At 68.6% G+C, this 57,145-nt stretch carries 49 protein-coding genes, 1 CRISPR repeat array and 1 riboswitch (2 of these 51 only partly in view); of the genes, 23 read left to right on the plus strand and 26 right to left on the minus strand.

Features of this window, described 5'->3' with window-relative positions; all coding sequences use genetic code 11:
- The 3 genes from cas1e to CDA09_RS21100 all read left to right on the plus strand — a co-directional run.
- A protein-coding gene (gene cas1e / locus CDA09_RS21090) for a type I-E CRISPR-associated endonuclease Cas1e (RefSeq protein WP_121430442.1) crosses the window boundary here: on the plus strand, positions 1–739 show its 3' portion. It extends 188 nt beyond the left edge of the window; the window shows 739 of its 927 coding nt (coding positions 189–927); its start codon lies off the left edge, out of view; its stop codon occupies positions 737–739.
- Entirely contained in the window at positions 720–1,016 is a 297-nt protein-coding gene (gene cas2e, locus CDA09_RS21095) for a type I-E CRISPR-associated endoribonuclease Cas2e (RefSeq protein WP_121430443.1), read from the plus strand. Before cas1e ends, cas2e begins: the two co-directional genes overlap by 20 nt.
- A gap of 88 nt (positions 1,017–1,104) precedes the next feature.
- Positions 1,105–5,289: a CRISPR direct-repeat array (repeat unit 29 nt; unit sequence GCGTTCCCCACGGGCGTGGGGATGAACCG).
- Positions 5,290–5,561: 272 nt separating this feature from the next.
- A complete protein-coding gene (locus CDA09_RS21100) occupies positions 5,562–6,251 on the plus strand; it encodes an N-acetylmuramoyl-L-alanine amidase family protein (RefSeq protein ID WP_286164499.1) in 690 nt (229 codons plus the stop codon).
- A gap of 35 nt (positions 6,252–6,286) precedes the next feature.
- Here the strand turns inward: CDA09_RS21100 and CDA09_RS21105 are convergent, their stop codons facing one another.
- From CDA09_RS21105 to CDA09_RS21130, 6 genes are all read right to left on the minus strand, one after another.
- Positions 6,287–6,925, minus strand: a complete 639-nt coding sequence (locus CDA09_RS21105; RefSeq protein WP_121430445.1) for a c-type cytochrome — start codon at positions 6,923–6,925, stop codon at positions 6,287–6,289.
- A gap of 131 nt (positions 6,926–7,056) precedes the next feature.
- Positions 7,057–8,097, minus strand: a complete 1,041-nt coding sequence (gene murB, locus CDA09_RS21110) for a UDP-N-acetylmuramate dehydrogenase (protein ID WP_121430446.1) — start codon at positions 8,095–8,097, stop codon at positions 7,057–7,059.
- Positions 8,087–8,557 carry a PACE efflux transporter gene (locus CDA09_RS21115; protein ID WP_121430447.1) on the minus strand — a complete coding sequence of 157 codons (471 nt, stop codon included), beginning with the start codon at positions 8,555–8,557 and terminating at the stop codon, positions 8,087–8,089. Before CDA09_RS21115 ends, murB begins: the two co-directional genes overlap by 11 nt.
- A 95-nt stretch (positions 8,558–8,652) precedes the next feature.
- Positions 8,653–10,824 (minus strand): DUF6600 domain-containing protein, encoded by a 2,172-nt coding sequence (locus CDA09_RS21120; RefSeq protein WP_121430448.1) that lies wholly within the window; start codon positions 10,822–10,824, stop codon positions 8,653–8,655.
- Between the two features lie 132 nt (positions 10,825–10,956).
- The gene (locus CDA09_RS21125; protein ID WP_121430449.1) at positions 10,957–14,175 is read right to left on the minus strand and encodes a transglycosylase domain-containing protein; all 3,219 of its coding nucleotides are present in this window, start codon (positions 14,173–14,175) and stop codon (positions 10,957–10,959) included.
- Positions 14,176–14,286: 111 nt separating this feature from the next.
- On the minus strand, positions 14,287–15,921 hold the full coding sequence (locus tag CDA09_RS21130) for a peptide chain release factor 3 (protein WP_121430450.1): 1,635 nt from the start codon (positions 15,919–15,921) through the stop codon (positions 14,287–14,289).
- A gap of 167 nt (positions 15,922–16,088) precedes the next feature.
- Between CDA09_RS21130 and CDA09_RS21135 the strand changes: the two genes are divergently transcribed.
- The gene (locus CDA09_RS21135; protein WP_121430451.1) at positions 16,089–16,355 is read left to right on the plus strand and encodes a hypothetical protein; all 267 of its coding nucleotides are present in this window, start codon (positions 16,089–16,091) and stop codon (positions 16,353–16,355) included.
- Positions 16,356–16,376: 21 nt separating this feature from the next.
- Here the strand turns inward: CDA09_RS21135 and CDA09_RS21140 are convergent, their stop codons facing one another.
- Positions 16,377–17,138 (minus strand): TerC family protein, encoded by a 762-nt coding sequence (locus CDA09_RS21140; RefSeq protein WP_121430452.1) that lies wholly within the window; start codon positions 17,136–17,138, stop codon positions 16,377–16,379.
- Between the two features lie 127 nt (positions 17,139–17,265).
- Positions 17,266–17,490, minus strand: coding sequence for a YMGG-like glycine zipper-containing protein (locus tag CDA09_RS21145; protein ID WP_121430453.1), 225 nt, complete (start codon positions 17,488–17,490; stop codon positions 17,266–17,268).
- A gap of 350 nt (positions 17,491–17,840) precedes the next feature.
- Between CDA09_RS21145 and CDA09_RS21150 the strand changes: the two genes are divergently transcribed.
- From CDA09_RS21150 to CDA09_RS21170, 5 genes are all read left to right on the plus strand, one after another.
- Positions 17,841–19,907, plus strand: coding sequence for a TonB-dependent receptor plug domain-containing protein (locus CDA09_RS21150; protein WP_121430454.1), 2,067 nt, complete (start codon positions 17,841–17,843; stop codon positions 19,905–19,907).
- Positions 19,904–20,452, plus strand: a complete 549-nt coding sequence (locus CDA09_RS21155; protein WP_121430455.1) for a DOMON-like domain-containing protein — start codon at positions 19,904–19,906, stop codon at positions 20,450–20,452. The genes CDA09_RS21150 and CDA09_RS21155 overlap by 4 nt, the downstream gene beginning before the upstream one ends.
- 26 nt (positions 20,453–20,478) lie before the next feature.
- Positions 20,479–21,699, plus strand: coding sequence for an exo-beta-N-acetylmuramidase NamZ family protein (locus CDA09_RS21160; RefSeq protein ID WP_121430456.1), 1,221 nt, complete (start codon positions 20,479–20,481; stop codon positions 21,697–21,699).
- Between the two features lie 165 nt (positions 21,700–21,864).
- Entirely contained in the window at positions 21,865–22,176 is a 312-nt protein-coding gene (locus CDA09_RS21165; RefSeq protein WP_164844453.1) for an EF-hand domain-containing protein, read from the plus strand.
- A gap of 166 nt (positions 22,177–22,342) precedes the next feature.
- Positions 22,343–23,284 (plus strand): ribose-phosphate diphosphokinase, encoded by a 942-nt coding sequence (locus CDA09_RS21170; protein ID WP_121430458.1) that lies wholly within the window; start codon positions 22,343–22,345, stop codon positions 23,282–23,284.
- A 22-nt stretch (positions 23,285–23,306) separates the two neighbouring features.
- Here the strand turns inward: CDA09_RS21170 and CDA09_RS21175 are convergent, their stop codons facing one another.
- The 6 genes from CDA09_RS21175 to CDA09_RS21200 form a co-directional block, all read right to left on the minus strand.
- Positions 23,307–24,239, minus strand: a complete 933-nt coding sequence (locus CDA09_RS21175) for a VTT domain-containing protein (protein ID WP_353616627.1) — start codon at positions 24,237–24,239, stop codon at positions 23,307–23,309.
- Between the two features lie 94 nt (positions 24,240–24,333).
- Complete coding sequence (locus tag CDA09_RS21180) at positions 24,334–24,717, minus strand: hypothetical protein (protein ID WP_286164277.1); 384 nt, start codon at positions 24,715–24,717, stop codon at positions 24,334–24,336.
- A gap of 88 nt (positions 24,718–24,805) precedes the next feature.
- Positions 24,806–28,513, minus strand: coding sequence for a methionine synthase (metH, locus tag CDA09_RS21185; protein ID WP_121430461.1), 3,708 nt, complete (start codon positions 28,511–28,513; stop codon positions 24,806–24,808).
- Between the two features lie 74 nt (positions 28,514–28,587).
- Positions 28,588–28,662: riboswitch (S-adenosyl-L-homocysteine riboswitch) on the minus strand.
- Between the two features lie 77 nt (positions 28,663–28,739).
- The gene (locus CDA09_RS21190) at positions 28,740–29,576 is read right to left on the minus strand and encodes an alpha/beta fold hydrolase (protein WP_121430462.1); all 837 of its coding nucleotides are present in this window, start codon (positions 29,574–29,576) and stop codon (positions 28,740–28,742) included.
- 63 nt (positions 29,577–29,639) lie between these two features.
- Positions 29,640–30,125 carry a hypothetical protein gene (locus CDA09_RS21195; RefSeq protein ID WP_121430971.1) on the minus strand — a complete coding sequence of 162 codons (486 nt, stop codon included), beginning with the start codon at positions 30,123–30,125 and terminating at the stop codon, positions 29,640–29,642.
- A gap of 98 nt (positions 30,126–30,223) precedes the next feature.
- A complete protein-coding gene (locus CDA09_RS21200) occupies positions 30,224–30,709 on the minus strand; it encodes a hypothetical protein (RefSeq protein WP_121430463.1) in 486 nt (161 codons plus the stop codon).
- A 171-nt stretch (positions 30,710–30,880) separates the two neighbouring features.
- Between CDA09_RS21200 and CDA09_RS21205 the strand changes: the two genes are divergently transcribed.
- The 7 genes from CDA09_RS21205 (at position 30,881) to CDA09_RS21235 (ending at position 38,020) form a co-directional block, all read left to right on the plus strand.
- Positions 30,881–31,993: a branched-chain amino acid ABC transporter substrate-binding protein gene (locus CDA09_RS21205; protein ID WP_121430464.1), complete on the plus strand. Its 1,113-nt coding sequence runs from the start codon at positions 30,881–30,883 to the stop codon at positions 31,991–31,993.
- A gap of 540 nt (positions 31,994–32,533) precedes the next feature.
- Entirely contained in the window at positions 32,534–33,649 is a 1,116-nt protein-coding gene (locus tag CDA09_RS21210) for a branched-chain amino acid ABC transporter substrate-binding protein (protein ID WP_121430465.1), read from the plus strand.
- Between the two features lie 274 nt (positions 33,650–33,923).
- Positions 33,924–34,856, plus strand: a complete 933-nt coding sequence (locus tag CDA09_RS21215; protein WP_121430466.1) for a branched-chain amino acid ABC transporter permease — start codon at positions 33,924–33,926, stop codon at positions 34,854–34,856.
- Positions 34,857–34,873: 17 nt separating this feature from the next.
- Entirely contained in the window at positions 34,874–35,974 is a 1,101-nt protein-coding gene (locus tag CDA09_RS21220) for an ABC transporter permease subunit (RefSeq protein WP_121430467.1), read from the plus strand.
- On the plus strand, positions 35,971–36,747 hold the full coding sequence (locus tag CDA09_RS21225) for an ABC transporter ATP-binding protein (RefSeq protein WP_121430468.1): 777 nt from the start codon (positions 35,971–35,973) through the stop codon (positions 36,745–36,747). The genes CDA09_RS21220 and CDA09_RS21225 overlap by 4 nt, the downstream gene beginning before the upstream one ends.
- On the plus strand, positions 36,737–37,474 hold the full coding sequence (locus tag CDA09_RS21230; RefSeq protein WP_121430469.1) for an ABC transporter ATP-binding protein: 738 nt from the start codon (positions 36,737–36,739) through the stop codon (positions 37,472–37,474). Before CDA09_RS21225 ends, CDA09_RS21230 begins: the two co-directional genes overlap by 11 nt.
- Before the next feature lie 120 nt (positions 37,475–37,594).
- A complete protein-coding gene (locus tag CDA09_RS21235) occupies positions 37,595–38,020 on the plus strand; it encodes a GFA family protein (RefSeq protein ID WP_121430470.1) in 426 nt (141 codons plus the stop codon).
- Between the two features lie 163 nt (positions 38,021–38,183).
- On the opposite strand, the gene CDA09_RS21240 is transcribed toward CDA09_RS21235, so the two are convergent.
- From CDA09_RS21240 to CDA09_RS21250, 3 genes are all read right to left on the minus strand, one after another.
- Complete coding sequence (locus CDA09_RS21240; RefSeq protein ID WP_121430471.1) at positions 38,184–39,377, minus strand: multidrug effflux MFS transporter; 1,194 nt, start codon at positions 39,375–39,377, stop codon at positions 38,184–38,186.
- A gap of 77 nt (positions 39,378–39,454) precedes the next feature.
- Entirely contained in the window at positions 39,455–40,954 is a 1,500-nt protein-coding gene (locus CDA09_RS21245; RefSeq protein WP_121430472.1) for a YifB family Mg chelatase-like AAA ATPase, read from the minus strand.
- Between the two features lie 99 nt (positions 40,955–41,053).
- Entirely contained in the window at positions 41,054–41,317 is a 264-nt protein-coding gene (locus CDA09_RS21250; protein ID WP_121430473.1) for an accessory factor UbiK family protein, read from the minus strand.
- Between the two features lie 328 nt (positions 41,318–41,645).
- Between CDA09_RS21250 and CDA09_RS21255 the strand changes: the two genes are divergently transcribed.
- The 3 genes from CDA09_RS21255 to CDA09_RS21265 are packed head-to-tail and all read left to right on the plus strand — an operon-like array spanning position 41,646 to position 44,252.
- Positions 41,646–42,389 (plus strand): TorF family putative porin, encoded by a 744-nt coding sequence (locus tag CDA09_RS21255; RefSeq protein WP_121430474.1) that lies wholly within the window; start codon positions 41,646–41,648, stop codon positions 42,387–42,389.
- A 50-nt stretch (positions 42,390–42,439) separates the two neighbouring features.
- Entirely contained in the window at positions 42,440–42,778 is a 339-nt protein-coding gene (glnK, locus tag CDA09_RS21260; protein ID WP_121430475.1) for a P-II family nitrogen regulator, read from the plus strand.
- A 10-nt stretch (positions 42,779–42,788) separates the two neighbouring features.
- Complete coding sequence (locus CDA09_RS21265) at positions 42,789–44,252, plus strand: ammonium transporter (RefSeq protein ID WP_121430476.1); 1,464 nt, start codon at positions 42,789–42,791, stop codon at positions 44,250–44,252.
- Positions 44,253–44,348: 96 nt separating this feature from the next.
- On the opposite strand, the gene purU is transcribed toward CDA09_RS21265, so the two are convergent.
- From purU to CDA09_RS21285, 4 genes are all read right to left on the minus strand, one after another.
- Entirely contained in the window at positions 44,349–45,236 is an 888-nt protein-coding gene (purU, locus tag CDA09_RS21270; RefSeq protein WP_121430477.1) for a formyltetrahydrofolate deformylase, read from the minus strand.
- Between the two features lie 4 nt (positions 45,237–45,240).
- Positions 45,241–45,855, minus strand: a complete 615-nt coding sequence (gene thrH / locus CDA09_RS21275; protein WP_121430478.1) for a bifunctional phosphoserine phosphatase/homoserine phosphotransferase ThrH — start codon at positions 45,853–45,855, stop codon at positions 45,241–45,243.
- 240 nt (positions 45,856–46,095) lie between these two features.
- Complete coding sequence (gene ilvA / locus CDA09_RS21280; RefSeq protein ID WP_121430479.1) at positions 46,096–47,337, minus strand: threonine ammonia-lyase; 1,242 nt, start codon at positions 47,335–47,337, stop codon at positions 46,096–46,098.
- Between the two features lie 62 nt (positions 47,338–47,399).
- Positions 47,400–49,331 carry an ATP-binding cassette domain-containing protein gene (locus CDA09_RS21285; protein ID WP_121430480.1) on the minus strand — a complete coding sequence of 644 codons (1,932 nt, stop codon included), beginning with the start codon at positions 49,329–49,331 and terminating at the stop codon, positions 47,400–47,402.
- A 65-nt stretch (positions 49,332–49,396) separates the two neighbouring features.
- Here CDA09_RS21285 and CDA09_RS21290 point away from each other — a divergent pair, with 65 nt between their 5' ends.
- Positions 49,397–50,032, plus strand: coding sequence for a hypothetical protein (locus CDA09_RS21290; protein WP_286164278.1), 636 nt, complete (start codon positions 49,397–49,399; stop codon positions 50,030–50,032).
- A 7-nt stretch (positions 50,033–50,039) separates the two neighbouring features.
- Here CDA09_RS21290 and CDA09_RS21295 read toward each other — a convergent pair whose 3' ends face one another.
- From CDA09_RS21295 to CDA09_RS21315, 5 genes are all read right to left on the minus strand, one after another.
- Positions 50,040–50,645, minus strand: coding sequence for a 2-hydroxychromene-2-carboxylate isomerase (locus CDA09_RS21295; RefSeq protein WP_121430482.1), 606 nt, complete (start codon positions 50,643–50,645; stop codon positions 50,040–50,042).
- 107 nt (positions 50,646–50,752) lie between these two features.
- Positions 50,753–51,808 (minus strand): FAD:protein FMN transferase, encoded by a 1,056-nt coding sequence (locus tag CDA09_RS21300; RefSeq protein WP_121430483.1) that lies wholly within the window; start codon positions 51,806–51,808, stop codon positions 50,753–50,755.
- On the minus strand, positions 51,805–52,761 hold the full coding sequence (gene gshB, locus CDA09_RS21305) for a glutathione synthase (RefSeq protein ID WP_121430484.1): 957 nt from the start codon (positions 52,759–52,761) through the stop codon (positions 51,805–51,807). Before gshB ends, CDA09_RS21300 begins: the two co-directional genes overlap by 4 nt.
- An 8-nt stretch (positions 52,762–52,769) precedes the next feature.
- On the minus strand, positions 52,770–54,062 hold the full coding sequence (gene gshA / locus CDA09_RS21310; RefSeq protein ID WP_121430485.1) for a glutamate--cysteine ligase: 1,293 nt from the start codon (positions 54,060–54,062) through the stop codon (positions 52,770–52,772).
- Positions 54,063–54,153: 91 nt separating this feature from the next.
- Positions 54,154–55,383 (minus strand): Eco57I restriction-modification methylase domain-containing protein, encoded by a 1,230-nt coding sequence (locus tag CDA09_RS21315; protein ID WP_121430486.1) that lies wholly within the window; start codon positions 55,381–55,383, stop codon positions 54,154–54,156.
- Between the two features lie 187 nt (positions 55,384–55,570).
- On the opposite strand from CDA09_RS21315, the gene CDA09_RS21320 reads away from it, so the two are divergent.
- The 3 genes in view from CDA09_RS21320 to CDA09_RS21330 are tightly spaced (at most 31 nt apart) and all read left to right on the plus strand, a layout consistent with a single transcriptional unit that may run on beyond the window.
- Entirely contained in the window at positions 55,571–56,362 is a 792-nt protein-coding gene (locus CDA09_RS21320) for an EcsC family protein (protein WP_121430487.1), read from the plus strand.
- Positions 56,363–56,393: 31 nt separating this feature from the next.
- On the plus strand, positions 56,394–56,795 hold the full coding sequence (locus CDA09_RS21325; protein WP_121430488.1) for a DUF488 domain-containing protein: 402 nt from the start codon (positions 56,394–56,396) through the stop codon (positions 56,793–56,795).
- Between the two features lie 17 nt (positions 56,796–56,812).
- Positions 56,813–57,145 carry the 5' portion of a DUF4124 domain-containing protein gene (locus CDA09_RS21330; protein WP_121430489.1) on the plus strand. Its footprint extends 312 nt past the window's final position, so 333 of the gene's 645 nt are visible here — the first part of the coding sequence; the start codon lies at positions 56,813–56,815; its stop codon lies beyond the right edge, outside the window.

Raw genomic sequence — 57,145 nt, forward strand, 5'->3', positions numbered from 1 at the left:
GGTATCCCATCGGGCGGCAGCGCTCGCGGCACGGGTCGGGACACTGCTTGTGTGGGTCGGCGAGGCCGGTGTCCGGCTCTATTCGTCCGGCCAGCCGGGCGGGGCGCGCGCCGATCGGCTGCTCTATCAGGCCAAGCTCGCGCTCGATGAAACGCTGCGACTGAAAGTCGTACGCAAGATGTACGCCCTGCGCTTCGGCGAAGAGCCGCCGGCGCGGCGCAGCGTCGAACAGTTGCGCGGCATCGAAGGGGCGCGCGTGCGGCGCACCTACCAGTTGCTTGCGCAGAAATTCGGCGTCAAATGGTCCGGGCGCGACTACAACCCGGAAAACTGGGACGTCTCGGACCTCCCCAACCGCTGCCTGTCATCGGCCACAGCGGCGCTCTATGGCGTGACCGAAGCCGCCGTGCTCGCCGCGGGCTACGCGCCCGCAGTCGGATTCATCCACACGGGCAAGCCGCTGTCCTTCGTCTACGACGTGGCCGACATCTACAAATTCGAAACGGTCGTCCCCGCCGCCTTCAAGGTCGCCGCGAGCGAACCCGGCAATCCGGAACGCGCCGTTCGCCTCGCCTGCCGTGACATCTTCCGGCAAACGAAACTCCTGGAACGCATCATCCCGGACATCGAGGAGATCCTCGCCGCCGGGGAAATCCCTCGTCCCGATCCCCCCGAAAACGCTGTCGGACCCGCCATCCCCAACCCGGAAAGCCTCGGCGATGCTGGTCATCGTGCTTGAAAACGCGCCGCCGCGCCTGCGCGGCCGGCTGGCCGTGTGGCTGCTGGAAATCCGCGCCGGCGTTTATGTCGGAAACTACTCGCGCAAAGTACGCGAACACATCTGGGCGCAAGTCGAAGACGGCATCGAGGACGGCAACGCCGTGATGGCTTGGCACACGAACAACGAAGCCGGCTTCGAATTCCAGACCCTCGGCGCCAACCGCCGCCTGCCGGCAGACTGGGACGGCGTACGGCTGGTAAGCTTTCATCCGGAAGCCGACAATCCCGATCTTTAACAACCCGAAAATTCGATCGGCATCGCAAATCGTTGGTAGAATTTTCCGCTTCGAAATTTCCATGTGAATTCATGGAGATGGAAGAAGTGCGTTCCCCACGGGCGTGGGGATGAACCGGACGTAGACGAAGCGGCGCGTCGCGCGCTTCTGCGTTCCCCACGGGCGTGGGGATGAACCGAGTTCGAGGTTTCGTCCCACAGAGGAAACTCCGCGTTCCCCACGGGCGTGGGGATGAACCGGGGCCGTGCGTTTTGGTGAGCCGGCCGTAGGGGCGTTCCCCACGGGCGTGGGGATGAACCGTGACGAACTTCGAAAAGCGCGAGAGCTGGTCTGCGTTCCCCACGGGCGTGGGGATGAACCGACATGGCAATCAATTACGCAAAATTCTTCTCCGCGTTCCCCACGGGCGTGGGGATGAACCGAGCTTCGGCCTGCCGGACAGCGTCGTGCATCAGCGTTCCCCACGGGCGTGGGGATGAACCGCCCGTAAGCCAGCAGGAAAAACGGCTTCAGCAGCGTTCCCCACGGGCGTGGGGATGAACCGGCGCCGAACTCTCGCCCCTTGCGCTTCGGGCAGCGTTCCCCACGGGCGTGGGGATGAACCGGTCGTGTGGCTCGTTTGGGGCAATAAAGGGGGGCGTTCCCCACGGGCGTGGGGATGAACCGGTCGAGCGGTCGCCACCGGTCAAGGTCGAGCCGCGTTCCCCACGGGCGTGGGGATGAACCGAACTCGTCGTGCGTGTGGCGCGCGAATCGACCGCGTTCCCCACGGGCGTGGGGATGAACCGCGCTGCTGCCAGATCGGCAGCAGGTATTCGTAGCGTTCCCCACGGGCGTGGGGATGAACCGGTCCGCGAGGCCGCCGTCGCAGCCGTTCGCAAGCGTTCCCCACGGGCGTGGGGATGAACCGGGCATGGGCTGGAGCCCGGATGGTGCGCGGGAGCGTTCCCCACGGGCGTGGGGATGAACCGACAACCATTCGAACACACCACACGCGGCAACGGCGTTCCCCACGGGCGTGGGGATGAACCGGTGGCGTTCGGCGCGGCGGCGGTGTCGGTTTTGCGTTCCCCACGGGCGTGGGGATGAACCGATGGCCCCGGAGGAGCTATGCCGGCATGTGAAGCGTTCCCCACGGGCGTGGGGATGAACCGATCGGTTCCGCGCTCGGCCAGACCTTCAAGGGGCGTTCCCCACGGGCGTGGGGATGAACCGGCGGCGTTCTTCGGGCCGCGCCGCGCGACCTTGCGTTCCCCACGGGCGTGGGGATGAACCGTCCGGCGGCGCCCTCGCGTCGGCCAGCAAGGAGCGTTCCCCACGGGCGTGGGGATGAACCGCACTACCTCACCCAGGCCCCGCGCCTGAGCCCGCGTTCCCCACGGGCGTGGGGATGAACCGCGTGTGGGACGTGGATCCGCTCCAAGTCACCCGCGTTCCCCACGGGCGTGGGGATGAACCGGCCCCGGCTACAGCCTCGAAGACCGCGCGCCCCGCGTTCCCCACGGACGTGGGGATGAACCGGCGAGGCGTTCCGCCTCAGCGGGCGTGAGACGGCGTTCCCCACGGGCGTGGGGATGAACCGAAATCCGACAGATGGAGAAAGCAGCATGAAGCGCGTTCCCCACGGGCGTGGGGATGAACCGCGCGACGGGCGGCCACCCGCTCCCGCGCCGCCGCGTTCCCCACGGGCGTGGGGATGAACCGGCTGATTGCTCATTGCCGGGCTCCACTCTCAAGCGTTCCCCACGGGCGTGGGGATGAACCGGCGGCCTGGGCGGCGGTGCGCGATGCGCGTCAGCGTTCCCCACGGGCGTGGGGATGAACCGCGCTACCACGACGAGGTGATGGCCTGGATGCGGCGTTCCCCACGGGCGTGGGGATGAACCGTTAGACCGGGGCGTGCGGCCCCTGTCCCGTCCTGCGTTCCCCACGGGCGTGGGGATGAACCGACCACATCCAAGACTCGCCGCGCCGATCTCTTGCGTTCCCCACGGGCGTGGGGATGAACCGGGCTCAACAACATCAACAGCCAGATGGCTGCGGCGTTCCCCACGGGCGTGGGGATGAACCGGCATCGGTGATGCTGCCGCCGTTGAGCGTGACGCGTTCCCCACGGGCGTGGGGATGAACCGCTGGTCGAGTCCGGGGTTGAGGTCTCGGGCACGCGTTCCCCACGGGCGTGGGGATGAACCGCCTCTCGCACCCGCTGCACGAAGGCGCGCATAGCGTTCCCCACGGGCGTGGGGATGAACCGACCCTCGGAATGAGCCCCCGCGCCCAGTCAATCGCGTTCCCCACGGGCGTGGGGATGAACCGGTCTTGTTCGTCATGAACACCCTCCCGGATGGGCGTTCCCCACGGGCGTGGGGATGAACCGGCTGCGACGAAGATATCGCGTGGCGGTGCATTGCGTTCCCCACGGGCGTGGGGATGAACCGCGGTTTGCCCGTCACGATTTCGCCCGCCTCGAGCGTTCCCCACGGGCGTGGGGATGAACCGACCTCCACGGAATGCACTGGTGCGACGTGCACGCGTTCCCCACGGGCGTGGGGATGAACCGCATCGAGGATGCTGGTGCGCGCAGCAACTTCGGCGTTCCCCACGGGCGTGGGGATGAACCGCTTTTGCCGTTGCCCTTGCGCCCGGTAACGAGGCGTTCCCCACGGGCGTGGGGATGAACCGTTTCTTCCAGCCCCCCAACTGTTGCAGCGCGTGCGTTCCCCACGGGCGTGGGGATGAACCGTTGTCGACGATGAGTTCCTGCTGCAGGTCGAGGCGTTCCCCACGGGCGTGGGGATGAACCGGCCGAGGACGAGGCTGGTATCGATGCCCTTCTCGCGTTCCCCACGGGCGTGGGGATGAACCGTCGTCGTTCCACCGATCTGATAGACCTCGACGGCGTTCCCCACGGGCGTGGGGATGAACCGGAATAGGACCTGTCGCGACACTGAGCGGATGCGCGTTCCCCACGGGCGTGGGGATGAACCGATGCGGAGCAACCTCACACCCACGTTGTTGCCGCGTTCCCCACGGGCGTGGGGATGAACCGTGGCAGGCGTGGCAGCCGGCGGCGAAGATGTCGCGTTCCCCACGGGCGTGGGGATGAACCGCTAAATTTCCGAGCGAAAAAAAGCCCGCTCAGGCGTTCCCCACGGGCGTGGGGATGAACCTTGCCCGAGATGTACGGGATCTCGATCTCGCCTGCGTTCCCCACGGGCGTGGGGATGAACCGAAGAGGGGGTGAGCATGAAAGACGCATGCCGGGCGTTCCCCACGGGCGTGGGGATGAACCGTTCTTCGAGTGGCTGGCGACATGGGCGGTCATCGCGTTCCCCACGGGCGTGGGGATGAACCGACTCCTGCACAACGCTGCTTTGCCGTGGGCTCGCGTTCCCCACGGGCGTGGGGATGAACCGTATCAATGCGCGACTGAGCCACAATCGCCGCCGCGTTCCCCACGGGCGTGGGGATGAACCGCCGACTGCGGTTTTACCCGATAGTTCTCTTCCGTGTTCCCCACGGGCGTGGGGATGAACCGAACTCGTCGTCGCTCGCGCAATTGCCCATGTCGCGTTCCCCACGGGCGTGGGGATGAACCGAGATCCGGCCCGAGCTGATCGAGGATGCGCAAGCGTTCCCCACGGGCGTGGGGATGAACCGACTATTTTCAATCAGGCCGGCATAGGATCGAAGCGTTCCCCACGGGCGTGGGGATGAACCGCTCATCCGCAATTTGGGTTTTGCTGCCCGCGTCGCGTTCCCCACGGGCGTGGGGATGAACCGGATTCAACAGTTACTGGCGGGACGAGCCGGTCAGCGTTCCCCACGGGCGTGGGGATGAACCGGCGGGCTGATCATCTGGTGTGGTGCGTAACTAGCGTTCCCCACGGGCGTGGGGATGAACCGCCAAATCTTGGTGTTCCCTCTAGTGCAGCGCGGCGTTCCCCACGGGCGTGGGGATGAACCGCCAATCGGCCACGGCTTGCCGGCGGTCGGGTCGCGTTCCCCACGGGCGTGGGGATGAACCGGCGCCGTGGGGTTGATCGGAGCGACCGGAGAAGCGTTCCCCACGGGCGTGGGGATGAACCGAGCCCGCGAGGTAGGCCGCTGGATCGCGAAGCGCGTTCCCCACGGGCGTGGGGATGAACCGCAGTTCTACTTTCCCGGCCAGCCGAGCCTCGCCGCGTTCCCCACGGGCGTGGGGATGAACCGGGTACTTTTGGGAAACGTCCCATGATGGCGCTGCGTTCCCCACGGGCGTGGGGATGAACCGCCTTGATCGTCATGGCCGGCGCGCTGCTCGCGCTCGTTCCCCACGGGCGCGGTGTCGGGGTAAACGGAACGAATGTGACGAAGGTTCCCCGTACACTGGGGCGAACTCCCATCAGAGTACGATCATGGTCAACCACGTGCGATGATGCCTTCTCGAAGAATGCTCGCGCGAGTGTTACGCCCATGAATACCTTGGTAACTGCGTCACGACGCCACCGACTTCGTGAATGTCAGCCTCGGTGGGGCGCAGTCGGTGCGGTGGCTCTGACGCTTATGTCGCCCGGCCCCGCACAGGCGCAGCAGATGCCAGTCATCGCCGTCGACGTTGGCCACACCCTCGCCGCCCCCGGCGCCATCAGCGCGCGCGGCCGCACCGAATTCGCGTTCAACCGTGAGCTGGCCGGGCGCGTCGTTGAGGCGCTCGAACGCCTCGGTCTGCGCGCCGAACTGATCAACGCCGACGGGCGCATCGAATCGTTGCAGGCCCGGCCGGCCCGCGCCGCCGACGCGGATTTCCTGATTTCGATCCACCACGACTCGGTCAGCGGGCGCTACCTCACGCCGTGGGACTGGCAGGGAATGCCGCTGGATTTCAGCGACCTGTGGGCGGGCCACTCGCTCTTCGTGTCACGCGACAATCCGGACCCCGGTGCGAGCCTGACGTGCGCGTCGGCGATCGGTCTGCGGCTGCAGCGCGCCGGCTTCGTCCCCACGGACAAGAACCGCATCCGCCGCGACACGGCCGACGCGCAGCTTGCGATCCACTATTACGACAATCTCGTCGTGCTGTACCGCGCCCGCCAGCCTGCGGTGTTGTTCGAGGCCGGCGTGATCAAGCACCGCGACGAGGAACTGCTGCTGCGCGATCCGGACCGCCAGCAGCGCATGGCTGGGGAGATCGCCACCGGCATCGCCGCCTGCGTCACGGCCGGCGGCATCGCGACCGCGCATCGGGCGGGCTGAGGCGGACAGCGAATCGCCCGGTGCCGCGGGGTGAACTACTTCAGGCTGGCGAGATACTGGACGACGGACTCGATGTTCTGTTCGCCGAGCTGGCCGACAGCGGCGCTCATCTCCGCGTTGGTGCGCTCGCCGCTGCGCGCGAGGTAGCGCTTGAGGCTCAAGCGCAGGTATGTCGGCTGCTGGCCCGCGATGCGCGCGAAGGTCTCGGTGCCGTAGCCGGTCGCCTGGTGACACGCCACGCACAGGCGCTTGTAATGATCGGCCCCGGCGGCAGCGGCGGGCGGCGGCGGGGTGACGGCTGGGGCCGCCGGCTGGTTCGCGTAGAACAGCGCGATGGCGGCCTTCTCGCGGTCGCCCAGGACCTTCATCAGACCCTGCATGAACTCGTTGCGGCGCTTGCCCGAAAGGAAGGCGTCGATCTGGCTGACGACGTAGACGGGGCTCTGACCGGCGAGGTTGGGAACCTCGGGGTTGCGGGCGATGCCCTTGTCGCCGTGGCAGTTCTTGCAGAAGAAGGCGGCCGTGTCGCCTTCGCGAACGAGCGTTGCACGGGTTGCGGAATCGGTCGCGGCCTTGCCGATCAGTTGCATCACCGCGTCGTTGCCGGCGAATGCCGTACCGGTGGCGGCGCCGATCAGTAGCGCCGCGACGAGAGCCAGACGGCTCCGGATCATGTTCGTTTCCCCCGCGAAAAATGGCGGGCCGGGACGGCTCGCGGTCATGCCGGCGGCAAGAGGGCCGTCGTCAAAGACCGGCATTTGAGCATGGTTTCAGGTCCCCGGTCCACGGGGATGCCGGCGCGCGCTCAGACGAAGACCGGCTCGGGCTCCAGGTGCACGCCGAAGCGGGCGAAGACGTCGGCCTGTATCGCCCGTGCAATGCGCTCCACGTCGGCCCCCGTCGCGCCCCCGCGATTGACGAGCACCAGCGCCTGCTGCTCGTAGGCGCCGACGGGGCCGAGGTCGCGTCCCTTCCAGCCGCAGCGGTCGATCAGCCAGCCGGCCGCGAGCTTGAAGCGCCCGTCGGGCTGCGTGTAGCGCGGCAGGTCGGGATGGGCGGCGTCGAGGCGCGCCAGCGCGTCGGCGTCGACGACGGGGTTCTTGAAGAAGCTGCCGGCGTTGCCGATGCGCGCGGGATCGGGCAGCTTGCGCCGGCGGATCGCGATGACGGCGTCCGACACGTCCAGCGCGGACGGCGCGGCGATGCCCCGCACGGCGAGTTCGCGCGCCACGTCGGCGTAGCCGGTGACCGGCTGCCAGCACTTGGGCAGGCGGAAAGTGACGGAGGTGATCAGCGCGCGGCCCGCCAGTTCCCGCTTGAACACGCTGTCGCGGTAGGCGAAGCGACACTCGGCTCCAGCGAGCCGCAGCGTCGCGCCCGTTTCCAGCGAAACCGCCTGCAGACCGTGGAAGCGCTCCGCCACCTCGAGCCCGTAGGCGCCGATGTTCTGCACCGGGGCGGCACCGACCGTGCCGGGAATGAGGGACAGGTTCTCCAGGCCGGGCCAGCCCTGCGCGAGCGTCCAGCGCACGAAATCGTGCCAGTTCTCGCCCGCGCCGGCCTCGACGTACCACGCGTTGACGTCCTCGCCGACGAGGCGGCGTCCGGCGATCCCGACCTTCAGCACGAGTCCGGGGAAATCGCGCGTCAGCACGAGATTGCTGCCGCCACCGAGGATCAGGCGCGGCAGCGTCCATTCGGGGCCCGCAATCAGCGCGGCCAGCTGGGCGGCATCCTCGATCGTCGCGAGCCGGGCGGCACGCGCCGGCAGGCCGAAGGTGTTGAAGGGGCGCAGGTCGGCATCGGACACGAGCGCCGGCGCGGGCGGGAGCGCGTCATTTCGCACGGGCGAGCGCCTCGGTTGCAGTCGGTTCGATGGGAAAGATGCGATCGTAGGCGAGATTGAAGACGAAGGCGTAGATCACGTACGCCGTCGCCAGTCCGAGGTCGGCCACCAGCGCCTCCAGCCAGGCCATGCCGGTCCACGCCATGATGACCGGCAGGGTCATCAGCAGCAGCCCGCCCTCGAAACCGAGCGCGTGCAGCGCGCGCACGCCGAACGGCCGGCGGTCGGCGGTGCGCCCGGTGATGCGCCCTTCGATGACGTCGAAGACGGTGTTGTAGAGCGCGTTCCAGAGCGCGGCGATCAGCGCGGCGATCGCGAGGAGGCCCAGCGAATCGCCCATCGGCACGCCGCTCAGCCACGCGAACGGCGGCGTGATGAGCACCAGGCCACCGGCCTCGAACAGGATCACCTGGCGGGCGCGGTCCCAAAAGGAGCGGAGTTTGGGGGGGGGTGCGGTCAAGACGGCTACTCGGCGGGACGACCCGAGAAGATAGAACCTCGCCCCGCCAAAATCAACCGCTGCACCGCAACAAATTTCGCCGCGTCAATCGCGACTCATTGCCTCTCGCCGTCCTGGCCGAAGGGCCTGCGACGTCGCTGTTGTTGCTGCTGCTCTTCGTCGCCCCCGCGGCGATTGTCTTGCTGCTGCGCCTCCCGCTGCTCGAGGCGCTCGCGAAACCTCCCGATCTGGTTGCGCTGCTGCTCGGCCTGCTGTTGTTGCTGCTGCTGGATCTGCATCTGACGCTGCTGCTGAACCTGCGCCTCGCGTTCCCGCTGCTCCATCTGCTGGCGCAGCGCGTCACGTCGGCGTTCCTGCTCCTGCGCCTGCGCGGCCTGCTGACGGCTGCGTTCTTCGCGCAACTGCTCGAACTGCTGCTGGCGACGCGCCTCACGCTCGCCCGCCTCCTGCTGGCGCTGCTGCTCCAGCTGCTGACGCAGCGAATCGCGCCGGCGCTCCTGCTCCTGTGCCTGAACCTGCTGACGCTCGCGTTCGGCGCGTTGCTGCTCGATCTGCTGACGCTGCACCTCCAACCGCTGCAGGCGTTCGTCCCGGCGCGGGGCGACTTCCTCGCGCTGGGCGCGGCTCGCCTCGTCACGTTGCTGCTCCAGCCGATCGCGCAGCGACGAGCGCTGGCGCTGCTGCCCTTCCTGCTGCGCGGCGGCTTCGCGGCGCGCCTGCTCGTCACGGTCGCGAGCGTTCTGTTGTTGACGCAACGCTTCCAGACGCTCCTGGCGAATCTGGTCGCGCCGCCCATCCTGCGAGTCGCCCAGGAGCGGACGCTGACGTTGCGGGTCCTGTTGTTGTTGCTGTTGCTGCTCGCGCAGCTGCCGCAGGCCCTCGGCGAATCGCCCCTGGCGAGGATCGGGCCGTTGCTGGCCCTCCTGCTGCCGAACCTCGGCCGGCTGCACCGCGCGCACGCGCGTGCCGTCCTGGCGCACCACTTCGCGCACCGGGAAACCGCGCCGTTCCCATTCCATGAGACGGTGTTCGCGGCGGTTATCGGCGTCGAGCGTGACCGGCGTGGGCGGGCGCAGGATGCGTTCCGACACCCGCGTCACCGCGTCGCTGCGATCGCGGAAGGCATAGCGCACCTGCCGGGGGGTCTTCACCACGCGGTCGATCTCGACGATGTTGGTGACCTGCGTGATATTCACCTGGCGCACGTAGGTCGGGCTGTAGCGGTAAGGCGGGACGAACACCTCGCGCGGGGCGAGCGGGAACCAGCCGACGTTGGGCAGGCCGGAAGAATAGGTGATGCTCACGCCCGGCGTGCCGATCCACGCGACCAGCGCCGGCGCATAGACGGGGCGGGCGATGTAGCTGCCGGGCACCCAGGCCCAGGAGCCGCGGATGCGCACCCAGCGGCCATAATGGAAGGGCGCGAAGCCCCACGGCGCATCATCGACCCAGGTCCAGCCCCAGGGGGCGACCGAGACCCAGTGGCCGTAGCGGTACGGCGCCCAGCCGTAAGGCACGCTGCGCGGGAACCACACCGGACCGTAGTCGTCGTATTCGCGCCAGTCGCCGTAGTCGTACAGGTCCTCGGCGCCCGTCATCTCCGGCGAGACATATCGATTGCGCGCGACGCGGTCATCGCGTTCGTCGCGTGCGAAGGACCACGCCATGAAAGCGTCCTCGTCCGGGTCGTCCCACTGCACATCGCCCGGGCCGTCGCTCCACAACTGGGCACGGCGCCCCTCGGTCACGGCGATCTGGCGGTCGGCGGTGCGGAAGTCGATGTGGCCGCGGTGGTTGCTCACCAGGGTCGCGGAGCCGAGGAAGTCGACGCGGTACTGTCCCGGCTCGGCCGGCAGGGCGATGCCGTCGCGCGTCTCGACTTCGATCGCATCCTCGCGGTCGGCGCTGCGGATACGCATCGCGACGCTGCCTTCCTTGAGCTTCACGCGGATGCGATCCTCGTCGAGGCGACGCACCTCGACCGAGGTTGCCTGATCGAGGCGCAGCACGCTCGATCCGATACGCACTTCGGCGCGTGCGTCGGGCTGCGTGGCGAGTTCGTCCCCCGTCGTGATCGGCAGGTTCACGCCCGCACGCACCCAGTCGCGGGCGCCGTCGCGCCGCAGGGCGACTTCGCCCTCGACGACGGACAGACGCCCCACCCGTGCGGGCGGGTCGGCGAGCGCCGTGCCGCTCGCGCCCGTCAGGGCCAGCATCAGCGGCACGAAAAGCGCCAGGCGCAGGATTTTCATCAGGTCGCTGACCATCTCGGTGTTACTCCGGACTACCCCCTCCCGGGGAGGACGGACCCTGCGCGCTTCATACCCATAACCGGCGCAGGGGTTCCTGAGTATTCAACGGCCATGCCGCGCCGTTGCCGACACCCCACACAAATCCTTTCAATTCTGCGGGCGCTGGCGATCCGCCGTGGCCCCGCCCTGGGCATCCGGCGCCGGGACCAGCGGGCGCACTTCGCCCGTCGCCATGCCTGCATCCGTGTTGCCTCGGACCGGCGGCTCGTCCGCGCCGCCCTCGCCTTCGGGCACGGTCTTGGTCGCGGGCACGCGCGCCGGTTCCGGATCGACGACGGGATGGCTCAGGTAGGGCGTCAGGGTCGGTGCCATCGACCGCAGGATCTGCACCGGCAGGCCGGAGGTGAACTTGAACGACGCGGCGTCGGGCCCGATCACGTACGCAGTCAGGGTGCCGAAGTGACGCGGGCCGAGGTAGAAGACGAAGGTCGCGGTGCGGTTCATCGCGATGCCGCCCTTGACCTGGCCACGCCCGCCCGAGATCACGATGCGGTTGTCGCCGGTGCCGGTCTTGCCGCCGACCGCGAGCGGGGTGCCGTCGGGCGCGGTGAAGGCGCCGGCGAGGCGCCGTGCGGTGCCGCCCTCGACGACCTCGGACAAGGCGCTGCGCAGCGCCGTTGCGACTTCGGCGGACATCACGCGCTCGCCCTCGCTCGGCCGACGCGCGAACATGGTGTCGTAGGGCGTGCCGGCAGCGAAATGCAGGCGGTCGATACGCTCGGTCGGCAGCCGCACGCCCCCGTTGACGATGATGCCCATCAGCTCGGCAAGCGCCGCGGGGCGGTCGCCGGAGCTGCCCAGCGCCGTCGCGAGCGAGGGCACGAGGCGGTTGAACGGGTAGCCGAGCCGCGCCCAGCGGCGGTGGATGTCGAGGAAGGCCTCGACTTCGAGGATCGTGTAGATGCGTGTGTCCTGCGCCCCCTTGTAGCGCGTGCGGAACAGCCAGCGGTACACGGCCTGGCGCTCGGCCTTGCTCGCGGCGATCGTCTCGTCGAAGCTCGCCTCCGGGTGGTTGGCGAGGTAGCCGGCGAGCCACAGTTCCAGCGGATGCACGCGCGCGATGAAGCCCTGGTCGGGCAGGTCGAAGGTGCCCGGGGCGTAGCGCTTGTACAGGGACGCGAGCCGGTCCGCGCCCAGCTCCGCGGCCGGCAGGCGCTCCGTGACGAAGGCCGAGAAGGTCTTGAGATCGGCGTCGGGATTCAGATAGCGGTACGCCGCGGCGAGGCGGTCGGCCGTGGGGCGCAGGCCGTCCATGAAGGTCGCGCGGATTTTCTCCGGGCTCTGGCCCTTGTACTTGCGCCAGAAGCGCCGCATGAAGACCTGCGCCTCGCGGTCGGCGAACTTGGCGAGATACTCGCTGCGGCGCGGATCGTCGTCGTCCTGCAGCAGCTTCGCGGTGCTGCCGGGCACCTCGTACATCGTATGGCGCACGATGTCGCGCATCAGGCGCACGAACGGCAGGTTGATCGAGGCCTGCAGCGCCTGGCGGATCGTCGGCACGCGGCCGTTGTCTTCCTTGCGGAAGTTGTTGAAGGTGTGGAGCCCGCCGCCGGTGAAGAAGGCCTCGCCGGGGCTGGCCGAATAGGTGCGTTCGAGCGCCGCCTCGAGCATCGCGGGGAGGTTGCGGTCCTGCGCGCCGATCAGGTAATCGATCGCCCAGCGCTTGATGTGGTCGTGGCTGTCGACCTGGACCGCACGCAACTCCGCGACCGATTGCGACGCATGGCGCTGGTGCAGTTCGGAGATGAGTTCGAGGTAGGTCGCGAGCACCCGCAGCTTCGCGGTGGAACCGAGCTCGAGCTTGCTGCCCTCGTTGATGTCGAGCGGCTGATCGGTGGTGTCGGTCTGCACGCGCACGCGGTTGCCGCCGGCGGTGCGCTCGAACAGCGTGAAGCTGTAATGCACCTTGTCGAGCTGGGTGGGGGTGAGCAGGTGCTCGCCGATGAGGCCCACATTGCGGCCGAAATCGGGCTCGGCGAGCCGTTGCAGGTATTCGGTGACGACTTCCTGAAGTTTGCCGTCCAGCGTCGTCGACGCCCGCAGGTCGAGGCGGTCGAGCTCGTACAGCGACACGTCGAGCATGCCGGCGATGCGCGTGCGCACCAGCGTCGACCCCTTGTCCGCCGCGACCGGTACGCGCGCCGGATCGACTGCGGGATCGCGGAACGCGAGTTTCGCCTTGAGTCCCGCATCGCGCAGGCCCGCGCCGATCAGCCCGCCTTCGGCAAGGATGCGCAAGTGCGCGTCGGTGAGCTTCGCGAGGTCGTCGCGGCCGCGGCCGAGGTAGTACGAGGGGCGGCGGTGCGCAATCATCAGCGCGAGCACCTGGCGCAGCGCGAGGCCCTGTTCGGCAAGCCCCTCGCCGGCCGCCTCGTCCTGCGCGAGCACCCGGTTCACGTGCGCGAAGTCGGCGCCGAACCACACCCACAGGCCGTCGCCCAGTCCATGCACTTCGCCATACACGGGGGCGGCCGAAAGCGGCACGGTGTTGAGGTAGTCGAGCACCAGCGAGCGCCGCACCGGCATCGTATCCGCGCCGTCGCGATACGCGCGCACGCTCGCCGACACCATCTGGCGCAGCTTCTCGCGCGGGGAATGCGTGACGCCGTCGGGCGAATGGCGGTACTTCTCGATCTGCGTCGCCAGCGTGCTGCCGCCCGGGGTGTTGAGGTCCTCGTCCACGACCTTGACGAGCTGCGCGAAGAGCGCACGGCCGAAGCGCGCCCAGTCGACGGCCGGGTTCATGTGCGCGCGCTTCGGGTCGAGCAGGTCGCGGTTCTCGATGAACAGCAGGCTCTGCACGACGCGCGCGGGGACGCTCTCGAAGGTGTCGTAGTGGCGGATCGGGTAGCGCGTCGCGTACAGCGAGTCGCCGCGCGCGTCGCTCACCGCGAGGCCGGTTTGCGTCTTTTCCGGGTAGGGCGGGAAATAGCCGCGCCCGGCGTAGTCGAACAGCGCGTCGGAGAAACGCGCCTGGCGCTCGATCGCGAAATCGCGTGTGGCGAGGCGCTCGGAGAATTCGTTCAGCTGCGTGTAGCCGAGGCGCTGGTCGAAGGGCCCGTGCTCGGGGAAGCGGATCGCATGGCTCGGACCGGGTTGCACTTCCCAGGTGAGCTTCGCGGCGTAGCGCGGGATCTCGCGCGACTGCAGCCACGAGGTCTCGCTTTCGTAGTACGCCGCCACGCCGGCGACGACGATCGCCAGGAAACACAGCCAGAACAGTGTGCGCCGCAGCGCCCTGAACCACCCCCGCCGTTGCGGTTTGTCGTTGCTGGTGTTACCTGACACGTCGACGCCCGGATGCATGTGATGCCGGGATTATCCAGCATCGGCACGCCTTTCCGATACGCATGTTGTATGAAGGAAACAGCCGCGCCATGCTGCGTCGCAGCAACCACACCCCGATTCGCGCGCCGTTCAGGCCAGCACCTGACCGTGTTCGCGCGTCGCGTGAAACCCCACTTTCGGCCACTTTTCCATCGTGACTTCGAGGTTGTAACGGCTGGAGGCGAGATACACGGGGTTGCCGTCCACGTCCCTGCCGATGCGCATCGCCTGCTCGCGCTCGAAGTTGCGCCGCGTCACGTCGTCGGGGAAAGTGAGCCAGCGCGCGGTGTGGATGTCGGCCGATTCGAAGATCGCGTCGACCTTGTACTCGTCCTTCAGGCGCTGCGCGACGACCTCGAACTGCAGTTGGCCGACCGCGCCGAGCAGCATGTTGCCGCCTTCCTGCTCGAACACCTGGATCGCGCCCTCCTCGCCGAGTTCCTGCAGGCCCTTCTGCAGCTGCTTGGATTTCAGCGGGTCGCGCAGGCGCGCGGCGCTGAAGAGTTCCGGCGAGAAGTAGGGGATGCCCTTGTAGCCGAGGGCTTCGCCTTCGGTCAGGGTGTCGCCGATGTGCAGCTGGCCGTGGTTGTGGATGCCGATGATGTCGCCGGCCACGCCGTCTTCCATCAATACCCGTTCATTCGCCATGAAGGTCAGCGCATTGGCGAGCTTCATCTCGCGCCCCATGCGCACGTGCCTGACCTTCATGCCCGAGGTGTAGCGCCCCGAGCAGATGCGGAAGAAGGCGATGCGGTCGCGGTGCTTGGGGTCCATGTTCGCCTGGATCTTGAACACGAAGCCGCTGAAAGGCGCCTCGGCCGGCTGCACGAGGCGCGTGTCCGCGTCATTGACGCCCGCCACGCGCGGCTGCGGCGGCGGCGCCCAGTCGAGCAGCGCCTGCAGGATCTCCTGCACGCCGAAGTTGTTGATACCGGAGCCGAAGAACACCGGCGTCTGCTTGCCGGCGAGGAAGTCGCCGAGCGAGAACGGGGTCGAAGCCCCTTGGATCAGGTCGACATCGTCGCGCAGCTTGCCGACTTCGAGCGGGAAGAGTTCGTCGAGCTGGGCGTTGGCGATGCCCTTGATGAGCTCGCCCTCGCTGCGCTTCTCCTCGCCCGCGGTGAAGCGCAGCACGCGGTCCTCGAGCAGGTGGTACACGCCGCGGAAAGTCTTGCCCATGCCGATCGGCCAGGTGATCGGTGCGCAGTCGATCTTCAGCACCTCCTCGATCTCCTGCAGCAGGTCGAAGGTCTCGCGCACCTCGCGGTCCATCTTGTTCACGAAGGTGATGATGGGCGTGTTGCGCAGGCGGCACACTTCCAGCAGCTTGATCGTCTGCGCCTCGACGCCCTTGGCGGCGTCGATCACCATCACCGCGGCGTCGACCGCGGTCAGCACGCGGTAGGTGTCTTCCGAGAAGTCCTGGTGGCCCGGCGTGTCGAGGAGATTGATGGTGTGCCCCTGGTACTCGAACTGCATCACCGAGCTGGTCACCGAGATGCCGCGCTGCTTCTCCACTTCCATCCAGTCGGAAGTCGCGTGGCGGGCGCTCTTCCGCGCCTTGACGGTGCCGGCGAGCTGGATCGCGCCGCCGAACAGCAGCAGCTTTTCGGTGAGCGTGGTCTTGCCCGCGTCGGGGTGGGAGATGATGCCGAAGGTGCGGCGCTTCTCGACGTCGCGCATCAGTTCGGGCGGATAGGGAGGCACTGAGGGGATGTCGGCCATGGATCGGTTCGCAAAAAACAAAGCCGCCGGCCGGAATCGGCGCGGCGGGACAAACGCAATTCTATCAAGGAACTAGGCCGCGCCATCGGCCGATGCACGGCAAAGCGGCGAAATCTGCGATGATGCGCGCCGGATCACACCCGCCTTCCCACCGGACTTTGCCCGCCATGCCCAAAACCACGCCCACGCTGCGCCAGCGCAAGATCTTCGCCCTGACCCGCATCCTCGGCGGCCTCGTCGCCGCGTGCTACCTCGGCTACGTCGTCATCGCGAACCTCGCCGGCGGCGCACCCTTCGACAGCAAGCTGATGTTCACGGCGCTCGTCGCGGCAGCGGGCTTCGGCTATGCGGCCTGGTACCTGCGCGACTTGTCCGGAGTCGCCCGCGAAGAGCGCGAACAAGGCGTAGACGGCAAGGGCGGCGCGCAGGGCTGAACCTGCGCGCCGCAGTCTGCGTCAGCGTGCCGATTGCGGCCCGGCGATGTAGGGTTCGCGCAGATTGACCGGCTTCGCGGCACGCTTGCGCATGCGGATGTTGAGCATCTCGACGGCCACCGAGAAGGCCATCGCCGAGTAGATGTAGCCCTTCGGCACGTGGTGGCCGAAGCCTTCGGCGAGCAGCACGACGCCGACCACCATCAGGAAGGACAGCGCCAGCATCTTCACGGTCGGATGGCTGGAGACGAAATTGCCGATCGGCGCCGAGGCCACCATCATCAGGCCGACCGACGCGACCACCGCGGCCATCATCACGGCGAGGTGGTTCACCATGCCGATCGCGGTGATGATCGAGTCGAGCGAAAACACCAGGTCGATGACGATGATCTGCATGATCACCGCGGTGAAGGTCGCCTTCACGGCCGACGAGGCCTCGCCCTCCTCGCCTTCGAGCAGCTGGTGGATCTCGCCGGTGCTCTTCCACACGAGGAACAGGCCGCCGCCCAGCAGGATCAGGTCGCGCGCCGAGAAACCGTGTCCGAACAGCTCGAACAGCGCCCGGTCGAGGCCGGCCAGCCACGCGAGGATGGACAGCAGCGCGAGGCGCATGAACATCGCCAGGAACAGCCCCAGGCGGCGCGCGACGGCACGCCGTTCGGGCGGCAGCTTGTCGACGAGAATCGAGATGAAGATGATGTTGTCGATGCCCAGCACCAGTTCCAGCGCGGTGAGGGTCAGGAAGGCGACGATGAGCTGCGGGTCGGTGAGGAATTCGATCATGGCGGTTCGTTAAACGACGATTCCGCCTGTATAGCACGCCCCCCGCGGGAACGCCGAACTGCGGAACCGCAGCGCGGGTTCCGCAGTTCCTGATTGACGCCGGCCGGCACGCGGGCCGGACGCGTTGTCAGCGGCGGCGGTTCCTGCCGACCTGGTCGCCGATGACGCCGCCGATCGCGGCACCGCCAACGGTGCCGAGCACTCCGCCGTCGCTGAGCACCGACCCGGCGACACCGCCGACCCCGGCCCCGACCACGGCGCTTTTCTCGCGCGCGGACATGCCATCCCACGTCGCGCAGGCGCTCGTCGCCAGCGCGATGACGAGCGCGGAAATGCCGGTTCGAATGTTCATGATGTACTCCTTGCCTCGCTTTTCAATGACACGGGCACCCGGCCTGCGCCAGATGTACCCAAATTGGGACGCCATTTTGCCGGCTGCGTTCCCCCGCGAAGCCGGGGCAATGTTACAAGCGTTGAGCGGCGTGCCGCCCGTCCGGGCCCCGCGTCGCACCGCAATTGCCCCGCCGGACGCGCAAGATGCGCCATTCCGGGCGGCTCACGGGCAGCAACGAACTATTACGCGCGGGTTGCCGGCGCGGGTCGGGTGCGACCCGATCGCAATGTTCGACCCTCACCATTCGCATGGCGGACACGGTATGCTTCTGTGCTTATCACCTGTTACACCCGGAAACAACGGTTCCCGTGACTGCCCTCCCGACCCCGCTTCCCGGTCTGTGCATGGCCCTCGCCTGCGGCGCGATCGGTTCGGCCACGGCATTTGCCGGAGATTCGTATTTCGAGGAGCTGCCACTGGTGCTGAGCGCGACGCGCCTGCCGCAGCCCCGGCACGAGGTGCCAGGTGCCGTCACGGTCATCGATCGCGAGCTGATCGCCGCCACCGGCTACCGTGACCTCGCGCGCGTGCTGCGCCTGGTCGCGGGCATGCAGGTCGGCCAGGAGCGGGGCCACCGGCAGTGGGTGACCTACCACGGCCTGTCCAATGACTTTCCGACGGAAATGCAGGTGCTGATCGACGGCCAGTCGGTCATCACTCCGAACGCCTTCGGCGGCATGGACTGGACGGGACTCGCGGTGACGCTGGACGAGATCGACCGCATCGAGGTCGTGCGCGGCACCAACGCGACGAGCTTCGGCGCGAACGCCTTCCTCGGCGTCATCAACATCATCACCCGGCACAGCGCGGAAGGCCGGGGGATGTCCGTCGGCGTCCGCGCCGGCGCCGGCCAGGTGCGCGACGCACAATTCACCTGGAGCGGCGGCGAGGCCCCGCTGACGCTGCGGGCAAGCGCCGCAACGCAGCACGATGCGGGCTTCAGGCACCTGAACGACTCGCGCCACACCGACACCTTCTCGCTGCGCGGCGACCTCCAGCTCTCGCCGCGCGATTCCGTGCTGATGCGCGTCGCGGCGAACACGGGCCTGCGCGGCGAGGGCTACGCCGGGTCGGTGTTCGACAACAACGCCGTTCGCGACAGCCGCAACGACAGCGAGACCCTGCACCTGCAGTGGCAGCACAACGACACCGCCGACGACGAGTGGCTGGTCAATTACTACCGCAACCGCGAGCGCATCCGCGATGAGTGGCTCGCGAGCGCGCCGCCGTTCTTCCCGGCCGTGCCGCTCGACCGCGACCGTACCAGCGTACGCGACAGCCTCGAGGTGCAGCACCGCAGCGCCCCGCGGCGCGACCTCCAGTTCGTGTGGGGCGGCGAGGCGCGGCGCGAGGAGGTCGACTCGCCCTTCCTGTTCTTCGGCGGCAACCCGGCGGCGCAATACCTGTACCGCCTGTTCGGCGACCTCGAGTGGCGCGTCCTCGACACGGTGGCGCTCAACGCCGGCGGTGCGCAGGAACGCTACTCCGGCGCGGAGAGCCATTTCAGCCCGCGCGCGTTCGCGAACTGGCAGGTGGCGCCGGGCCACACCCTGCGTGCCGGCTATTCACGCGCCTTCCGCCAGCACAACGTGTTCGAGCGCCTCGGCGACATCCGCGCGATCGACCCGGCGAGCGGCGCGGTGCTGGTCCGCCCCTTCCTGCCCAATCCCGACCTCCGGCAAACACGCATCCATACCACCGAGGCCGGCTACTTCGGGCGCTTCGACACGTGGAACACGACGCTCGACGTGCGCGTGTTCGAGGAGCGCATCCACGACTTCATCGTGCGCGTGCCGCAACCCGATCCGGCGCCCGCGCCGCTCCTGTCGCCGAGCCGCAGCCCCTTCCCGTTCGGCCTCGGCTCGACACGCTACGAGAACCTCGATTCCACCGTACGCCTGCACGGCATCGAATACGAGCTGTCGACGCGTCCGCGTGACGGCACGGAACTGCGCCTCGCGCACAGCATCGTCGACCGCAGCAGCCGCGAGCCCGGTATCGACGACCGCAGCGCCCCCTACACGGCCAGCCTGAGCTGGCTGCAGGACTGGGGGCGCGGCTGGAAGAGCATGCTCAGCATCCTGCGCATGGGACCGCTCGCGGGCGGCGACGGCTTCGTGCCGAGCTTCCGCTACGTGGCGCGACCGTACACGACGGTCGATGCGAACATCAGCCACACGACGCACATCGACGGTCACTCGGTGCAGTTCGCGCTGACGGCATTGAACCTCGGCAAGCGCCACCAGGAGATCGCCGACCGCAGCCAGCAGGCCGCCCAGCTGGCTGCGACCGGCAGCAACGCCCCGGTCAATCCCGTGAGCCGGAGCGTGTACCTGTCGATGACGCTGGCGCTCGAACGCTCCACGCGCGAATGAACGCCCGCCACACGCTCGCGCTGCGGCCGCATCCGCAGACGCCAGGCAGCCCGATCACGGAACTCAACGCAGAGCTGCGACAACGGCCGGACGGCGCGCTGCACCTGCATTTCGAACTGCGCGGCGCCCTCGAGCGCGTGCTCGTCCCCGCCCCGCGGGCGCCCGCCGCCGCCGACGGCCTGTGGGCGCACACCTGCTGCGAAGCCTTCATCGGCGTCGCGGGCAGCGCCGCCTACCGCGAGTTCAACTTCTCGCCGTCGGGCCGCTGGGCGATCTACGACTTCGACGCCTACCGCGCGCGCGCGTCCGCGGCCGTGCCGCTGCCGCCCCCCGCGATCACGCTCGAGCGGCGTGGCGACGTGCTGGCGCTGGACGCGGTGCTGGCGCCGGCGGCCCTACCCGACGGCGCCGCGTTGCAGATCGGGCTCGCGACGGTCGTCGAAGCGGCCGACGGCACGCTATCCTATTGGGCGCTGCACCACCCCGGTGCCCGGCCCGACTTCCACCACCGCGACGCCTTCACGCTGACGCTCCTTCGGCGCTGAGCGCGCCGCGTACCACCGGAACACCCATGACCGCTTCCATCCGGTTCGGCCTCGACCGCCTGCTCGCAGACCCCGCGCTGCGCCGCCCGCTCGCCGGCCGCCGCGTCGCCCTGCTCGCCCACCCCGCCTCGGTCACGCGCGACCTCACCCATTCGCTCGACGCGCTCGCGGCGCGGCCCGACATCCGCCTCAGCGCCGCCTTCGGCCCGCAGCACGGCCTGCGCGGCGACAAGCAGGACAACATGGTCGAGTCGCCCGATTTCATCGACCCGGCGCACGGCATCCCGGTCTTCAGCCTGTACGGCGAGGTGCGGCGCCCCACCGACGCGATGATGGATACGTTCGACGTGCTGCTCGTCGACCTGCAGGACCTCGGCTGCCGCATCTACACCTTCATCACGACGCTGCGCTACGTACTGGAAGCCGCGGCGCACCACGGCAAGGCCGTGTGGGTGCTCGACCGTCCCAACCCCGCCGGCCGCCCGGTCGAAGGCCTCATGCTGCGCCCCGGCTGGGAAAGCTTCGTCGGCGCCGGCCCGCTGCCGATGCGCCACGGCCTGACGATGGGCGAGCTCGCGCGCTGGTTCGTCGCGACGCTGCAGCTCGACGTCGACTGCCAGGTCGTCGCGATGGACGGCTGGCAGCCGGACGCCGCACCGGGCCACGGCTGGCCGCTGGGCGAGCGCAGCTGGGTCAATCCCAGTCCCAACGCGCCCAACCTGTCGATGGCGCGCGCCTACGCCGGCACCGTGATGCTGGAAGGCACGACGCTGTCCGAAGGCCGCGGCACGACGCGTCCGCTCGAGCTCTTCGGCGCCCCCGACATCGACGCGCGCGCGCTCCGCGCCGAGATGCGCCGCCTCGCGCCGCACTGGCTCGCAGGCTGCGTGCTGCGCGAATGCTGGTTCGAACCCACCTTCCACAAGCACGCCGGCAAGCTGTGCAGCGGCCTGCAGATCCACGTCGAGGACCCCGCGCACTACGACCACGCCGCCTTCCGCCCGTGGCGCGTGCAGGCGCTCGCGTTCAAGGCGCTGCGCCGCCTGCAGCCCGACTACCCGCTGTGGCGCGATTTTGCCTACGAGTACGAGCACCACCGCCTCGCCATCGACCTCATCAACGGCAGCGAACTGCTGCGGCAATGGGTCGACGATCCGGCCGCGACGCCGGCCGACCTCGACGCGCTGACCGTCCCCGACGAGACCGCGTGGACCGCGGCGCGCGAACCCTTCCTGCTCTATCGCTGAAAGGGGCGACCCCGCGGGCCGCTGCGCCAGAGCCATCCCCCGCGACGCCTCCGCGCGACGACGGCCTGGGCGCGCGCGGTCAACACCTTGATACAAATCACTTCCCCATGACCGGGCCGACGCCTGCAAAGTGGCGCCCGTGTTTCCCCCGGATGGAGAAGTAGCTTGCTGACGAAACGCCTGATCTGCGCCACGCTCACGCTGAGCGTACTCACTCCCCTGGTCGCCGCCGCCGCCGGGGCCTTCGTTCCCGCAGCCGTGGACACGCAGCCGCAGCGTTCGACCGAACCCGAACCGGACGCGAACTACGTTTTCGGCCTGCTCGATCGCGACGGTGACGGCCGCATCGACGGCATCGAAGCGCGCGCCTCGGCACCGCTGGTGAAGTACTTCGGCGACATCGACACCGATGGCGACGGCAACATCAGCCGTGCCGAATGGGAAGCCTACTTCCTGCACCAGACCCCGCACGCCTGAGGCGCTCGACCCGCGCAACACCGCTCGCAGCGCCCGAAGGCGCGCGCGCCGCATCCGCTTGGCGCTTCACCGCATTGCGCCGCGCAGCCGCCGCGGCAGCTACAATTCGCAACAGGGTGTTGCGCCGGCCCCACGGCGCGGCACGACTGCCACCGGAGCCCATGCGATGAACAACGCCCTGCGCATCTTTGCGTGCCATTCCAACCGCGCGCTGGCTGCGGAAATCTGTGACACGCTCGGGCTGGCGCTGAGCCCGCTCGAAATCTCGCGCTTCTCCAACGACAACCTGCATGTGCAGATCCGCGAGAACGTGCGCGAGCGCGACGTCTTCGTCGTGCAATCCTTCACCGAGCCCGTCAGCGACCACATCATGGAGCTGATGATCACGCTCGACGCGCTCCGGAGCGCGTCGGCGCGGCGCGTCACCGCGGTGATCCCCTACTATTCCTACGCGCGCTCCGACAAGAAGGACGCCCCGCGCATCTCGATCACCGGGCGCCTGATCGCCGACATGCTGCAGACCGCGGGCGCGAACCGCGTGCTGACGATGGACCTGCATGCCGACCAGGTGCACGGCTTCTTCTCGGTGCCGGTCGACCATCTCACCGCGATCCCCACCATCGCCGATCACTTCCGCCGCAACTACGACCTCGCACACATGGTCGCGTGCGCGACCGATGCCGGGGGCGCGAAGCGCGTCGGGCGTTTCTCGGAGCGCCTCGGCATCCCGATGGCGATCATCGACAAGCGCCGCGTCAGCGACACCAACGTCACCCACGGCGAGGTCGTCGGCGACGTGAAGGGGCGCGACGTCGTGATCTTCGAGGACGAGATCGCGACCGGCGGCACGCTGTTGTCGACCGTCGCCACGCTGAAGGCCGCGGGCGTACGCTCGATCCACGTCGGCGCCGTGCACGCGGTGCTGTGCGGCCCGGCGATCGAGCGCCTGCGCGATGCGCCGATCGAATCCATCGTCGTCACCAACACCGTGCATATGCCGCCCGGCAAGCACCTCGACAAGATCACGCAGCTCACTGTCGCCCCGCTCTTCGCCGCGGCGATCGAGCGCATCCACAGCGGCGAGAGCGTCGGCGCGCTGTTCGCGTGAGCGCTGGCGCTCAGGCCGGGTCTCAGGCTGGGTGATTGGCCGCGAGCCAGGCCTCGTAGCCGCCCTTCAGCGGCCGCACCGCGGCATAGCCGAGTTCGCCCAGCACATGCGCCGCACGCACCGCGGTCGCGTCGCCCGGGCACGCGCACATCGTCACGATGGGCTGTTCGCGCGGCCAGTCGCGCACCGCGTCCATCAGCTTTTCGACGTCTGCGCCGCGCGCGCCGGCAATCGGCCCCGTCTCGGCGACCATCGCCGCACTGCGCAGGTCGAGCAGCAGCGGCGGCGCCTCGGATGCCAGCGCTTCCACCAGCTCCAGCGGCGTCACATGCGGGATCGCCGCGAGCCTCTCGAAGCGATGGCGCTGCCACAGCTTCCACACCAGCCAGCCCGCGAGCGCCAGCGCCAGCGCGACGATGACGATCACCGTCCTGCCGTGGCGGTTCATCGCCGCAAGCGCCTCCTGCAGCTCGTCGCGCAACCACCAGCCCGCGAGGATCGCCCCGCCCGCCCACAGGCCCGCCCCGGCGCCCGCCGCCAGCAGGAAGCCGGGCAGCGGCATGCGCAGCGAGCCGGCGATCGGCGGCGCGACGGTCGAGAAGCCCGGCACGAACTTCGCGACGACCAGCGACCACAGGCCCCAGCGCACGAAACGCGCCTCGGTCTGCGTCACACAGGACGCCGGATTGATCGACAACCGGCACAGGCCGGACAGCACCCGGTAGCCGAAGATCCGCCCGGCGAGATACCACAGCCAGTCCGCGGCGACCGACGCCGCCACCGCCGCCGCGAGCATCGCGCCCGCCGGCCCGGAACCCGCGGCGAGGCTGCCGGCGACGAGCAACGTCGGCACCGCCGGCACCGGCAGGCCCAGCTGCTGCAACAGCACGTTGACGAAGACGACCCATACCGCATCGCGCTGGATCGCTTCGGTGATCTGGCTGAGATCCATCATCCCGCCCCGCACGTCGCCGCCGGGAGCCCCAAATGAACAGAGCCACGATTCTCTCGCGAAAATCGTGGCCCTGCGCAACGGCGATGGAGGCGGTTCAGCGTTCCGGTTCGCCTTTCAGTCCGCGTGCGAAGGCCTTGCTGCCGTCGCGCACCGAATGACCGATCGCGGTGCCGGTGCGCTTCATCGCGTCCCAGGTCACGACCGCGGCGTCGCGCGCCGTGTGCCCGACCGCGCGGCCGGCGTTCGCGGCGCCGTGGCCGATCTCGCGCCCGGCGTCGCGCGCGCCGGTGCCGATGTCGTGCATCGTCGAGCCGATGCCGTGACCGACGTCCTCGGCCGTCGTCGTGCCCTGGTTCGACTGCTGCGCCGCGGCGGACAGCGGCACGAGCGCGATGAGCGCGATCGCGCCCGCCGCAACGAGGCGCAGGATGGAAGCCGGCTTGCGAGGCCGGCCGGAGCGGATGCGTGTCGGCATCATCGGGGCTCTCCTCTCGACATGCTGCCCATTCATCATCTCAGTTTACGTCGCCCCTGCGATCCCGGCAGTAAGCGGGCGTAACCCGGCGTCACAACAGCGGCGCGAGCCAGCGCACGGCCTGCTCGACGGTCATGCCGGTGCGCGCGGCCCAGTCTTCGAGCTGGTCGCGGCCGATCTTCGGCACCGCGAAATAGCGCGCTTCCGGGTGTGCGAGATAGAAGCCGCTGACCGCCGCCGCGGGGCTCATCGCGAAGGATTCGGTCAGCGTCATGCCGGCGTTCCGGGTTGCATCGAGCAGCGCGAAGAGCGGCCCCTTCGCCGTGTGGTCCGGGCAGGCCGGATAGCCCGGCGCCGGGCGGATGCCGCGGTATTCCTCGCGGATCAGCGCGTCGTTGGCGAGCGCTTCGTCGGCCGCGTAGCCCCAGAATTCCTTGCGCACGCGGCGGTGCAGCCACTCGGCGCAGGCTTCCGCCAAGCGGTCGGCGAGGCTTTTCAGCATGATCGCGCGGTAGTCGTCGTGCGTCGCCGCGAATTCGGCGAGTTTCTTCTCGATGCCGAGGCCCGCCGTCACCGCGAAGGCGCCGGCGTAGTCCGCGACACCCGAGTCCTTCGGCGCGACGAAATCCGACAGGCAGTAATGCGGCCTGTCCGCCGGGCGCTCGTGCTGCTGGCGCAGGCCGTGCCAATGTATCAGCGCCCGGTCGCGCGACTCGTCGGCGTAGAACGCGATGTCGTCGCCGACGCGGTTCGCGGGAAAGAGGCCGAAGACTGCGCGCGCTTCGAGCCAACCTTCAGCCACGATCTTCGCCAGCATCGCCTGGCCGTCCTTGAAGACGCTGCGCGCGGTCTCGCCGACCACTTCGTCGTCGAGGATCTTCGGGAAGCTGCCGGCCAGGTCCCAGGTCTGGAAGAAGGGGCCCCAGTCGATGAATTCGAGGAGTTCCGCGAGCGGCACGGCAAGCGCCTGCACGCCGAGCGTCTTGGGCTTCGTCGGCACGTAGCCCGCGACGCCGTCCCAGCGGAAGGCATTCTCACGCGCGGCCTCTAGGCTCACCAGCTGCACGCCCTTCTTGTTCGCGTGCTGCGCGCGGATCTTGTCGTAGTCGGCGGCGAGCTGCGCCTTGAAATCGGCCGCACCGCCTTCGGAGAGCAGCGCCGTGACGACGCCCACCGCGCGCGACGCATCCGGCACGTAGACGACCGCCTGCTCGTAGTGCGGCGCGATCTTGATCGCGGTGTGCGCGCGGCTCGTCGTCGCGCCGCCGATCAGCAGCGGCACCTCGAACCCCTGGCGCTGCATCTCGGCCGCGACGTGGCTCATCTCCTCCAGCGAAGGGGTGATCAGGCCCGACAGGCCGATCGCCTGCGCGCCGTGCTCGCGCGCGGCGTTGAGGATCTTCTCCGCCGGTACCATCACGCCGAGGTCGATCACTTCGTAGCCGTTGCAGCCCAGCACGACGCCGACGATGTTCTTGCCGATGTCGTGCACGTCGCCTTTCACCGTCGCGACGACGATGCGGCCTTTCGAGGTCGCGCCGGTTCGGAGCTTCTCCGCCTCGATGAAGGGGATCAGGTGCGCGACGGCCTGCTTCATCACGCGCGCGGACTTCACGACCTGCGGCAGGAACATCTTGCCCGCGCCGAAGAGGTCGCCGACGACGTTCATGCCGGCCATCAGCGGGCCTTCGATCACGGCGAGCGGCGGCTTGCCCTCCGCTTCGAGCTTCGCGCGCACTTCCTCGGTGTCGGCGACGACGAAGTCGGTGATGCCTTTCACGAGCGCGTGCGACAGGCGCTCGTCGACCGACCACTCGCGCCACGCGAGGTCCGGTCCGGTATTCTTGGCCTTGCCTTCCTTCACCGACTGCGCGAACTCGACCAGAGCCTCGCCCGCGCCCGGGTGGCGGTTCAGCACGACGTCCTCGACTTTCCCGCGCAGCGCAGGTTCGAGGTCGTCATAGACGCCCAACATCCCGGCGTTGACGATGCCCATCGCCATCCCCGCCTTGATGGCGTGGTACAGGAAGACGGTGTGGATCGCCTCGCGCACCGGGTCGTTGCCGCGGAAGCTGAAGGACACGTTCGACACGCCGCCCGAGGTCTTCGCAAACGGCAGGTTGTGCTTGATCCACGCCACGGCGTTGATGAAGTCGACGGCGTAGTTGTCGTGCTCCTCGATGCCGGTCGCGATCGCGAAGATGTTGGGGTCGAAGATGATGTCTTCGGGCGGGAAATTGGCTCCGCCTTGCTCCGGCGATCCCGTCAGCAGATCGTAGGCGCGCTTGCAGATCTCGGTCTTGCGCTGGTAGGTGTCCGCCTGGCCCTTCTCGTCGAAGGCCATCACGATCACCGCCGCGCCGTAGCGGCGGCACAGGCGCGCCTGGCGCAGGAACTCGGCCTCGCCTTCCTTCATCGAGATCGAGTTGACGACGCCCTTGCCCTGGATGCACTTGAGGCCCGCCTCCATCACGCTCCACTTCGACGAGTCGAGCATGATGGGCACGCGCGAGATGTCCGGCTCGGACGCGATGAGCTTGAGGAAGCGCTCCATCGCCGCCATCGAGTCGAGCATCGCCTCGTCCATGTTGATGTCGATGACCTGGGCGCCGTTGTCGACCTGCTGGCGTGCGACCGCGAGCGCGTCGTCGAAGCGGCCTTCGAGGATCATCCGCGCGAAAGCCTTCGAACCGGTGACGTTGGTGCGCTCACCCACGTTGACGAAGAGGCTGTCGGCGCCGACGTTGAAGGGTTCGAGGCCGGACAGGCGCAGCTTCTTCTCGACTTCCGGGACCTTGCGCGGTGCGACGTCGGCCACCGCCTGCGCGATCGCCGCGATGTGCGCGGGCGTCGTCCCGCAGCAGCCGCCGACGATGTTCACGAGGCCGGCTTCGGCCCATTCGCGGATCGCGCCCGCGAGCGCTTCGGGCGTCTCGTCGTAGCCGGTCGGCGACAACGGATTCGGCAAGCCGGCGTTGGGGTGCGCGGAGACGTGCGTGTCGCAGACATGCGACAGCTCCTCGACGTACTGGCGCAGCTCCTTCGCGCCGAGCGCGCAGTTGAGGCCGAAGGAGATCGGTCGTGCATGGGCGAGCGAGTTCCAGAAGGCTTCCGCGGTCTGGCCCGAGAGCGTGCGGCCGGAGGCGTCGGTGATCGTGCCGGAGATCATCACCGGCACGCGACGATCGAGCTCGTCGAAGAGCTTCTCGACCGCGAACACCGCGGCCTTGGCGTTGAGCGTGTCGAAGATCGTCTCGATCAGCAGCAGGTCCGCGCCGCCTTCGAGGAGGCCGCGCGCGGAGTCGTAGTAGTCGTCGACCAGCGCATCGAAGCTGATGTTGCGAAAGCCCGGATCATTCACGTCGGGCGAGATCGACAGCGTGCGCGAAGTCGGCCCGAGAACGCCCGCGCAGTAGCGCGGTTTCTCGGGGTTCTTCGCGGTGTAGGCGTCGCACAGCTCGCGCACGAGGCGGGCGCCGGCGACGTTGATCTCGTAGGCGACGTCCGCCAGCCCGTACTCGGCCTGCGACACGCGCGTGCCGTTGAAAGTGTTGGTCTCGATGATGTCCGCGCCGGCATCGAGGTAGGCGCGGTGGATGCCGGCGACGACCGCGGGGCGCGTCAGCACCAGCAGGTCGTTGTTGCCCTTGAGGTCCTTCGGGTGCGCGCGGAAGCGTTCGCCGCGGTAGTCCGACTCGCTGAGCTTGTGCTGCTGGATCATCGTCCCCATCGCGCCGTCGAGGATCAGGATGCGGCGGGCGAGAAGGTCGCGGAGTTCTTGGCTGCGGTCGGCTTGCATGGTCTACCTCGGTCGTGCGGTTCAGACACCGGGCAGACGCTGCAAAGAAAAACGGCGCGGCAAACCCGGCTGGTGGTTTGCGAGCGCCGTTGTTCGGTTGCCGAGCCTGGCCCGGACTTGGTCCACGGGTCGCAGCGCTCCTCGGCAATCCGGCGATTCTAGGGAAATTCCCCGCCGGTGCCAAGGTGGCGCCGAAAGCCGCGGGCCGGATTCGGCCGGGCCGGGGTCAGTCCCCGCTGTCGATGAAATCGAGCACGTCCTTGACGAAACGCTCGCGCAGCCACAGGTGCGGCGCGTGGTCGACGTCCTCGTAGATGTGCAGCAGCGCGTTGGGAATGTTGTCGCGCACGTAGTGGGCGGTGCGCGTGTGGTAGAAGTTGCTCGCGCCGCCGTAGACCAGCAGCGAGGGAACATCGATCTGCTCCAGCACGTCGCGGTAGTCGGCCGCGGCGAGGCTGGACCAGCAGTCGATCAGCGGCTGCGGGGCCATCTCCCGCAGGCGCTGGCGCGCGAGTTCCATGCCCTCGCCGTTCTCCCGGTACTTGCGCCGCGCGCGCTCGTTGAGGCTGCGGCCGACGAGGCCCAGCACGCCTTCGGCGAAGTCCTGCTGCAGTTCGCGGACGAAGGCCGCGTTGCGCGCCGCGTCGAAGTCGCCGTAGATGCCCCAGGTCCAGTCTTCGTCGGTCAGGATGCGCGGCGACTGGTCGATGATGACGAGCTTGCGCAGGCGGGCGCAGCCGAAGTCGCGGATGTACTGCCACAGCGTCAGCGCCCCCATCGAATGGCCGATGACGATCGCGTCGCGCAGCTTACAGTGCTCGAGCATCTCCTCGAGGTCGCGCGCCATGCGCGCCGCGCTCACCGGCGTGCGCGCATGCAGCGCGTGGCCGCCGTGCCCGCGCGCATCCCAGCGATACACGCGGTGGCGCGCGGCGAAGGCCTCGACGAAGGGATTCCAGTCGCGGTGGCTCGCGGTCCAGCCGTGCAGCAACACGAGCGGCGGCCCCTCGCCGTCGATCTTCACGTGGATGTGCTCGCCGTCGCCGGCCCGAAAATGGATCATCGCAATACCCGCTGGCAGTCTGTGCTGCAGCGCAGTATAAGCCGTGAAGGCGGCGGGCGCGGATCAGCGGGTCATCATGTGCAGGCCCATGGAGTGCATCGGGACGTGCGGAAATGCCGGGAAACCGCTTCGCAGGCCCATCACCGGAGCGCTGGGGCTAAAGATGTAGGTGCGGCTCGTGCGCGCGACCTTGCCGTCGACGAAGTGCACGTTGAAATAGGTGTAGATGCCCGGGCCGTCGTTCTCGATGTTCCAGTCCCACACCTCTTCGCCGCTCAGCCGATAGAACTCGACCGTGCGGTGCGACCCGAGCAGGCGCGACACCTCTTCGCGCGTCATGCCCGGCGCGACGCGGGCAAGGTTCTCGAGCGCCAGCGCGTTTTCCTGGCGCAGCACCTTGCCCGACGGGTCCACGGTCACCATCAGCGTGACGTGGCCGTACGGCTGGTTCGAGTATTCCAGCGTGTGCGTGCCGTCGCCGTTGTCCCAGCGCCGCACCGGCTCACCGTGCGCGGCGATGGCCTCGGCCTCGGTCGCCAGCGGACGCATGTCGCCCAGCTGCGCGCAGCCCGCGACCAGCGCCGCGAGCGCGAGCAGCGCGGCGATGCGTAGCCACTTCGCGACTGCCTGTCCCTGTTTCACCTGCGTCAGCCTCGCTGTTCGACGAAGCGGCTCGTGCGCGCGACGCGGCCGTCGTCGTTGAAATGCACCAGGAAGAACACCGGGTCGCCCGACGCCTCCTTGCCGACACGCCAGCCCCACACCGTTTCCTTCGCCAGCTCGAAACGTTCGCGCGTTCCCGGCGCACCGAGGATGCGCCGCACTTCGTCCCCGCTCATGCCCCGTTGGATGCGTGCGAAGCTGCTTTCGTTCAGCACCTGGTCCACCTTGCGCAGCACGCTGTCGGAACCGATCGTCATCATGAAGCACTCCGTGCCCATCGGCTGGCGCGAATATTCCCAGGTCACCGAACCGTCGTCGTTGCGCCATTCCATCTGCGGCGGGCCGAAGCGCTGGCGCACATCGGCGGCGGTGGAGACGCCCGGCTCGAGTTCCTTCAGGTTGAAGTGATCGCAACCCGCCAGCCCGAGCGCGGCAAGGAGGCTGCACAACAGCGTGAACAGGCGTTTCATGGGGACGATTCTCCTCACAGGGGAGCGCAGGACCGGGGCTGCCGGCACGCGCGGACAAATGCAACACATTATGTCGGCCCGCGGCGGGCCTGGGCTAGAATCGCTCCATGCCGGAGCGCGGCACAATCGCGAACCGGCCCAGTCCGCATACAACGCTTCGGAGAACGGTTCATGAAGAAGACCCTGATCGCCCTCGCCCTCGCCGCCGCCGGCCTGTCGGCGGCCCACGCCCAGACTGTCGTCAAGATCGGCCACGCCGGCCCGCTGACCGGCCCGATCGCCCATATCGGCAAGGACGGCGAGAACGGCGTGCGCCTCGCGATCGAAGACGCCAACGCCAAGGGCACCACCATCGGCGGCCAGAAGGTCAAGTTCGAGCTCGTCAGCGAAGACGACCAGGCCGACCCGCGCACCGCCACCACCGTCGCGCAGCGCCTGACCGATGCCGGCGTCAAGGGCGTGGTCGGCCACGTCACCTCCGGCGCGTCGATCCCCGCCTCGCGCATCTACGAGCAGGCCGGCGTGCCGGTCATCACGCCGTCGTCGACCAGCCCGAAGCTCACGCAACAGGGCTACAAGGTCACCTTCCGCGTCATCGCCAACGACCTGCAGCAGGGCGCGGCGATGGCCAAGTATGCCAACAAGCTCGGCGCGAAGAAGGTCGCGATCATCGACGACCGCACCGCCTACGGCCAGGGCCTCGCCGACGCCTTCGCCGAGAGCCTGAAGAAGGAAGGGCTGCAGGTCGTGGGCCGCGAGTTCACCAACGACAAGGCCACCGACTTCACCGCGATCCTCACCAAGATCAAGACCAAGCAGCCCGACGCCGTGTTCTTCGGCGGCATGGACGCGCAGTCCGCGCCGATGCTGCGCCAGATGCGGCAGCTCGGCATCGCCGCGAAGTTCCTCGGCGGCGACGGCACCTGCACCAGCGAGATGATCAAGCTCGCCGGCGACGCGATCAGCGGCGACACCTACTGCACCCAGGCCGGCATCCCGATGGACAAGATGCCGGGCGGCGCGACGTTCAACAAGCGCTTCAAGGAAGTCTACAAGGGCGACGTGCAGCTCTATGCGCCGTACAACTACGACGCGGCGACCGCGCTGATCGAGGCAATGAAGGCCGCCGGCTCGGTCGAACCGGCCAAGTACCTGCCGGCGCTGCAGAAGCTCAACATGCAGGGCGTGACCGGCAAGATCGCCTTCGACAAGAACGGCGACATCCTCGACGCGGGCGTGACCCTGTACCAGTTCAAGGGCGGCAAGTGGGAAGCGCTCCACTGAGCCTGTGAAACACGCCCGCCGCGCACCACAAGCGTGCGGCGGGCGGCGGGAACGAACCGGATCGGGGCGCTGCGGCGCCCCTTTTTGTTGCCGCGCGGGCCGAAATCCGCCGTTTCCCGGGCCGTCACGGTGTATCCGGATCTGACATTAGGGTAATCCATAATCCGGCACGGATTGTGCAATGCATCATCTGCACGAATACGCGCCAACCTGTTCGGAATCCGCGTCACCAAACGATCATTGACATCCGCATTATCATCCTGCCATCGGCATCGGCGGGTGCACAGGGTCCGCTGCTGCGATGCGGAAGACGCAACCTGGCATATCTCTGTTGCAATTTGCGCATCCCGGTCCATTTTTGGGCAGAATACGCGGACTTTTCAGCCCCCCGGGACCTTTGCGATGCACAAGGTGATAGTCGGGGGCGAATGGAGAAGCGGCATCACGTGCAGCACCCCGGCGGCTCTTCGACGCCTCACGAAGGTCGGAAGTGTCGTTCGGGCTCTCAATCTCACGAATCGATCTCGCTGGAGGAGAAACATGAAGCAAACCTTCGTCGCACTCGCGATCATGGCAATCGGCCTGTCCGCCGCTCAGGCGCAGGACATGGTGGTCAAGCTCGGCAGCGTCGCACCGCTGACCGGCACCATCGCCCACCTCGGCAAGGACAACGAAAACGGCGCACGCCTCGCCGTCGAGGACGCCAATGCCAAAGGCATCACCATCGGCGGCAAGAAGGTCAAGTTCGAGCTGATGGGCGAGGACGACCAGGCCGACCCCCGTACCGGCACCACCGTCGCGCAGCGTCTCGTCGATGCGGGCGTGAAGGGCGTCGTCGGCCACCTGAACTCGGGCACCACGATCCCCGCGTCGCGCATCTACAACCAGGCCGGCGTGCCGATGATCTCGCCCTCGGCGACCAACCCGACGCTCACGCGCCAGGGCTACAAGGCCGTGTTCCGCACGATCGCCAACGACGTGCAGCAGGGCAGCGTGCTCGGCAAGTTCATCGTCGGCCCGCTCGCGGCGAAGACCGTCGCGATCATCGACGACCGCACCGCCTACGGCCAGGGCCTCGCCGACGAGACCGAGAAGGCCGTGAAGGCGGGTGGCGGCAAGATCGTCGCGCGCGAATTCACGACCGACAAGGCGACCGACTTCAACGCGATCCTGACCAAGATCCGCGGCGCCAAGCCCGACGTGATCTTCTTCGGCGGCATGGACGCGCAGGGCGGCCCGATGCTGCGCCAGCTCAAGCAGCTGGGCGTCGAAGCCAAGTTCGTGACCGGCGACGGCGGCTGCAGCCCCGAGATGATCAAGCTCGCCGGCGACTCGATCGGCGCCAATGCCTACTGCTCGATGGCGGGCCTGCCGCTCGAGAAGATGCCGGGCGGCACCGAGTTCCGCAACCGCTACAAGGCACGCTTCAATGCCGACGTGCAGATCTACTCGCCGTACGCCTACGACGCGGCGACGGCGATCATCAAGGCCATGCAGGCAGCCAATTCGGTCGAACCGGCCAAGTACCTGCCCGAGTTGAAGAAGAGCCATTTCGCCGGCGTGACCGGCACCGTGGCCTTCGACGACCTGGGCGACATCAAGGACGGCGCCATCACGATGTACCAGTTCAAGTCCGGAGCCTGGGCACCGATGTAAGGCCTGGGGTCATTCCGGCCCGCCGGTCTGGATGACCCGAAGCGGGGGTCGCGATCACGCAGCACGGTCGCACCCCCTTTTTTATGAACCACGCGACATGTAACCCGATGTACTTTCAGTTCTCCCGCGGTCCGGCCGGCATATCCGCGCCGAACCCGCAGCGCCCGCGAACCGCGCGCGCGAATCCCGCGTCCGAACGGCGTACCGGCCCCACGACGGCCACACCGCTTCATCCATCCCCGTGCGGCCCGCACCCGACATCCCGAGGGTAAACATGGAAATCTTTCTTCAACAGGTCGTGAACGGCCTCGTCGTCGGCAGCGTGTATGCGCTGGTTGCGCTCGGCTACACGATGGTTTACGGCATCCTGGGCCTGATCAACTTCGCCCACGGCGACCTCGTGATGGTGGGCGCGCTCACCGCACTGCAGACGATGACCTTCCTGATGGGCGTCGCCCCCGGCATGTCGCCGATCGCGATGCTGCTCCTCTCGCTGCTCGTCGCGATCCCGGTGTGCATGCTGCTCGGCTACCTGATGGAACGGCTGGCCTACCGGCGCCTGCGCAATGCGCCGCGCCTGGCGCCGCTGATCACCGCGATCGGCGTGTCCTTCCTGCTGCAGACCCTGGCGATGATCGTCTGGGGCCGCAACTACCACACCTTCCCGCAGCTGATCTCGACGACGCCGCTGCAGCCGATCGAGGGCGTGTTCATCACCCCGATCCAGGTCACGATCATCGCCGTCTCGGCCCTGATGATGGCCGGCCTGATCCTGCTCGTCACCAAGACCAAGCTCGGCCGGGCGATGCGCGCGACCGCCGAGAACCATCGCGTCGCGGCGCTGATGGGCGTCGACACCAACATGATCATCGCGATGACCTTCGTGATCGGCGCGGCGCTCGCGGCCGTCGCCGGCGTGATGTTCGCGAGCAACTACGGCATCGCGCACTACGGCATGGGCTTCATGCCGGGCCTGAAAGCCTTCACCGCGGCGGTGCTGGGCGGTATCGGCAATCTCGGCGGCGCCATGCTGGGCGGCATCGTGCTGGGCCTGGTCGAATCCTTCGGCGCCGGCTACATCGAGAACCTCACCTTCGGCTTCCTCAACTCGTCCTACCAGGACATCTTCGCCTTCATGATTCTCGGCCTCGTCCTCATCTTCAAGCCTACCGGCCTGCTGGGTGAGCGTGTGTCCGACCGGGCCTGACGCGGGAGTACGCAACCATGAATGAACTCGCACTGGCCGTTCCCTGGCTGGGCAAACGCAACCCGCTTGCCGCGCGCTGGCTCGTGATCGCGCTCGCGCTCGCCGCGCCGCTGGTCGCGATGGCCTTCGGCCGCACCTGGGTGCGCGTGATCGACTTCGCGCTGCTCTACATCTTGCTGGCGCTGGGCCTCAACCTCGTCGTCGGCTTCGCCGGCCTGCTCGACCTCGGCTACATCGCGTTCTACGCGGTGGGCGCCTACACCGCGGCCTTCCTCGCGTCGCCGCACTTCGACGTGCACCTGCCGATCTGGATCGTGCTGCCGCTGGCGGCGTGCTTCGCCGCGACCGCCGGCATCATGCTCGGCTTCCCGGTGCTGCGATTGCGCGGCGACTACCTCGCGATCGTCACGCTCGGCTTCGGCGAGATCGTGCGCATCTTCATCAACAACCTCAACTACCCGATCAACATCACCAACGGGCCCCAGGGGATCAACTCGCTCGACCCGATCGTGCTGTTCGGCTGGGACCTGTCGCGCAACATCCGGCTCACCGAGGACGTGTCGATCAACACGCTGTTCCTGTACTACTACGCCTTCCTCGCGTGCGTCGCCGGCGCGATCCTGTTCATCCAGCGCCTGCAGATCTCGCGCATCGGCCGCGCGTGGGCCGCGATGCGCGACGACGAACTCGCCGCCAAGGCGATCGGCATCAACACGCGCAACATGAAGCTGCTGGCGTTCTCGCTCGGCGCGACCTTCGGCGGCGTGTCCGGCGTGCTGTTCGGCACCTTCCAGGGCTTCGTGTCGCCCGAATCCTTCTCGCTGATGGAGTCGATCGCGGTGCTGACGATGGTCGTGTTCGGCGGCATGGGCAACATCGCCGGCGCGGTCGTCGGCGCGGTCATCCTCTCCGCCCTGCCCGAAATCCTCCGCAACCTCGCGGTGCCGATGCAGCAGGCCCTGTTCGGCCACGTGCTGCTCGACCCCGAAGTGCTCCGCATGCTGCTGCTGTCGCTCGCCATGATCCTGATGATGCTGCTCCGCCCGTCCGGCCTGATCCCGGCCAGCGCCAAGTACTCCCACATCCGCTACCTGAAGGCGAAGGGAGTGACCGAATGATCACGCTCCTCGAAGCCCGCAACATCGGCAAGCGCTTCGGCGGCCTGCAGGCGCTCTCGGACGTGTCGCTGACGATCCGCAAGGGCGAAGTGTATGGGCTGATCGGCCCGAACGGCGCCGGCAAGACGACCTTCTTCAACGTGCTGACGGGCGCCTATACGCCCGACGACGGCGAGTTCGTGTTCAACGGCGCGGTGCTGCCTTCGGGCAAGCCGCACCTCGTGGTCGCGCAGGGAGTCGCGCGCACCTTCCAGAACATCCGCCTGTTCCGCGAGCTCACCGCGCTCGAGAACGTGATGGCAGGACACCATATCCGCACCAGCGCGGGCGTATGGGGCATCCTGACGCAGAACCGGCACACCGTCGAAGAGGAGCGCCTCACCACCGAGCGCGCCTACGAGCTCCTCAAGTACGTGGGCATCGAACGCTTCGCCACCGCGACGGCGAAGAACCTCTCCTACGGCGACCAGCGCCGGCTGGAGATCGCGCGCGCGCTCGCGACCGAGCCGCAGCTGCTGGCGCTCGACGAGCCGGCGGCAGGCATGAACGCGACCGAGACCGTGCAGCTCAAGAACCTGATCGAGCAGATCCGCGGTGACGGCATCACCGTGCTGCTGATCGAGCACGACGTGAAGCTCGTGATGGGTCTGTGCGACCGCGTCGCCGTGCTCGACTTCGGGCGCAAGATCGCCGAGGACGTCCCGGCCGAGGTGCAGAAGAACGAAGCCGTGATCGGCGCCTACCTCGGCGGAGGCCACAAGCATGCACACTAACCCCATCTCCCCCCTGCTCCAGCTCGGCGGCATGGAAGTCGCCTACGGCGGCATCAAGGCCGTCAAGGGCATCGACCTCGAACTCTACCGCGGCGAGCTCGTGAGCCTGATCGGCGCCAACGGCGCCGGCAAGACCACGACGCTGAACGCCATCGCCGGCAGCCTGAAGATCGCCGGCGGCGAGATCCACTACGAGGGCGAGAAAGTGCACGGCCTGCCCGCGCACAAGCGCCTGCGCCGCGGCATCGCGCTGGTGCCGGAGGGGCGCGGCATCTTCACGCGCCTCACCGTCGAGGAGAACCTGCGCATGGGCGCCTACACGCGCAACGACAAGGCGGGCATCGAGCAGGACCTCGAACGCGTCTACACGATGCTGCCGCGCGTGAAGGAGCGCCTGCACCAGATCGCCGGCACGCTGTCGGGCGGCGAGCAGCAGATGGTCGCGATCGGCCGCGCGCTGCTGTCGCGCCCCAAGCTGCTGCTGCTCGACGAGCCGTCGATGGGCCTCGCGCCGCTGGTCGTCGAGAAGATCTTCGAGGTCGTGCAGTCGGTCGCGAAGGAAGGCGTGACAGTGCTGCTCGTCGAGCAGAACGCCAACCTGGCGCTGGAGTTCTCGCAGCGCGCCTACGTGATGGAATCGGGCAAGATCACGCTGACCGGCAGCGGCACCGACCTGCTGACCAACCCGAAGGTGCGCGCAGCGTATCTGGGCGAAGAAGCGGCCTGACGCGGCGCGATGCCGCAATCCGGAGACGGGCGCGAACCTCGGGGAACGCGCCCGTCGCCCGTTCACAGACTCGGAATCGCCGGCACAGCCGGTCAGCCGGCTTCACGAGGGGCACGACCCATGTCCACCCATGCACTGCGCGGGGGCTGCCACTGCGGCGCCATCCGCGTCGAGTTCGAACTTTCCTGCACGCCGGCCGCCTACACGCCGCGCGCCTGCGACTGCGGCTTTTGCCGCAAGCACGGTGCTGCCTACGTCTCGGATCCCGGCGGACGCCTGCACATCACGGTCCGCGACCAGACCGCCCTCGGGCGCTACCGGCAGGGGAGCGGGCAGGCGGAGTTCCTCCTGTGCAAGACCTGCGGGGTGCTCGTCGCGGTGGCCTATGCCGAGGGTGGGCGCATCTGGGCGACCGTCAACCGCCTGGCCGTCGAGGAAGCACAGGATTTCCCCGCTCCCGCGCCGGTGTCGCCGCGCACCCTGGGCGCCGACGACAAGGTGGCACGCTGGAAGGCGGTGTGGTTCGCCGATGTGACGCTCGGCTGACGCGACACCTGCGCAACAACGGGGAGTGGCAAGGAGACGGGAACGCTATGAAGGTGCGGTTCCGACCTCAGGAATTGCCGGCGGACGTCGCGGACTTGTCTGCAACCCGCGGTCCCGTCGCGTAGAGATTTGTCCGCCGCCCACGCATGCTTCATCGCACCGCTCAGTGCACACAGCCCCCTGCCCGACGGCACCAGGCGACGAAGCCGATGCCGCCGAGCGTCAGAAAACCCGCCATGCCCGCCGCCAGCGTCAGCGGCGAATACCACAGCACCGGCGCGAGCACGCCGGCGGTCAGGGAGTTGATGCCGACCTGCAGGAAGCTCTGGCAGCTCGACGCCAGCCCGCGGTGCGTGGGGAAGAGGTCCAGCGCGAGCAGCGTCAGGCTCGGCATCGACAGCGCCATGCCGAAGGTGTACAGCATGATCGGCAGCACGGACTGCGGCAGGCCCGGCGGCATCAGCGACGCGACGAGGACGTTGGCGAGCGCCGCGCCCGCCATCAACGCGAAGCCGACCACGATCGTGCGCCGCGATTGCCAGCGCCCGGCGACCCGCCCCGACAGGGCGGATCCCGCAGTCATGCCGAGCACCGACGGGACGAACATCCAGCCGAACTCCTGCGCGGACAGGCCGAGGTGCTTCATCAGGAAGGTCGGCGCCGACAGCACGTAGAGGAAGAAGCCGTTGAAGTTGAACGCCACCGCGCCCGCCAGCAGCACGAAGGCGGCGCTGCCCAGCACCCGGCGGTAGGCGCGGGCGAGCAGCACCGGGTGCAGCGGATGACGATGCTCGTGCGCGAGGGTTTCCGGCAGGAAGCGCCAGGTGAGGAAGCTGAGCCAGGCACCGAAGAAGGCGAGGAAGAAGAAGATCGTCCGCCAGCCGCCCAGCGCGAGCAGCAGCCCGCCGATCATCGGCGCAATCGCCGGGGCGATGCCGAAGATCAGCATCACGCGCGACATCAGCCGCTGTGCGTGCTCGCCTTCATACAGGTCGCGGATCACCGCCCGGCCGACGACCATGCCCGCCCCGCCGACCATGCCCTGCAGCGCCCGCCCGGCCCACAGCCATTCGATCGACGGCGCCAGCGCGCACACCAGCGAGGCGAGCGCGAACAGTGCCGTCCCGACGATCAGCACGCGCCGGCGGCCGAAATGGTCCGCCAGCGCACCGTGCCACAGCACCATGAAGGCGAAGGTGGCCATGTAGGCCGTCAGCGTCTGCTGGATCTGCAGCGGCGCGGCCGACAGCGCCTCGCCCATCGCGCCGAAGGCGGGCAGATAAGTGTCGATGGAAAACGGCCCGATGGCGGCGAGCGCCGCGAGGACGAACGCGAGCCAGGGCGAGGAGGCGGGCATGAAGGGGGTTCTCTGGGGCGTCTTGTTATTGGTGCCGTGCGCCCCTGCCCGCATCGGCGGCCCCGCGCGGGGCCGCGTCAGCGGGAATCGAGGCCGCGCCGGTACTGGATCGCCTCGGCCAGATGCGCCGGGCCGACGCGCTCGGCGCCGGCCAGGTCCGCGATCGTGCGGGCAACCTTGAGGATGCGATGATACCCCCGCGCGGACAGGTTCAGCCGGCGGATCGCGTGATCGAGCAGCGCCTTGCCCTGCTCATCGGGCGCGCACAGCGCATCGACGCGGCCGGGCGCGAGATGGCTGTTGGCGCGCCCCTGGCGCTCGCGCTGCACGGCCCACGCCTGCGTGACGCGCTCGCGCACCGCGGCACTCGGCTCGCCCGCGGGCTGACCGAGCATGTCGGCGTGATCGAGCAGCGGCACCTCGATGACGATGTCCATGCGGTCGAGCAGCGGGCCCGACAGGCGCCCGCGGTAGCGTGCAACCTGGTCCGGCGTGCAGCGGCAGCGCCCATTCTTGTCGCCGGCATGCCCGCACGGGCACGGATTCATCGCGGCGACGAGCTGGAAGCGCGCGGGGAACTCGGCGCGCTGCCGCGCCCGCGACACCGTGACAGTGCCGGTCTCGAGCGGCTCGCGCAGGGCTTCGAGCACGCGGCGCTCGAACTCCGGCAGCTCGTCGAGGAACAGCACGCCGTGGTGCGCGAGGCTGATCTCGCCGGGGCGCGGACTGGCGCCGCCGCCGACCACCGCGGGGGCCGAGGCGGAGTGGTGCGGCGCGCGGTAGGGGCGCCGCCCCCAGCGGCGGGCATCGAAGGCCCCTTCGAGCGACTGGATCGACGCGCTCTCGATCGCCTCGGCCTCGTCGAGCGGCGGCAGGAGCCCCGGCAAGCGGCGCGCGAGCATGGACTTGCCGGTTCCCGGGGGGCCGAACATCAGCAGCGAGTGCTGGCCGGCGGCGGCGACTTCGAGCGCGCGGCGCGCCTGCAGCTGCCCCTTCACCTCGGCGAGATCCGGTTCGTCGTCCCGCCCTTCCGCCACCGGCGGCGCAAGACGGCGCGTGAGCGGCGTGTGGCCGTTGAGGTGGGCACACACGGCGAGCAGGCTCGGTGCCGGCAGCACGCTCGCGTCGCGCGCGAGCGCGGCTTCGTCGGCATTCGCCGCGGGCAGTACCAGCGCGCGGCCGGCGCGGCCGCTCTCGAGGGCCATCGCGAGACCGCCGCGCACCGGGCGCAGGCTGCCGTCGAGCGACAGCTCGCCGACGAATTCGTGACGGGCCAGCGCCGCCGCATCGACCTGGCCCGACGCGGCGAGGATGCCCAGCGCGATCGGCAGGTCGAAGCGCCCGCCTTCCTTGGGCAGGTCGGCCGGGGCGAGATTGACGGTGATCCGGCGCTGCGGGAATTCGAACTGCGACGTGGCGATCGCGGCGCGCACGCGCTCGCGCGCCTCGCGCACCTCGGTATCAGGCAGACCGACGAGGTTGAAGGCCGGCAGGCCGTTGGCGAGGTGCACTTCCACCGTCACCTCGGGTGCGCCCAGACCCGCGAGCGCGCGGGTGCGTACGAGAGCCAGCGACATCGGTTCCTCCGGAATGGACTGCGCGCAGTCTACCGGAGGCGCCGACAATGACAAACGGTTAGATCAAAAGCACCCGCGAAAACGGGGGCAGGCGGCGGCTTACTCGCCGTCGCGCTCGGCGCGGGCGCGCGCGAGTTCGGATTCGAGCGCGGCGACGCGGTCTTCGAGTTCCGCGAGCTTCTGGCGCGCGTGCGCGAGCACTTCGCGCTGCACGTCGAATTCCTCGCGTGTCACCAGATCGAGCTTGCCGAAGGCGCTGCCGAGCAGGGCCTTGGCGTTCTTTTCGAAGTCCTTGGCGGGATTGCTGGCCGCCAGTTCGGAGAGCTTGGCGCCGATTTCGTCGAGGAAGCGGGGACCTGCCATGAAGGCACCTCAAATGACAGAAGGGAAAAGATAAAGTCTAGCACGGACACCGGCGCGGCAGCCGGCACGCCCCGCCCCTGCCCCATTGCAGTGAGCGCACGGGTGCCACCGGCAGCGATGCACCACAATATCGACGGAAACGCACCAATGGAGTGCATCGGATCGGGCCGCGATCTGTTGCGAGTGCACAAGTTCCCTCCGGAAAACCCAGAAAATCGAGCTTTCCCTTTGTGTAACAATTGCTTGGCGACGCTTGACACGACTTGGCACGGCGCATGCGTAGGAGGACTTGCCAGCTATCAAACACCAATCGTCAAGGAGCAAGAACATGCACAAGCGCCTCATCGCCCTGGCCGTCACAGCAGCCCTGCCGCTGATCGGCTCCGGCACGGCCGTGGCGGCCGACAGCCCGATCACCGCCAACGTCGCCCTGGTGTCGGATTATGCCTACCGCGGCATCAGCCAGACCAAGGAGAAACCCGCGCTGCAGGGCGGTTTCGATTACGCGCATTCGAGCGGCCTGTACGTCGGCGCGTGGGGCTCGAACGTGTCGTGGCTGCGCGATCTCGAGCGCGGCAAGGACGTGAATTCCGGCAACAGCCTGGAACTCGACCTGTACGGCGGCTACAAGGGCACCGTCGGTGACATCGGTTACGACGTCGGCCTGCTGCAGTACGTCTATCCGGGCGATTTCGACACGAAGTGGCGCAGCACGGTCGGCCAGAAGCAGCCGAACACGCTCGAAGCCTACGTCGGCCTGTCGTGGGAGTTCCTGTCGTTCAAGTACTCGAACTCGCTGACCAACCTGTTCGGCACGCCGGACTCGAAGAACAGCCAGTATTTCGACCTGTCGGCCGCCTACGAGGTGATCCCGGGCACGACGCTCAACGCCCACGTCGGCCGCCAGATGATCGCCGGCCCGACCCCGTCCTACACCGACTGGAAGCTGGGGGTGAGCCAGGCCGTCGCCGGCGTGACCGTGGGCCTGTACTACGTCGATACCAACCTGAAGAACAAGGATGCCCTCAACGCCGACGCCCGCTACATTGTGAGCGTCAGCAAGACCTTCTGAGCCGGCACTGCCGCGGGGCACCCGCCCCGCATGACTGAAAGGAAATCATCATGAAATTCGTCACTGCCATCATCAAGCCCTTCAAGCTCGACGAAGTGCGCGAGGCACTCTCGGCGATCGGCGTGCAGGGCATCACCGTCACCGAGGTCAAGGGCTTCGGCCGGCAGAAGGGGCACACCGAGCTGTACCGCGGCGCCGAGTACGTCGTCGACTTTCTGCCCAAGGTGAAGATCGAGGCCGCCGTGGCCGCCGATCTGCTCGACCAGGTGATCGAGGCGATCGAAAAATCCGCTGCGACCGGCAAGATCGGCGACGGCAAGATCTTCGTCTTCGACCTCGAGCAGGCCATCCGCATCCGCACCGGCGAAACCGGCGCCGAAGCGCTGTAAGGAGAACATCATGAAAAAACTGTTTGCCATACTCCTTGCGGTGCTGGCGCTCGGCTTCGCCGGGCTCGCCAGTGCCGACGACGCCCCGGCTGCAGCCGCAGCCGTCACCGCGGTTGCCGGCGCCGCCACGGCGGCCGCTCCCGCGGCGGCGGCGGCGGCTGCGCCCACGGTCAACAAGGGCGACACCGCCTGGATGCTGATCTCGACCGCGCTCGTCGCCTTCATGGCGATCCCGGGCCTCGCGCTGTTCTACGGCGGCCTGGTGCGCTCGAAGAACATGCTGTCGGTGCTGATGCAGGTCTTCGTGATCTTCTCGCTGATGGTCGTGCTGTGGTTCGTCTACGGCTACAGCCTCGCCTTCACCGAGGGCAATGCGTTCATCGGCGGCTTGTCGAAGGCCTTCCTGAAGGGCGTGACGGTCGACTCGGTGGCCGCGACCTTCAGCAAGGGCGTGGCGATCCCCGAGTTCGCCTACGTCGTGTTCCAGGCGACCTTCGCGGCGATCACCCCGGCGCTGATCGTCGGCGCCTTCGCCGAGCGCATCAAGTTCTCCGCGGTGCTGCTGTTCATGGTGCTGTGGTTCACCTTCTCCTACCTGCCGATGGCGCACATGGTGTGGTACTGGGCCGGCCCGGATGCCTACACCGACGCTGCCGCGGGGGATGCGGCCGCGGCGACCGCGGGCTTCCTGTTCCAGAAGGGCGCGCTCGACTTCGCCGGCGGCACGGTGGTGCATATCAACGCCGCCGTCGCGGGCCTCGTGGGTGCCTTCATGGTCGGCAAGCGCATCGGCTACGGCCGCGAGTCGATGGCTCCACACTCGCTGACGCTGACGATGGTGGGCGCGTCGATGCTGTGGGTGGGCTGGTTCGGCTTCAACGCCGGTTCCAACCTCGAGGCCAACGGCCTGACCACGCTGGCCTTCCTCAACACGATGGTCGCGACCGGCATGGCGGCGATGTCGTGGATGACGACCGAATGGCTGATGAAGGGCAAGCCCTCGCTGCTGGGCGCGGCCTCGGGCGCGGTGGCCGGCCTCGTGGCGATCACCCCGGCCTGCGGCTGGGTCGGGCCGATGGGCGCGCTGCTGATCGGGCTGCTCGCCGGCGTGATCTGCCTGTGGGGCGTGAATGGCCTCAAGCACATGCTCGGCGCGGACGATGCGCTCGACGTGTTCGGCGTGCATGGCGTGGGCGGCATCCTCGGCGCGATGCTGACCGGCGTGTTCGCGAACCCGGACCTCGGCGGCGTCGGCGTGTATGACTACGTCGCCAACGCGGTGGCCCCGTTCTCGACTTCGGCGCAAGTCACCAGCCAGGCGTGGGGCGTGGTCGTGTCGATCCTGTGGTCGGGCATCGTCTCGGCGATCGCGTTCAAGATCGTGGATGTGCTGATCGGCCTGCGCGTGCCCGAAGAAGAGGAGCGCGAAGGCCTGGACATCACCGCGCACGGCGAGACGGCCTACCACATCTGAACACCTGGGCATTGCCGGATCGCTCCCTCGTCCGGCCCTGCAGCGGGCGCCCCTCGGGGCGCCCGTTTTCGTTCACGCCCGCGCCGGCTGCCCGCGTCAGCGGAACACGACCGTCTTGTTGCCGTGCAGCAGGACGCGGCCTTCGAGGTGGTAACGCAGCCCGCGCGCGAGCACGGTCTTCTCGATGTCCTTGCCGTAGCGCACCATGTCCTCGACCGAGTCGGAGTGGTCGATGCGGATCACGTCCTGGTCGATGATCGGCCCCTGATCGAGCTCGGAGGTGACGTAGTGGCAGGTCGCGCCGATCAGCTTCACGCCTTTCGCCCAGGCCTGGTGGTAGGGCTTCGCGCCGACGAAGCTCGGCAGGAAGCTGTGGTGGATGTTGATGATGCGTCCCGGATAGGCGGCGCACAGCTCGGGCGACAGCACCTGCATGTAGCGCGCGAGCACGATCGTGTCGCCGCGCACTTCCTCGACGATGCGCCGCACTTCGGCATAGGCCGCGGCCTTGTTGTCGGGCGTGACGGGCACGTGGTGGAAGGGGATGCCATGCCACTCGACGAAGCCGCGGAAGGTGTCGTGGTTCGAGATCACGCACGGGATCTCGATGTCGAGTTCCTTCGACTGCCAGCGCGCGAGGAGGTCGTAGAGGCAGTGTTCCTGCTTCGACACCAGCACGACGACGCGCTTTTTCACCGCCGAATCGGTGATCGACCAGTCCATCTCGAGTTCCTCGGCGATGGGGCGGAAGCGCTCGCGGAACTCGGCGAGGTGGAAAGGCAGGGAGTCGGCACGGATCTCGATGCGCATGAAGTAGCGTCCGACCGCCTCCGCCCCGGTGGCGTCAGCGCGCGCAGGCTCGGCGTGCAGCGAGGTCTCGAGGATCCAGCCGCGGTGCTCGGCGACGAAGCCCGACACGCGCGCGACGAGGCCGACGCGATCGGGGCAGGACGCCGACAGCGTGTAGAAGCGCTCGCGATGCATGTGCTCAGCCCGCGGCGCGCGCGAAGGCCTTGTCGATCTCGCGGCGCAGTTCGGGGTAGGTGCGCGTGACCGGGAACTGCGGGAATTCGCGGATCACGTTCTCCGGCGGGTGGAACAGGATGCCGCCATGGGCTTCGCCGAGCATCGCGGTGTCGTTGTAGGAATCGCCCGCGGCGACGACCTTGAGGTTCAGTTCCTTGAAGCGCCTGACCGCCTCGCGCTTCTGGTCGGGCATGCGCAGGCGGTAGTCGACCAGCATGCCTTCGGCGTTGGCGACGAGCGAATGGCACAGCAGCGTCGGCCAGCAGAGCTGCTTCATCAGCGGCTTGGCGAATTCCTGGAAGGTGTCGGAGAGGATGACGACCTGGTAGCTCGCGCGCAGGTCGTCGAGGAAGTCGCGCGCACCGGGCATCGGCCCCATGCCGGCGATCACGTCCTGGATGTCGGGCAGGCCGAGCTTCCTTTCGGCCAGGATGTTCAGCCGGTACTTCATCAGCGTGTCGTAGTTCGGCTCGTCGCGTGTCGTGCGGCGCAGCTCCGGGATGCCGGTGCGCTCGGCGAATTCGATCCAGATTTCGGGAACCAGCACACCTTCGAGGTCGAGACAGACGATCTGCACGGCGATATTCCTGTTTCGGCGGATAAACGAACCCCCGATTCTAGCAGCCGAGGCGGGCTCCACCGCGGCACGCGGAATATGTTGGGTTCAAAAATATTTATCCGTCGGGAACCAATCGCCGACGCGGCGGTCTGGGGAATATGGCCCTATAATGGCAGGGCTAAATGCGTAACCCTTGGCCGATGGAGGCCATTTCGCGGGACGGCTCCGGTCGTCCCGCTTTTTCTTGCCTGCTCGCCCTCAACTGACGAGGAGGTTGCGCACGCGCAGTCCCTGCCGCGCGAAGTGCTGGCGCAATTCGTCCTGGTGCTCGAAGTCGCGCGTCTCCATCTGCAGGATCACCTCGGTCATCCCCACCGGCACGTGCAGTTCACCGCGCCGGTGTTCGACGTGGCGCACGTTCATGCCGAGGTCGGCGACGGTTTTCAGCAGGGCCAGCAGCTGCCCCGGCGCGTCCGAGATCGTCACCGCGACGCACATCAGCCGCCCGCTGGACGCGAGGCCGTAGTCGATCGAGCGGCCCACGAGCGTCATGTCGACGTTGCCGCCGGAGATCACGACCACCGCGCGGTCGTCGGGGCGCAGCGCGATCTTCTTCTGCATCAGCGCCGCCAGGCCGACGACGCCGGCGCCCTCGCCGATCGTGCGCGTGCGCTCGAGCAGCATGACGATGGCCTCGGCGATGGCGTTGTCGTCGACGGTGACGATCTCGTCCACGTAGCGCGCGATGACGCGACGCGTGAGCTGGCCGGGACGCTTGACCCTGATGCCGTCGGCGATGGTGTGCGCGCCGGGCAGCACTTCTTCCAGCGCGCCGTCGCGCAGGTAGGTGCGCCACGGCGCGACCGCCTCGGTCTGCACGCCGATCACGCGGATATCCGGGTTCTGCAGCTTGAGCGCGAGCGCGACGCCGGAAATCAGCCCGCCACCGCCCAGCGGCACGATCGCGACGGTCATGTCGGGGGCGTCTTCGAGCATCTCCAGGCCGCAGCTCGCCTGCCCGGCGATCACGTCCCAGTCGTCGTAGGGGTGGAGGAAGGCGAGCCCTTCGGCCTTCGCCAGCCTCAAGGCCTCGTCGGTCGCGGTTTCCAGCGTCTCGCCGACGAGGCGCACGTCGGCCCCCAGCCTGCGGCACGACTGGATCTTGGTGAGCGGGGCGTTCGCGGGCATGCAGACGACGGCACGCAGCCCGCATTGGGCCGCCGCGCGCGCGACGCCCTGCGCATGGTTGCCGGCGGACGCGGCGACCACGCCGGTGGGCGGGTTGGCGCCGGCCAGCAGGCGGCCGATCTTGTGCGTGGCGCCGCGCAGCTTGAACGAGCCGGTGCGCTGCAGGTTCTCGAGCTTGAGGCGCAGCGGCACGCCCAGTTCCTCGGAGAGCGGATCGTTCTGCCACTGCACGGTGCGCAGGATGGCGTCGCCAATGCGCTCGCGCGCGGCGAGCAGGTCGTTCAGGGCCAGCGGAATCGTGGCGGGGGGCATCGTGTCTCCTCGGTGCGGGGCCTCTGCGGGCCCTCGTCAGGGGTTCGGGCGGGATTCGAGACTCAGTCGGCCGGCAGCGCCTCCAGCGCTTCCGAAATCTCCAGCCAGCGCAGTTCCGCCTCGTCGATCCAGCCGGCGAGCTCGGCCTGGCGCTTGAGCAGCGTCTGCAGCTGCGCGGAATCGCCGCCCGTGTACAGCGCGGGGTCGGCGAGACGCGCGTCGAGCAGCTTCTTCTCGCCCTGCCAGCCGGCGAGCTTCTTCTCAAGCTGGTCGATCTCCTTCACCAGCGGACGACGCGCGGCGAGCCGCGCCTGACGCTCGGCCGCGGACTGCGCGCGGTCGGCCTTGCGCGCGGCCTTGTCGGCCTCGCGGTCGGGGCATTTCGCCGCTTCGGCGGCCTGCGCGCGGCGCGTCGCGAGCCAGTCGCGGTAGTCGTCGAGATCGCCGTCGAAGGGCTGGATGCGGCCGTCGTCGACGAGCAGGAAGCGGTCGCAGGTCGCGCGCAGCAGCGCCCGGTCGTGCGACACCAGCACCATGCCGCCGTCGTAGTCCTGCAGCGCGAGGGTGAGCGCGTGGCGCATCTCGAGATCGAGGTGGTTGGTCGGCTCGTCGAGCAGCATCAGGTTGGGGCGCTGCCAGATCATCAGCGCCAGCGCGAGGCGCGACTTCTCGCCGCCGGAGAAGGGGCCGCAGGGGGTGGTCGCCGGCGTCGAGCTGCCGCCGACGCCGTCGCCGCGGAAGTCGAAGCCGCCGAGGTAGTCGCGCAGCTCCTGCTCGCGCGTGCGCGGGTCGAGCCGAACCATGTGCTGCAGCGGCGATTCGTCGGGGCGCAGGGTCTCCAGCTGGTGCTGCGCGAAGTAGCCGATCGCGAGCCCCTTGCCTTCGCTGCGGCTGCCGGCGGCGAGCGCCAGTTCGCCCGCGAGGAGCTTGATCAGCGTCGACTTGCCGGCGCCGTTCCTGCCCAGCAGGCCCACGCGCTCGCCCGGGCGCAGCGTCAGGCGGATGCGGTCGAGCACGGTACGGTCGCCATAGGCGACGGCGCCGTCCTCGATCTGCAGCAGCGGATCGGGCGCGGCCGGGCCTTCGCGGAAACTGAAGGAGAAGGGGTTGTCGATGTGGGCGGCGGCGATGCGCTCCATGCGCTCGAGCGCCTTGATGCGGCTCTGCGCCTGGCGCGCCTTGGTGGCCTTGGCGCGGAAGCGGCGGATGTAGTCCTCGATGTGGGCGATCTCGCGCTGCTGCTTGTCGAACATCGCCTGCTGCTGCGCGAGGCGTTCGCCGCGCTGGCGCTCGAAGTCCGAGTAGCCACCGGTGTAGAGCGTCAGGCGCTGCTGTTCGATGTGCGTGATGTGGGTGACGCAGGCGTCGAGGAACTCGCGGTCGTGCGAGATCAGCAGCAGCGTGCCGCGGTAGTCACGCAGCCACTGCTCGAGCCAGATCACCGCGTCGAGGTCGAGGTGGTTGGTCGGCTCGTCGAGCAGCAAGAGGTCCGAGCGGCACATCAGCGCCTGCGCGAGGTTGAGGCGCATGCGCCAGCCGCCGGAGAAATCCGACACGGGCCGCTCGGCGTCGTTGCCGACGAAGCCGAGGCCATCGAGCAGCGCCGCCGCGCGGGCGCGCGACGCGTAGCCGCCGATCTCGTGCAGGCGGGCGTGGAGTTCACCGATATGCGCGCCGTCGTGCGCCGCTTCGGCCGCGGCGAGCCGGGCTTCCACGTCGCGCAGCTCGGCGTCGCCGTCGAGCACGTATTCGATCGCCGGCTTCGCCAGCGCCGGCGTTTCCTGCGCGACGTGCGCGATCTGCCAGCCGGCAGGGATGTCGAGGTCGCCCTGGTCCTGGTGCAGCAGCCCGCGCAGCAGCGCAAAGAGGCTGGACTTGCCGGTGCCGTTGGCGCCGGTGAGGCCGACCCGCCAGCCGGGGTGGATCTGCAGCGAGGCGGCATCGACGAGGACTTTGGCGCCCCGGGCGAGGCGGAGGTTGCGAAACTGGATCACGTCAGCGCAGCGATGGGCAAAGGCGTTATTCTACGCATCCCCGAACCCGAACGCCGCCGGACATCGTGCCCCGTCTTCTGCCCCCTCTCCTGCTGCTCGCCCTCGCCTGCGGCAACGCCACCGCCGCCGACCCCGCCACGGAATCCAACCCCGAGTTCCAGCGCGCGACCCGGCTGCGCGCGGAGGCCAAGACGCTGCGCCAGCAGGCCAACGAAACCCTCGCCGCCGAGACGCCGAAGTGCTACGCGCGTTTTCAGGTCAATCGCTGCCTCAATCAGGCGAAGGAAGCACAGCTCGAAACGCTGAAGAAGGCGCGCGAGCTGGAAGCCGAGGCGAGCCACACCGAACTCGCGGAGAAGCAGCGCCTGGCGGCCGAGCGCGGGCGCACCAGCACCGATGCGCCGACCCTGCCGGCGGAACCGGCCGCGGCCGAGGCCTTCGAGATCCACCCCGACCCGATGGCGGAGGGCACGCGCCGCCAGCGCGAGGCCGACGCGATCCGCGCGCAGGAGGCGCAGCGGGCCGAACGCCAGCAGAAGGACGAGCAAAAGGCCAAGGAGCGCGCGCAGGCGCAGGCCGAAGCAAAGGCCCGCGCCGAGACCGCGGCGCGCGATCGTGCGCGCTACGAGGAACGCATCCGCAAGCGCGAAGCCCAGAAGGCCGAAGACGCCGCGCCGGAAGCACCCAAACCGGCGAACTGAACGCCGCTCAGCCGGCCGCGCCACGCGCCCACGCGAGCGCGTCTTCCAGCCGGTCGTTGCCCCAGAACAGTTCGTCGCCGGCGCGGAAGCTCGGCGCGCCGAACATCCCCAGCTCGGACGCCCGCTCGGTCTGGCGGCGCAGCGCGAGCTTGTTGTCGTCGGTGACGGCGGCGGCGAGCAGCTTTTCGGCCGGCAGGCCGAGATCGGCGAGGATCGCGCCGACCACCTCCGTATCGCCGATGTCGCGGTCCTCGGCGAAGTTCGCGAGCATCACCCGGCGCGAGAACTCCGCGACCCAGCCCGCCGCGACGCCCTGCAGCGCGACGCGCGCCGCGAGCAGGCCGCCGCGCGGGAAGCAGCTGGGCAGGCGGAAGGGCAGCCCGTACTTGCCGGCGAGCCGCGCGAGGTCGCGCCACATGTAGCGCCCCTTGGGCGGATAGATGTTGAAGGGCGAGTCGTTCCAGCCCATCGCCAGGAACACCGGCCCGAGCAGGAAGGGTTTCCACTCGACCGCGACCCCGGCATCGCGCGCCAGCGCCTCGATGCGCATCACGGAGAGGTAGGAATACGAACTCGCGAACTCGTACCAGAACTCGATCTTCGGTCCCGACATGGCCGATGCTCCTCTGCTTGGACGGTCGACGGAACTGTAGCCGATCGGCGCGGCAACCGCTCACGCGGGCACCGGCAGATCGCGGGCGCTCGAAGTGCGGGGCGGGCTCAGTCGACGACGACGACGCGTGAAATACCCGGCGCGAACTGCAGGCGCGCACGCAGCTCGCGCGTGACTTCGATGTGGCCGTCGGCGGCGACCCGCAGCGCGTGGTCGATGCCGTAGCGGCGGGTGTATTCGCGCCAGTTGTCGCCGGCGATGAAGGGCGGCTTGCTCGCGGCGTCGGACAGCGTGCCTGCGCTATCGCGCGGCGTCACGAGCACGGTCAGCGACTGCGTCGCGTCGGCGGGGCTGCCGGTGCGCGGATCGATGAGGTGGCAGTAGCGCTTGCCGTCGAGCTCGAAATAGCGCTGGTAGTCGCCCGACGTGCCGATCGCCTCGCCGTCGTAGAGCGGCAGCGTCGCGAGCGGCTGCGGCTGGCGCGGGTGCTGCAGGCCGATGCGCCACGGGCTGTCGCCCTTCTTGCCCAGCGCCATGACATTGCCGCCGATGTTGATGAGCGCGTTCTCGATGCCTTTCGCGTGCAGGATCGCGGCCGCGCGGTCGAGCGCGTAACCCTTCGCGTAGCCGCCGAGATCGAGCTTGACCGCGGGGTTGCGGCTTTCGACCTGGTTGCCGGTGATGACGAGGTCCGACATGCGCGGCGCCGCGTGCAGCACCGCCTGCAGCGCGGCCGGATCGGGGCGGCGCGGCACGAACTCGTCGGCGTGGAAGCCCCACATCTCGATCAGCGCCCCCATCGCCGGGTTGAACAGCCCGTCCCCGGTCTCCGACAGCTTGCGCGCGTCCGTGAGCATGGCCGCGAGTTCGTTCGACACGGTCGCGACTTCGCCGCGCGCGATCGCGTCGTTCAGCGCCGTCAGTTCGGACGGCTGCCACGCGTGATAGGCGCGGTGCAGGCGGTCGAACTCGCGCAGCACCTCGCCCACCGCCTGCTCGGCCTCCTCGCGCGGCTCGCCATAGATGGTGACGTCGACGCGCGTGCCGAAGACATAGGCCTCCTGCTTGTACAGTTCGGGGCGCGTGCACGCCGCCAGCAGCGTCGCGCACAGCAACACCAACAGGGCCGCGCGCAGGCGGCCCGCCACCCGGCACAGGCTCATCCGGCGCACGCCTCCTCGAGCCTGTCGACGAGCAGCGCGGCCACCGAAAAGCCGCTTTGCCCGGCGATCTCGACGAAACAGGTGGGGCTGGTGACGTTGATCTCGGTGAGATGCCCGCCGATCACGTCGAGGCCGACGATCAGCAGGCCGCGCCCCCACAGCACCGGCGCGAGCGCCTCGGCGATCTCGCGTTCGCGCGCGGTGAGCGGCATCGCGACGCCGCGCCCGCCCGCGGCGAGGTTGCCGCGCGTCTCGCCGGCCTTGGGGATGCGCGCGAGCGAATACGGCACGACTTCGCCGCCGACGATCAGCACGCGCTTGTCGCCCTCGGCGATCCCGGGCAGGAAGCGCTGCGCCATGATCGTGCGCGCGCCCTCGTGCGTGAGCGTCTCGACGATCACGTTGCGGTTCGGGTCGTCGGCGCGCACGCGGAAGATCTGGCTGCCGCCCATGCCGTCGAGCGGCTTGAGGATCACGTCGCCGAGTTCGTCGATGAAGGCATGCACGTCGGCGCCGTCACGCGCGATCAGGGTCGTCGGGGCGAACTGCGGGAATTCGCAGATCGCGAGCTTCTCCGAGTGGTCGCGGATCGCGCGCGGGTCGTTGAACACGCGCGCCCCGGCGGCGACGGCACGCTCGAGCATCCAGGTCGCCGTGACGTACTCGAAGTCGAAGGGCGGATCCTGGCGCATCAGCACCGCGTCGAAGGCGGCGAGCGGCAGCACCGCCTCGTCGCCCGGCAGGTACCACGCGTGGTCGTCGGCGGTCGGGCGGATCGCCAGCGCACGCGCCGAGACGACGCCGTCGCGCCAGGTCAGCGCCTCGCGCACGATCGCGAACACCTCGTGCCCGCGCGCGTGCGCCTCGCGCATCATCGCGATGCTCGAATCCTTGTAGGCCTTCAGGCGGTCGAGCGGGTCGACGATGAAGGCGATCCTGAGACGGTTGGCCATGACCGCCCTTACGCCGCGTCGGCTTCGGCGGGTTCGGTCTCCTCGATCTCGACCGAGGCGGCGAGCAGCGCGAGGCGCGCGACCACGCCGTAGGCGTAGAAGCGGTTCGGCGCGGCGTCGGGCGCCTGGCGGCAGTCCGACAGCGAGCAGCAGGTCTGGAACGCGAGCGGCTTGAAGTGCATGCCCGGCGCGTTGAGGTTCTCGTCGCGGCCGCGCTCGGTATGCACGCGGTAGAAGCCACCGACGACGAAGCGGTCCATCATGTACACGACCGGCTCGGCGACCGCGTCATCGACCGTCTCGAAGGTATGCACGCCTTCCTGGATGATCACTTCCTGCACCTGCAGACCTTCCTTGACGACGCTCATCTTGTTGCGCTGGCGGCGGTTGAGGCCGATCACCTCGGACGCGTCGCGCACCGTCATCACGCCCATGCCGTAGGTGCCGGCGTCGGCCTTGACGACCACGAAGGGGGTCTCGTCGACCTCGTACTCCTTGTACTTCGCGCGGATGCGCGTGAGCAGCTTGTCGACCTCGGCGGCGAGGCAGTCCTCGCCGGTGCGCTCCTGAAAGTTGATCTGGCTGCACACGCCGTATTCCGGGTTGATGCGCCACGGGTCGATGCCGATCACCTCGCCGAATTCACGCGCGACGCGGTCGTAGGCCGCGGCGTGGCGCGACTTGCGCCGCGTGTGCCAGCCGGCGTGCAGCGGCGGGATCAGCCACTGCTCGTCGAGGCCCTTGAGGATCTGCGGCGTCCCGCCCGACAGGTCGTTGTTGAGCAGGATCGCGCAGGGATTGAAGCCGGCCAGTCCGACGCGGTTGCCGGTGCGCAGCAGCGGTTCGAGAGTGAGGCTGCCGCCGTTGGCGAGCTCCAGCGTCGTCGGCGCGGTAATCTCGGGCAGCAAGGAACCCACGCGCACGTCGAGCCCGGTGAGCTGCAGCACCGACACGAGCTTCGCGACGTTCTGCAGGTAGAACTGGTTGCGCGTGTGGTTCTCGGGCACCAGCAGCAGCTGGCGCGCGTCGGGACAGATGCGCTCGATCGCGTCCTGCGCTGCCTGCACGCACAGCGGCATGAACACGTCGTTGATGTTGTTCCAGCCGCCGGGGAAGAGGTTGAGGTCGACCGGCGCGAGCTTGAAGCCCGAATTGCGCAGGTCGGTCGAGGCGTAGAAGGGCGGCATGTGATCCTGCCACTGCGCGCGCATCCAGCGCTCGATCTCGGTGGCATGGCCGAGGAAGTGCTTCTCCAGTTCCAGCAGCGGACCGGTGAGGGCCGTCGTAAGGTGAGGGACCATTTGGAATTTTCCCGAAAAGATTCACGGCAGACCGCACAGCCTGCGGCGTTGGATTTGCACGAATACTACAACAGCCGATCCCCGCAGGGATTCAGACCGTTACAAAGACCCGAAAGTGCTCGGGCAGGGGCGCGTTCTCGAGGCTGCGCTGGGTGAAGAGGTAGCGCCCGTCGCACACGAAGCCGAGGTCGCCCCAGTCGACGGCATTGAGCGCGTCGCGGAAGGCCGCGAGATCGACGTCCTCGCGCCGCGGGAACACCGCCAGCACGGCACCGTCGTAGTGCGCGCAGTCGTGCAGGAAGAAGGGCTGCGGCCGGCGCGTGCGCCCATTCACATACACGCGCGGGCGCCCGGACTGGAAATAGCCGCGCCCCCACTGCCACCAGTTGCGCTCGTCGAAATTGCTCACGCGCCGCGCGATCAGGCGCGCCTTGTGCGGCACGAGCGCCGGCGGCGGCGGATCGCCCGGCTCCACCCACAGCATGCGCCGCGTGCGCCCGGTCTTGACGGTTTCCGAGCACACGAAGTCGCGGTTGCCGGCAACGGCGTCCGCATAGAGGTCGTCCGCCCCGGACACGGCGCCGACCTTCACGAAGGCGACGTCGGAGAGCCGCAGCGGGTAGTCGCCGCGCGCGAACATCAGGTGGCCGGCGCATTCGACGAGGTGGCGCGTCTGCCACGCCGGCGCCGCGAGCGCATCGGCGAGGCGGTCGGCGACGCCGATCTCGGCGTGGCGCACGCTGCGCTCGAAGCGGTCCTTCTCGAAGCGCCAGATCAGGCAGTTCGGCACCGCGTCGTCGAACACGCGCGCGTCGCCCAGCTCGATCGCGTCGGTGATCGTGCCGCTCGCCATCATCAGGCGGTTGAGCTTCACCGCCGACGTCACCTTGAGGAAGTCGCGCGGCGTGATGAAGATCAGCTCGCCGCCGGGCGCGAGGTGGCGCAGGCACTTCTCGATGAAGAACAGGTACAGGTTGGAGCGCCCGTCGAAATGCTCGTCGTGCAGCAGCGCGCGCGTCGCGGCGGGGATGTCCTGGAAGCGCACGTAGGGCGGATTGCCGATGATCGTGTCGAAGCGCTCGCTCACCGGGTACGCGAAGAAATCCATGTTCAGCGCGCCGGGCGGGCAGTGTGCGGCGTCGCACTCGATGCCGACCGCGCCCGGCAGGTAACGCAGGAAGGCGCCGTCGCCGCAGGACGGCTCCAGCACGCGGCCATGCCGGCGGCGCAGCGCGAGCATCGCGCGCACCACCGCCTCGGGCGTGAACACCTGGCCGAGCATGGCGACATCGCGCGGACGCGCGGGCGCGAGCACGCTCATGTGGGCGTGCGTCCCCGGTTGGCGGGCAGCGGGCGGATCTTCATGGCGGATTCGTGCACTCGAAGCGAAACCGGTGGAAGATAAACGTCCGCGGCGCGGCGCGCAATGGTGGTCAACGCGGGCGAACCCGCGCCGGGGCGCGCGAATCCAACGTGCGGGGCATCCGAGGGACGACGCAGGGAGAGGCATGACACTGACGACCAACGACATCGAGGAACTGCGCACCGCCAAGGCGCTGCTGGAGCATCCGGGCCTCGCCGCGCGCCTCAGCAACGCCCTCGGCTCGCCGATCGAGCGTAGCTTCGACATGCTGCCGAAATCCTTGAACACCGCTGTGATGGGCGCGGCGCGCAAGGCCATCGAGGGGGCGCTTCACGTCGCGCTGCGCACGCTCGACCATGCACGCGCCGCCGGCCCGGCCAACCGCCTCCACAAGCTGGCCGTCGGCACGACGGGCGCGGCGGGCGGTGCGTTCGGGCTCGCCGCGCTGGCGGTCGAGCTGCCGCTGTCGACGGCGATCATGCTGCGCGCGATCGCCGACATCGCGCGCAGCGAAGGCGAGGACCTGCGCAGCGTCGACACGCGCCTGCAATGCCTGCAGGTGCTCGCGCTGGGCGGAAGCGCGGCCGGCGACGACGCCGCCGAAACCGCCTACTTCACCGCCCGCGCGGCGATGGCGAAGGCGGTGTCCGAAGCCGCGCGCTTTCTCGCCCAGCAGGGCGCGGTGCAGCAGGGCGCGCCGGTCATCGTGCGCCTCATCGCGCAGGTCGCGTCGCGCTTTTCGGTCACCGTGTCGCAGAAAGTCGCCGCGCAGGCCGTTCCCGTGCTCGGGGCGGTCGGCGGTGCGCTGGTGAACACCGTGTTCATCGACCACTTCCAGGACATGGCGCGCGGCCACTTCATCGTCCGCCGGCTCGAACGCCGTTACGGTCCGGACGAGGTACGACAGGTGTATAACGGGATTGCCGTTCGCCGGTGAGCCCGGCGCGCATGGAAAAGGAGGAACAGTCATGGTCCTGCGCATCGTCCGCCTGGGCACGCCGCGAGCGGCCGACGAAGGCCTGCGCATCGGCACCGTGCGCCGCCCGCCGCGCGGCGTGCCGAAAGCCGAGTTCGCGTCGCAGAACTGGTACGACGTGTGGTACCCCAACCTCGCGCCCAGCGTCGAAACGATGAAGCTCGCGCAGCAGGCCCAGCAGACACAGGACGCGGGCGAGTGGCAGGCCTTCGTGAAACGCTACCGCGGCGAGATGGGCACGCCCGACGCCAGCCGCTCGCTCGACGTGCTGGCCGCGCTGTCGCACCAGACGAACTTCTCGGTCGGCTGCTACTGCGCCGACGAGGCGCGCTGCCACCGCTCGGTGCTGCGCGCGCTGCTCGCCGAGCGCGGCGCCGCGATCGCCGCGGGTTGAGACCAACGGAGGCGACGATGAAAGCCCGCACACTGCCCATCACCCTGCTGCTGATGCTGGGCCTCGTTGCCGGCGCCCATGCCCAGGTTTATCGCTGCGTCGAGGACGGCACGGGCAGAATCACGTTCTCCGACATGCCCTGCCACGGCAAGGCGACCGGCCGGGAGATCGACGTGACACCGAATACGCTCGACGCCTCGGCAGGGCGCGAGCAGGCGTTGCGTAGCGAAGTGCAGGAATTGCGCGAGAAGCTGCGCGAACAGCAGCAGACCTCGCAGACGGACGTCACGGGGCGGACGCAGGCCGACCTGCAGGCCACGCGCTTCGATTCGAAAGCCTGCGAGGACGCG

This window comes from Azoarcus sp. DN11, assembly GCF_003628555.1.
GTDB lineage: Bacteria > Pseudomonadota > Gammaproteobacteria > Burkholderiales > Rhodocyclaceae > Aromatoleum.

Bases quoted from the DNA above. Each gene is read 5' to 3' on its own strand.
- cas2e (WP_121430443.1), top strand. From the start codon at position 720: ATGCTGGTCATCGTGCTTGAAAACGCGCCGCCGCGCCTGCGCGGCCGG.
- CDA09_RS21100 (WP_286164499.1), top strand. From the start codon at position 5,562: ATGTCGCCCGGCCCCGCACAGGCGCAGCAGATGCCAGTCATCGCCGTC.
- CDA09_RS21105 (WP_121430445.1), bottom strand. From the start codon at position 6,925: ATGATCCGGAGCCGTCTGGCTCTCGTCGCGGCGCTACTGATCGGCGCC.
- CDA09_RS21120 (WP_121430448.1), bottom strand. From the start codon at position 10,824: ATGGTCAGCGACCTGATGAAAATCCTGCGCCTGGCGCTTTTCGTGCCG.
- CDA09_RS21125 (WP_121430449.1), bottom strand. From the start codon at position 14,175: ATGCATCCGGGCGTCGACGTGTCAGGTAACACCAGCAACGACAAACCG.
- CDA09_RS21130 (WP_121430450.1), bottom strand. From the start codon at position 15,921: ATGGCCGACATCCCCTCAGTGCCTCCCTATCCGCCCGAACTGATGCGC.
- CDA09_RS21135 (WP_121430451.1), top strand. From the start codon at position 16,089: ATGCCCAAAACCACGCCCACGCTGCGCCAGCGCAAGATCTTCGCCCTG.
- CDA09_RS21140 (WP_121430452.1), bottom strand. From the start codon at position 17,138: ATGATCGAATTCCTCACCGACCCGCAGCTCATCGTCGCCTTCCTGACC.
- CDA09_RS21145 (WP_121430453.1), bottom strand. From the start codon at position 17,490: ATGAACATTCGAACCGGCATTTCCGCGCTCGTCATCGCGCTGGCGACG.
- CDA09_RS21155 (WP_121430455.1), top strand. From the start codon at position 19,904: ATGAACGCCCGCCACACGCTCGCGCTGCGGCCGCATCCGCAGACGCCA.
- CDA09_RS21160 (WP_121430456.1), top strand. From the start codon at position 20,479: ATGACCGCTTCCATCCGGTTCGGCCTCGACCGCCTGCTCGCAGACCCC.
- CDA09_RS21170 (WP_121430458.1), top strand. From the start codon at position 22,343: ATGAACAACGCCCTGCGCATCTTTGCGTGCCATTCCAACCGCGCGCTG.
- CDA09_RS21175 (WP_353616627.1), bottom strand. From the start codon at position 24,239: ATGATGGATCTCAGCCAGATCACCGAAGCGATCCAGCGCGATGCGGTA.
- CDA09_RS21180 (WP_286164277.1), bottom strand. From the start codon at position 24,717: ATGATGCCGACACGCATCCGCTCCGGCCGGCCTCGCAAGCCGGCTTCC.
- metH (WP_121430461.1), bottom strand. From the start codon at position 28,513: ATGCAAGCCGACCGCAGCCAAGAACTCCGCGACCTTCTCGCCCGCCGC.
- CDA09_RS21190 (WP_121430462.1), bottom strand. From the start codon at position 29,576: ATGATCCATTTTCGGGCCGGCGACGGCGAGCACATCCACGTGAAGATC.
- CDA09_RS21195 (WP_121430971.1), bottom strand. From the start codon at position 30,125: ATGCGTCCGCTGGCGACCGAGGCCGAGGCCATCGCCGCGCACGGTGAG.
- CDA09_RS21200 (WP_121430463.1), bottom strand. From the start codon at position 30,709: ATGAAACGCCTGTTCACGCTGTTGTGCAGCCTCCTTGCCGCGCTCGGG.
- CDA09_RS21205 (WP_121430464.1), top strand. From the start codon at position 30,881: ATGAAGAAGACCCTGATCGCCCTCGCCCTCGCCGCCGCCGGCCTGTCG.
- CDA09_RS21210 (WP_121430465.1), top strand. From the start codon at position 32,534: ATGAAGCAAACCTTCGTCGCACTCGCGATCATGGCAATCGGCCTGTCC.
- CDA09_RS21215 (WP_121430466.1), top strand. From the start codon at position 33,924: ATGGAAATCTTTCTTCAACAGGTCGTGAACGGCCTCGTCGTCGGCAGC.
- CDA09_RS21220 (WP_121430467.1), top strand. From the start codon at position 34,874: ATGAATGAACTCGCACTGGCCGTTCCCTGGCTGGGCAAACGCAACCCG.
- CDA09_RS21225 (WP_121430468.1), top strand. From the start codon at position 35,971: ATGATCACGCTCCTCGAAGCCCGCAACATCGGCAAGCGCTTCGGCGGC.
- CDA09_RS21230 (WP_121430469.1), top strand. From the start codon at position 36,737: ATGCACACTAACCCCATCTCCCCCCTGCTCCAGCTCGGCGGCATGGAA.
- CDA09_RS21235 (WP_121430470.1), top strand. From the start codon at position 37,595: ATGTCCACCCATGCACTGCGCGGGGGCTGCCACTGCGGCGCCATCCGC.
- CDA09_RS21240 (WP_121430471.1), bottom strand. From the start codon at position 39,377: ATGCCCGCCTCCTCGCCCTGGCTCGCGTTCGTCCTCGCGGCGCTCGCC.
- CDA09_RS21245 (WP_121430472.1), bottom strand. From the start codon at position 40,954: ATGTCGCTGGCTCTCGTACGCACCCGCGCGCTCGCGGGTCTGGGCGCA.
- CDA09_RS21250 (WP_121430473.1), bottom strand. From the start codon at position 41,317: ATGGCAGGTCCCCGCTTCCTCGACGAAATCGGCGCCAAGCTCTCCGAA.
- CDA09_RS21255 (WP_121430474.1), top strand. From the start codon at position 41,646: ATGCACAAGCGCCTCATCGCCCTGGCCGTCACAGCAGCCCTGCCGCTG.
- glnK (WP_121430475.1), top strand. From the start codon at position 42,440: ATGAAATTCGTCACTGCCATCATCAAGCCCTTCAAGCTCGACGAAGTG.
- CDA09_RS21265 (WP_121430476.1), top strand. From the start codon at position 42,789: ATGAAAAAACTGTTTGCCATACTCCTTGCGGTGCTGGCGCTCGGCTTC.
- purU (WP_121430477.1), bottom strand. From the start codon at position 45,236: ATGCATCGCGAGCGCTTCTACACGCTGTCGGCGTCCTGCCCCGATCGC.
- ilvA (WP_121430479.1), bottom strand. From the start codon at position 47,337: ATGCCCCCCGCCACGATTCCGCTGGCCCTGAACGACCTGCTCGCCGCG.
- CDA09_RS21295 (WP_121430482.1), bottom strand. From the start codon at position 50,645: ATGTCGGGACCGAAGATCGAGTTCTGGTACGAGTTCGCGAGTTCGTAT.
- CDA09_RS21300 (WP_121430483.1), bottom strand. From the start codon at position 51,808: ATGAGCCTGTGCCGGGTGGCGGGCCGCCTGCGCGCGGCCCTGTTGGTG.
- gshB (WP_121430484.1), bottom strand. From the start codon at position 52,761: ATGGCCAACCGTCTCAGGATCGCCTTCATCGTCGACCCGCTCGACCGC.
- gshA (WP_121430485.1), bottom strand. From the start codon at position 54,062: ATGGTCCCTCACCTTACGACGGCCCTCACCGGTCCGCTGCTGGAACTG.
- CDA09_RS21315 (WP_121430486.1), bottom strand. From the start codon at position 55,383: ATGAGCGTGCTCGCGCCCGCGCGTCCGCGCGATGTCGCCATGCTCGGC.
- CDA09_RS21320 (WP_121430487.1), top strand. From the start codon at position 55,571: ATGACACTGACGACCAACGACATCGAGGAACTGCGCACCGCCAAGGCG.
- CDA09_RS21325 (WP_121430488.1), top strand. From the start codon at position 56,394: ATGGTCCTGCGCATCGTCCGCCTGGGCACGCCGCGAGCGGCCGACGAA.